Below are 55912 nucleotides of genomic sequence, written 5' to 3'. Positions count from 1 at the left end.
GGCGGGCGTGACGGTCTTGGCGGTGAAGCCGTAATTCTTCTTCGGCACCCCCGGGCCTTCCACCTCGAAGAAGGTGTGCGGGAAGACCGAGCCGAAATCGCGCGAATAGAAGCGGGCGGTCACGTCGGCGTGAGCGGCGGAGAATGGAAGAAGCGCCAACAACAGGGCGCAAAGCAGACGAATCATGACGTCAGGGCTTAAACCACTGGCGCGATGAGCCAAGCGGGGTTGTTCGGCAGCGCCCGCCACCGCTAGACCCGAAGCATGAATGATGGCCTCTTTATCGGCGCGGCCCCGGGCGGCGCCACCCCGCAGACGCTCACGCTAAAGCGGGCCAACCGGCACGGACTGATTGCGGGCGCGACCGGCACGGGCAAGACGGTAACGCTGCAGGGGCTGGTCGAGGGCTTTTCGCGCGCTGGCGTGCCGAGCTTCGTCGCGGATGTGAAGGGCGATCTAGCGGGCATGGCGATGGCCGGTTCGCCGACCACCAAGACGCACGAGATCTTCGCCGCGCGCGCAGCCGAGATCGGCATGACCGACTGGGCCTATGACGCCAATCCAGTGCAGCTCTGGGACTTGTTTGGCGAACAGGGGCACCCGATCCGTACCACTGTTTCCGAAATGGGGCCGCTGCTGCTCGCGCGTTTGATGGGCCTCAACGAAGTGCAGGAAGGCGTGCTGACTATCGCCTTCACCGTCGCCGACCAGGACGGGCTGCTGCTGCTCGACCTGGACGACCTGCAGGCGATGCTCAGCCACTGCGCCGAGCGGGCGGAGGAGCTGACCACCACCTATGGCAATGTCTCCAAGCAAAGCATCGGCGCGATCCAGCGCTCCTTGCTCCAGCTGCGTTCGCAGGGCGGCGAGCACTTCTTCGGCGAGCCGGCGCTCGACCTCGATGACCTGATCGCAACGGACGATCAGGGGCGTGGCGTGGTCAACATCCTCGCTGCCGACAAATTGATGGCGAGCCCGAAGCTTTACGCCACCTTCCTGCTCTGGCTGCTATCCGAGCTGTTCGAGCAGCTGCCCGAGGTCGGTGACCCCGACAAGCCGAAGCTCGTCTTCTTCTTCGACGAGGCGCATCTGTTGTTCGACGAGGCACCCGAAGCGCTGCTCGACAAGGTGGAGCAGGTGGTGCGGCTGATCCGGTCCAAAGGAGTCGGCGTCTATTTCATCACCCAGAACCCTGTCGATATTCCGGAGGGCGTGGCAGGCCAGCTCGGCAACCGGGTGCAGCATGCACTCCGCGCCTTCACGCCCAAGGACCAGAAGGGCATTCGTGCGGCGGCGGAGACGTTCCGAGCCAATCCGGGCGTCGATGTGGCGACCGCTATCACCGAGCTGAAGGTCGGCGAGGCGCTTGTCTCTCTGCTGCAGCCGGACGGATCGCCGAGCCCGGTCGAGCGGACCTTGATCCGCCCGCCTTTCTCGCGTGTGGGACCGCTGACGCCGGTCGAGCGTGGCGTGCTGCGCGAAACGGATGCGGTCGGCGACAAATATGACGCCGTGGTCGATCGGGAATCGGCAGAGGAATTGCTCGTCGCCAAATCGGCCCAGGCTGCTGCTGCCGCCGCCGAAGCGCAGGCGCGCACGGAAGCTGAGAAGCAGGCCGCAATCCAGGCGAAGGAAGAGGCGCGGCTCGCCAAGGAAGCGGCGCGCGAAGCGGCCAAGCCGACGTTGGGCGATAAGATCATCCAGACCGCCGCGCGAACGGCGACGTCCTCGGTCACCCGGCAAGTGGCGAACGAGCTTGGGCGGGCGGTGTTCGGCGGATCCAGCCGTCGGGGGCGGAGCAGCGGTGGTGGCTTGGTCGGTGGGCTGCTGCGCGGGGTGCTCGGGAATTTACTGAAGTGAGGGGCAATGCTCCCCGGCGAAGGCCGGGGTCCAGCTTCGCGGCAATATGGGCCCCGGCCTTCGCCGGGGCACTCTCACTTGCTCAACCAGCCTCCGCCGCCGTCACCCCCGGTACCTATGACGGCAGCCAAACCGAGCTTGCGACGCGGCTCGTCCTGCATGCCGATGGCTGGTTCCAATATGCGCTGAGCTATGGCGCGCTCGACGAGCAGGCGCAGGGGCGCTGGGTCGAGAGGGACGGGCAGCTGCTGCTGACGACCGAGCCGGCGCCGAAGCCGCCGCGTTTTGCCGTGGTCAGCGACACACCCAAGGCAGGGGACGGCATCGAAGTCGCGCTTGACGATCCGGAACTGCTGCACGGATCGCCGCTGACCATGGCTGTGACCTATGCCGATGCGGCCGAGCCGGTGTTCATAGAGGCTGATGAGAGCGGCCGCTTGCCGGTGCCCGCGGGCAAGACGGTGGTCTCGCTCGTGCCCGATCTGCCTGTCTTCCCGATCCCGCTGGCGCCCCATCCGGTGAAGCCGGGCGGGCGGCGGATCGTGTTCCGCTTCGAGGCCAACGATATCGGCACCGCCGGTTTTGCCGGCGAGCCGCTGGCGATCGAGGGCGGCACTCTCGTCATGCGCCGCTACGATCGCGTAATCCGTTTCGAGAAAGAACAGAATTGATGCAGACCCGCGAACTGACCGTCCGAGCCATCCTGCTGGGCGGCATCCTCACCCTGATGTTCACCGCCGCGAACGTCTATCTGGGCCTGCGCGTCGGCCTGACCTTCGCGACGTCGATCCCCGCGGCGGTGATCTCGATGGCGCTGCTGCGTGCTTTTGCGAACGGTACGATCCTCGAAAATAACATCGTTCAGACCGTGGCGTCCGCGGCGGGCACACTGGCGGCGATCTGTTTCGTGCTGCCGGGCCTGGTCATGATCGGCGCTTGGAACGATTTTCCGTTCTGGACCACGGCGCTGATCACCTTTCTGGGCGGCTTTCTGGGCGTCATGTTCTCGATTCCGCTGCGCCGTGCGCTCGTGGTCGATGCGCCGCTGCCTTACCCGGAAGGGGTCGCCGCCGCCGAAGTGCTGAAGGTCGGCGCGAGCGACAACAAGGCGGGCCTGAGGATCATCACGACCGGCGCGCTGGCCTCGGCCGGGTTCGCGCTGCTGGCGGCGATGCGGATCGCGGCAGCGGAGGCGGCGACATTCTTCCGGGTCGGCAGCGGCGCCACCGGCATTTCCGCGGGCCTGTCTTTCGCATTGTTGGGGGCGGGGCATCTGGTCGGCATTTCGGTCGGACTGGCGATCGGCCTCGGCATATTGATCGGCTGGGCCGGCGCAGTGCCGATCCTGACCAGCGGCATCCCGGGCCCTGCGGAGGAAGTGGCGCTGACCGTCTGGCGGGAGCAGGTGCGTTTCTTCGGCGCCGGCGTGATCGGTGTCGCGGCGATCTGGACCCTGCTCAGCATATTGGGTCCGATCCTCGGCGGCATAAGGTCGGCAATGGCGGCCTCGTCGCAGCGCAAGGCGGGCGAAGGCACGCTGCCGCTGCAGGAGCGGGACTTGCCGATCGGGATCGTCACGGGCGCAAGCCTGGTCGTGCTGGCGCTGATCGGCGTGCTGCTCGCCGCCAACATCGGCGAGATCGAAAACGCCCCGCTGGTGATCGGCGGCAGCCTCGTCTTCGTGGTGGTGGCGGGCGCGTTCATCGCCGCGGTGTGCGGCTATATGGCTGGCCTGATCGGCGCGTCGAACAGCCCGATTTCGGGCATCGGCATATTGTCGATCATCGGCGCCGCGCTGCTGATCGGAGCGGTGGCGGGCGGCGGCGACAATGGGCCGCTCGTCGTCTATGCCTTGCTCGTCACGGCCGTGGTGTTCGGCATCGCCACCATCTCCAACGACAATCTGCAAGACCTGAAGACGGGCCAGCTGGTCGGGGCGACGCCATGGCGTCAGCAGGTGGCTTTGGTCTTCGGCGTGTTCTTCGGATCGCTGGTGATCCCACCGGTGCTGTCGCTGTTGAACCAGGCTTATGGCTTCGCCGGAGCGCCGGGAGCAGGAGCGAACGCACTGCCGGCGCCGCAGGCCGCGCTGATCTCGGCGCTGGCCAAGGGCGTGCTGGGCGGCACGCTCGATTGGCGGATGATCGGCTATGGCGCGATCGCAGGCGTCGTGATCGCCGCGCTCGACCGGGTGCTGCGCAAGACGCGTGGCAAGGGCTGTCCGCCGCTCGCCGTGGGCCTCGGCATCTACCTGCCGATGCAGACCAGCCTGCTCGTCGTGGTCGGCGCAGTCGCCGGTTGGTTCTATGATCGCCGAGCCAAGAATAGCAGGGATCCGGAAGGGCATGAGCGGATGGGCGTGCTGCTCGCGACCGGGCTGATCGTCGGCGAGAGTCTGTTCGGCGTTGCGCTTGCGGCGCTGGTGGTCGGCACCGGCAGCGACGCGCCGCTGAGCGTTGTGCCGGACAGCTTCGGCTCCATCTCCCTGATCTTCGCGCCCGTGCTGTTCGGGCTTATCACGGTCTGGCTCTACCGGCGAGCGGCGCGGGCTCAATAATCCTTGGAAACGCGGGCGTTGACGCTCTGGCGGCCGATGGTCGAGATGGTCGACAGCACCGACAGCCAACGCGTGATCTGGAACTCGACGCGCGTCGCTGAATAGCCTTGGCCGTCGGTGATGATTTCGACGAACGCCCGGCGGGTGATGTATTTGCCCGCGGCAATGGCTGTGCCCTGACCGATGGTCGGGTCGGCGGCGACGATGCGTAGCCGGTCGAGGCCCACCGCGCGACGCAGCGCATTGATCGGGTCGAGATCGCCGCCGCTCTGCAGCGCCGCGACGGCCGAGGCGAGCTGCAGCGCTTCCGGCGCAGACAGGTTGCTGATCGAGGTGCCGAACAACAGGCGCGACAGCAATTCGTCTTCGGGCAGGGCCGGGTTGCTGGCGAAGCTTACGTCCGGTTTCAGGCCGGTGCCGGTCACGCGGATGGTCGCCGATAGCCCCTGGAGGTTGGCGGCGGCGGCGATGTCGAGCACCGGATCGGGCGGGTTGGCGCCGTTGAAGCGAATCGTGCCGCGCTCCAGCTCGAACCGGCGGCCGGCAAATTCATAGCCGCCGCGCAGTAAGGTCGCATTGCCGACCAGCACCGGCTCGCCGACGCTTCCGGTGATGGCGAGGATGGTGCGCCATTCGCTGTCGAGGCCAAGGCCGGTCACCATCAGCCGGTTGCGGGCGGTCGCTTTCAGGTCGAGCCGCCACGGCGCGGGTGCTGAGGCAGGTTGGGCGAAGTCCATCGGCCGGTTGCGTTCGGTCAGGTTGGCGAGACGGGAAACGGTGGTGGCAGCCCTTGCGCGGCCGAGGCGGTAGCGGCTGCGCGGCAACGACACTTCGCCGGAGATAACCCCGCCGCGGCCGTCCGAGCGGATGCGCAGGGGTCCGGTGACGGTCGCGCCGATATCGTCGCGGTCGATCAGCACCGCGTCCTGCGCAGTCACCGCCAGGTCCATGCCGATGCCGCGCGCCGCGCCGAAGTCGAAAGCGCCGGTGCCGGTGACGCTCCCCTGGCCGGCGGTTGCGGTCATCCGGTCTATGACGAGGCGCGAACCACCGAAGCGGCCGGTTGCGTTCACATTGGTCAGCACCGTGCCGGACGTGGCGCTTTCCAGCCGGGCGTTGGTCGCACGGACCGATCCGCGGATTGCCGGGTCGGCGAGGCGGCCGCGGACATCGGCGGCGACCGCGACAGGGCCGGACAAGTCGAACTGCTGGATGCCGGTCAGCCGCCACAGAGTGTCGGCAGGGCCTGCATAGCGGAGTTGCCCAAAGAGCGGGGCGGCTTCGATCCGCGCGGGGAGCGAGCCGTTGGGCGCGAGCGGGCCTAGCCTCGTCTGGGCGCGTCCGATCACCTTGCCTTCGCTCGCCGCCACGGCGCGCATCGCGACCTGGCTGCCGTTCAGGACGGCCTTGACGCCCAGGTCGATCGGGCGGGAGGTGAGGACGAGGCTGGAGCGGGTCAGGCGCCGGACGGTCAGGTCCACGGAGCCGGACGGTAGCGCACCGGCCGGCGCGCGATACTGGATGCGGCCGTTGGCGGTGCCGCCAAGGCCCAGGTTCGGCGTGACGATGTCGAACACAGTCATCGGCACGGCCGCGAGCGTCGCGTCGACCTCCAGCGCCTCGGCGCCGAACAGCCCCGCCAGGCTGAGTTTGCCGCCGCCAAAGGCCATGGCCGTGGGGGCGAGCCGCCAGCCGCCAGCCTCTGCCGTCAGCACGGCCGGCTGCTCGATGCGCACCGGCTTGCGGTCGATCGTGCCGCCGCCGGTAACGACCAGCCGCTGGGGCGCCACCTGAACATTTGTTTGAAGATCGAAGGCGCGGCCGCGCGACCCTGCAAAGGCGACGCGCGCGGTGCCCCGCCCGTCCTGCAAGTCGATATTGGCCGCCAGCTGGGCGAGCGACAGCGCGCCGCGCCTCAGGCCCCGCGCCGTGACCGTGCCGCGCATGACGAGCCCGGCGGGATCGAGCAGCACTTCGCCATCGAGCCCGCCGCGGCCGATGGTGATCTCGGGTGCCGTCGCCAGCCGGGCGCCGTTCGCGTCGAAGCTCATCGCAATGCGCTGGACGTCGCCGGGGCGGTCGAAACGGAGCAGGCCGGTAAGCCCCTGACCGGCGACGTTCAGCCGGCCGTCGAAGCCGCGCCCTTGCGACACCAGCTCACCCGCAGCGCGCAGCCCGGCTACGTCGAGCGCCGCAACGCCGATCCGGGCCGCCGCGCCCTTGGGCAGCAGGATCGCGCCGTTGCTGGTCCACCCGCCCAAGGTCGAGCCGCCGTTCGCGCGATAGGCAAAGCCGGTGGCGGTGGGATCCAGCCACAGGCGCATGTCTCTGGTGCCGAGTGCGTCCAAGGGCCGGGGCAGAAAGATTGCGAGCTTCGGCCGCTCGATCCGGCCGTCCAGCGTCAGGCGGAGCGGGCCGTAGCGCGCCTGGCGCCCACCGCCTTCGAAGAACATCGTCCCGTCTCGGCGTCGGAAACCCGTGCCGGAGAAAGTGAGCTGCGGCGCCACGATACGCAGATTGGTGAAGCGCACGATGCCGTCGCGCTCCCGCGTCAGGTTCGTTTCCAGATAGGGCAAACCGCCGGCGAGCCCTGCCAGGAAGCCATTGTCGAAGCGGCGCACCCAGGCCTGCAGGCGTCCGGTGACGCGCGAGCCGACCCGATTGGCGCCGGGCACGACCGACAGCGTGCTCTTTACGTCGACGATGCCAAGCCCAGGGATCGTGTAGCGCGTCAGTTCGCCGGCGAGGCGCACGTCATAATCGCCATTTCGCAGATCGACGAACAGCGAGGCGCGGCTGGTCAGCTTGTCGGAGCGGACGCGCAGATTGTCGCCCGTGATCGTCTTCGAAGTGACCTTCAGCAGCCCGTCCACGACAAGGTTGGCGAGGATACCGCCCGCGACATCCCCCACACCGGTGACGCGACGCGAGGTGAAGCGGACGGGCACCGTCACCGGGGAGCGGGAGAGCCGGCCTGCGCCCTCGATGCGCACCTGCTCGAAGCCGGTCTTGTCGAAGAACATGACGGGGCTGTCGATGCGGTAGCGGAAGCGCGCGGTGCGATAGGCGCCGTCCAGCACACCCAGCAACTGCACGTCGCGCGCACGCATGTTGCGGAACAGGGTGGCCGGCTGGAGCAGGCTCGCTCTCACCGTCACCGCATCATATTGGCCGCGCCGAAGGTCGAGGCCGCCATTCGCCTGCACCGCAAGCGCCGCCGACCGCAGCTTCAGGCCGCCCTCCAGCACGCCGCGTTCGAGCCGGCCCTGTCCATCGACAGCGATTCGCGGCGCAGCAAGGCGCTGAACCCGCCCGCGCGTGACGCTTTCGAGCATGAGGGCGCCGAGCAGGCGGTAGGTGCCATCGCGCACGCCCAGGCGCAGGTCGGCCGTGCGCACGCCTGCCGCCTGGACCTGGGCAGTGCCGTCCCAGCGGGCGTAATCCCCCTTGCCAACGATGCGCGCGGCGATCGGCTTGGCCGTCCCCATCATCCTTGCGAGCAGGCCGCCGGCGGGAGCGTCGAGTTCGCCGGCCAGTTCGAAACGTTTCCGGCGTGGCTCCGCATCCAGGATCAGGCGCAGCCGGTCGCCCGCGCTGGTCGCCAGCATGCCGCGGACCATCGCCTTGCCGCGCCGCACTTCGGCCTGGGCGGCAAGCGTTCCCGTTCGCTCCGGCCCGGCGACGCCTTTCAGCAGCCGCAGCCGCTCGATGCGCAGGCGGCCGATGCGGATGTCGAAACCGGGCAGGGTGAACGGCCGGCCGGTCGACCGGGGCTCGGGCACCTTGTGGAGCGTCGCCTGGACCGCGGTCAGTTCGTCGATATCGAGCGTGTTAATCGCCCAGCGCCAGGGCGACCAGTGCAGCCGCGCTTCGGGCACCGACAGGAACAGCCCCTTGGGATCGTAGAGCCGCACGTCCTTCAGCCGCGCCCGGCCATAGATGGACCCGTCTATCCGGCCTATGCCGATCTTCAGTCCGGTCCGGGTCTGCAGTCGCTCGATCCGGTCGATCAGGAAGCGGTGGCCGGCATCGGTATCGACCGACCAGATCGCCGCGAGGAACGCCAGCAGCAGCGCGATCGGCAGCAAGAGGGCGAGTTTCCAGCGCCGCTTCATGCTCCTTGGAACCTCAAGCTCGGTTCGGCCTGAGATTGCCGAAGGCCTCCCTTCTTCCTTCGGCATCCGAACGAGAAAGGGAGGGCTTCGACAGGCTCAGCCCGAACCGGAGAGGGGGACTGACCCATCCTCAAAAAGCCTGACCCAGGGACACGAATACGGTCACGCGGGCGTCGCCGCGTTGGGGGTTGATCGGCGTGCCGACATCGACGCGAATAGGACCGAAATTGCTATGGTAGCGCACGCCCAGCCCCGCGCCGAAGCGGAGGCCGCTAAAATCGGGCAGGGCGGAGCGATAGATGTTCCCGGCGTCGATGAACGGGACGATGCCGAACACGCCGAAGCGGATGCGCGCCTCGGCGGCGAACTCGGCCAGGCTGCGGCCGCCGGTGGGGTTGTTATCCTGGTCGCGCGGGCCGATCGCTTGGAAGCCAAAGCCGCGCACCGATCCGCCGCCGCCCGCGAAGAAGCGGCGGGACGGCGCGATGCGGTCGGCGGCCGCGCCGGCGATGGAGCCGAGCCTGATGCGCCCCGCCAGCACCACGCGTTTGCTCACCGGCCGATAGGCGCTGGCATCCAGCTGCAGCCTGCCATAGCCGAACACCCCGTCCTGCAACGACAGCTCCGGACTGAATCGTCCGGCCAGACGGAATCCGCGCGTGGGGTCGAGCAGGTCGTTCGAGCCGTCATAGGCCAGCATGGTTGGCAGCGCGCCGATGAAGTAGGTGCGCCGCATCGTGCTGGTAGTCGAGCCGATCGCGCCTCGCTCGTCGGACGCGATCAGGTTGATGGCGGCGCTCCAGGTCCACTTTTTCTGAAAAATGATGTTGGTCTGCCGCTCGATGCCGGCGCCGAGCAGAAAAGTCCGTGCCTCATAGCCGGGCTGGTCGAGATGGCTGAGTGCCAGGTCGGCGGTCAGCACATGATCGCGCTTGCGGAAGTTGTTGCGGCGGATACTGGCCGCCGCGGTCTGCTCGCGCGTGCCGATCACCGCGCGGGCGGTCAGGCCCCCTTCCGGCGGGAAGAAGTTGCGGTGCTGCCAGCTGATCGCGGCGCGAAAGCCCTCGCCGGTGCCATAGCCGAGCTCGCCTGCGATGGTGCGCGGCGGCGCCGGCTCGATCCGGACGGCGATATCGACCGTGTCCGGCGTGGCGCCGGGCTGGGGCGTGACGTTGACGGTCGAGACAAGGCCGGTTGCGATCAGCGCGCGACGGAGATCGTCCATGTCGCTGGCTTCGAAAGGCTGGCCCGGCTTGAAGCGCGCGATCTCGCCGATGTGGCGGGCGCTGAACAGTGCTCCCTCGGGCACGATGATCCGGCCATAGCGGCGCGCTCCGCCCGGATCGACGGTCAGCACCAGGGTTGCGGTGCGGCTTTCCCGGTCTACCACCACTTGCGGGTCGGGCACCTGGGCAAAGGGAAAGCCGCCCTGGCCGATGCGCTGGCGGAGCGCGACGGTGCCGGCATTGACGGCCGCGGCATCGACCGGGTCGTCCTTTCGGATGCCGAAGGCGTCGCGCAGCGCCTCAGCCTGCTCGGGCGCCCCTTCCAGACCGCGCACATCGACGCCGGTGAAGCGATATTGGTCGCCCGGCTCGGCCGCGAGCGCGACGACGACCCGCCCCGCCTCGGTTGTGACGCGCGGCTCGACTTCGGCGTCATAATAGCCGCGGGCGCGCAGCAGCTCGACCAGCAGTTCCGCATCCTCGCGCGCACGCCGGTCGATCTGGGCGACGTTCGCGGGCGCCTTCTCTGACGACCGCAGGGTCGAAAGGGCATCGAACTGGCTCGAAACCGCCTCGGTCTGTTCGACGTCCAACCCTTCCAGTCGCACTTCGTAGCGCAAGGCCGCGCCGGCATCCGTGGTCGCCGCTCGCTCGGCCGGTGCAGCCGGGGCCGTTTCAGCCGGCAGCTCGGGCCAGTCGACGCCCAGCTCCGGCAGCGGGTCCATCGGCGAATCCGGGTCGAGCGCCGGCTCCGCCTGCGGCAGGTCCTGCGCGAAGGCTGGGGAAGCCAGAGGATTGGCCGCAGCAAGATACGCCGCCACGGCCAGCGCCGCGCCGGAGCGCCGCGACGAGCAGCACGTCATGCGGCCGGGTGTATCGTGTCAGGCGGAGTGCCGCCAGAGCCGATCAGTGAACCGTGCCGGTCGCCCCGTCCTCGCTCAGCAGCACCACCAGCCGCTCAACCTGCCGCCAGCGGCAGAAATGAACGACATTGCCGAGATCGCGGCTGCGGTCCGCGCGGGCGGCCGCCTCGAACGCCGCATCGCCGCCAAAGCGCGCCATCAGCTCGGTCGCATCGGCGAGCATCGCGCGATCCGCGACAAAAGGCAGGGGAGTCTCGCGCGGGCTTTCCATGACGACCGCTCTAGCCGCGGAAGCTTGCCGTCCGGCGGACGGAGAAGGTCAACGGCTTCTTGACCATGTCGGGCTGGCGCGGGCTGGAGCGGCGTGGCAGAGCCCGGACATGGCCGCTCCCCGCAACCCACGTTCGCTCGGCATCTTGTTCGCGATCCTGCCGCTGGCCGGCGCAATCGGCGTGGGGCTGTTGGGAGAGCCGGTGATCGGACTTGTGGGCGGGCTCGCGCTCGCTGCGATCATCGTCACCGCATTCTGGCTGGTCGACCGCCGCCGCTGATCAGTGCGGCTGCATCTTCTCCTCCGCGACATCAATCGCGCGGAGCAGATCCTCGAAGCAGGGTGTATCATCGAGCCGGAAGGCGCGGCGGAAGCCGCTGCCGAGCAGGTCGAGATCCTGCTGCGTCAGCAGCCCGACGGCGACGATCGGCTCTTGCCCTTCGGTTTCGGAAAACTTGCCCATGGTGCTTGGCGTCTTGAACGCACCATATCGGTAACCGTGCCCTTCATCGCTCAGAAAGCGTGGAAATCCGCCCATTCGGAGAGAGGAGCGCGCTCGCTGCGCAGGGCATTTGCGGGTTCTACGGTATCTTCATAGCCGATCGCCATGCCGCAGAAGAGCATGCGATGCGCTGGCGTGCCGAGGAAGCTGGTGACCGTATCGGGGTAGATGGCCCAGCATTCCTGCGCGCAGGATGCGAGCCCATGTTCGACCAGCAGCAGCATCAGCGTCTGGAGATACATGCCAAGATCCGACCATTGCGGCGGGCCCATGCCGCGGTCCACGGTGCAGAACAGGGCGACCGGCGCTCCGAAAAACGCGAAGTTGCGCGCGAACCACATCCGCCGCGCCGCCTTGTCTTCGCGCGGGATGCCGATGTGCCCGTACATTGCTTCGCCGATCGCGAAGCGCCGCCCGCGATAGGGATCGTCCAGGTCGGGCGGGTAGATGTCGTAGGCGGGCGTCTCGCGGTGGCCGGCCATCAGCTTGGCGGCGATGTCGCGCTTGAACCGCTCCAGCGCCAGCCCGCTCACCACATCGATGTGCCAGGGCTGAAGGTTGCCGCCGGAGGGGGCTCGCGCGGCCAGTTCCACCAAGCGCCGGATCAGGTCCATGTCGACCGGCTTGTCGAGGAACCCGCGCACCGATCGCCGTGCCGCCACTGCTTCGCTGACCGTCATGCCACCCGCCGTTCACGTAAACGTCAATTCATCCTTGCCGCACCTGCAGTGATAGGCAAGAGATGATGGGAAATCTTCCAAGAAGGAGTCGAGCATGGCTGAAGCCTATATCGTTCAGGCAGTGCGCACGGCGGGCGGCAAACGGGGCGGCAAACTTGCGGGCTGGCACCCGGCCGACATGGCGGGCGAAGTGCTGAACGCGATCGTCGATCGTAGCGACCTCGATCCCGCGGCGATCGAGGACGTGATCATGGGCTGCGTCAGCCAGGGTGGCGAGCAGAGCTTTCAGATCGGGCGCAATGCGGTGCTCGCCTCACGGCTGCCGGAGAGCGTGCCGGCGGTGACGATCGACCGCCAGTGCGGATCGTCGCAGCAGGCGATTCAATTCGCGGCGCAGGCGGTGCTGTCGGGCACACAGGACGTGGTGATCGCGGCCGGCGTCGAATCGATGACGCGCGTGCCGATGGGATCGACCGGCATGTTGTTCGCCCAGGCGGGCCTCGGCAAGTCGAAGAGCCCGCGCCAGGAAGCGCGCTATCCCGGCATCCAGTTCAGCCAGTTCATGGGTGCCGAGATGATCGTGAAGAAGCATGGCTTCACCAAGGAACAGCTCGACCGTTATTCGCTGGAAAGCCATCGCCGCGCCTCGGCCGCGACTCAGGCGGGCGCGTTCGACGACGAGATCGTACCGCTGGAGATCGAGACTCCGGAAGGCACCGAACTCCATCGCACCGATGAAGGCATCCGCCACGACGCGACGCTGGAGGGTATCGCCTCGGTCAAGTTGCTCGCCGAGGGCGGCGCGATCACGGCCGCCAATGCCTCCCAGATCTGTGATGGTGCGTCAGCCGTGCTGGTCGTGTCGGAGCGCGCGCTGAAGGAACATGGCCTCACTCCGCTTGCTCGCATCCACAATGTGACAGTGACGGCGGGCGATCCGGTGATCATGCTCGAAGAGCCGCTGTTCGCGACCGACAGAGCGCTGAAGCGCGCCGGCATGAAGATCGACGAGATCGACCTTTACGAAGTAAACGAGGCCTTCGCGCCGGTGCCGCTCGCCTGGCTGAAGCACACAGGCGCCGATCCGGCCAAGATCAATGTGCATGGCGGCGCGATCGCGCTCGGTCATCCGCTCGGCGCCTCGGGCACCAAGCTGATGGCGACCCTGGTCCACGCGCTGCGCCGGCACGGCAAGCGCTATGGCCTGCAGACCATGTGCGAGGGCGGCGGCATCGCCAACGTGACCATCGTCGAGCGGATTTAGGCATCAACAACCACCGTCATCCCGAACTCGTTTCGGGATAAGGCTTCCGGCGATCCGTCGACGGACAGCTTATGCCGATCCAAGTTGGGCATGACGATCAAGGAAGGATCTCGAAATGAAGTTGGACAGTTCAGTCGCAGCCGTCATCACCGGTGGGGCATCCGGCCTTGGCGCCGCCACCGCGCGGGCGCTTGCCGCCAGGGGCGTGAAGGTCGCGATCTTCGACTTGCAGGCGGAGAAGGGGGAGCAGGTCGCGGCCGAAATCGACGGCGTGTTCTGTGAAGTGAATGTGACCTCGGACGAGAGCGTCGATGCGGGCTTCGCCAAGGCGCGCGCCGCGCACGGCCAGGAACGCATCCTCGTCAACTGCGCCGGCATCGGCAACGCGATCAAAACGGCGAGCCGCTCAAAGGAAGACGGCTCGATCAAGCACTTCCCCCTGGATGCGTTCAACTTCGTGATCCAGATCAATCTGGTCGGCACGTTCCGCTGCATCGCCAAGTCGGCGGCGGGCATGCTGACGCTCGACCCGATGGAAGACGGTGAGCGCGGCGCGATCGTCAACACCGCTTCGGTGGCAGGTGAAGACGGCCAGATCGGCCAGGCGGCTTATTCGGCGTCTAAGGGCGGCGTCATCGGCATGACGCTGCCGATCGCCCGCGACCTGATGAACGAGGGCATTCGCGTCAACACCATCCTGCCCGGCATCTTCAACACGCCATTGATGAACGCCGCACCCCAGCAGGTAAAGGATGCGCTTGCGGCTTCGGTGCCTTTCCCGAAGCGGCTCGGCAATCCCGAAGAATATGCCATGCTCGCGCTGACGATGATCGAATGCGGGTACTTCAATGGCGAGGATGTCCGCCTGGACGGCGCAATCCGGATGGCGCCGAGGTAACCGTTGCCGTTCGTATCGAGCGAAGTCGAGATACGCTTCTCGACTTCGCTCGAAGCGAACGGATTATTGTGCTTCGGATTTGACCGCCTTCGCCCGTTCGATCGCCTCGAGCACGATGCGGCGCGCATAGTCGGCATTTTCCCAATGGCCGACGCGCACCCACTTCTTGGCTTCCAGGTCCTTATAGTGGGTGAAGAAATGCTCGATCTGCTGCATCACGATCTCGGGCAGATCGCTCATCTCCTCGACCTTGGTGTAATAGGGAAAGGTCTCGTCGACGGGCACGGTCAGGAGCTTCTCGTCGCCGCCGGCTTCGTCTTCCAGCATCAGCACCGCGATCGGGCGGACCCGCACCACGCAGCCCGGAATGAAGGGCGAGCGCGCGACGACCAGTGCGTCGAGCGGGTCGCCGTCCGGTGACAGCGTGTGCGGCACGAAGCCGTAATTGGCCGGATAGCGCATCGGCGTGTGCAGGATGCGGTCAACGAACAGCGCGCCCGACTTCTTGTCGAACTCATATTTGACGGGCTCGCCGCCGACCGGAACTTCGATGATGACGTTGAGATTGTGCGGCGGCTCGTCGCCGCAGCTGATCAGGTCGATGTTCATGTGCGTCCAACTGCTTGATCGTCATGCCGAACTTGTTTCGGCATAAGCGTGTCGGCGACGGATCGGCGGACAGCTTATCCTGAAACAAGTTCAGGATGACGATAGGGAAACGGGTCAACTCACCGGGCGGTGAGCAGCCTGTCGAGCGCACCCTCTCCGGTGCCTGTTTTCTGAAAGCGCGGGTAGCGCAGGCCGCCGGTCCAGTCGAGAGCGACGTCGCGCACCTGCGACTCCGTCTTGATCGTGAGGCGGATCGGGGCCTTTCCGCCCTTGGCTGCCGTCACCGCCGCCTTCAGCACCTCTTCCGTGTAGGGCACGCCGTTGACCGCGATGATCTCCTGGCCGACCACCATGCCCGCCTTGAAGGCCGGGCCGTCCCACTGGATCGCGCTGACCTTGCCCTTCGCGACATTGATCCCGAGCGAATAGATCAGGTCGAGATATTTGCCGTGCTTCTGCGTGCGCGTCATCCAGTTGGTCGGGGTGTCGGTGTAGACGAGCTTGTAGCCGCTCTTCTCGAAGCCGAGCAGCGGGGCGCGCGGCGCCTTTTCGGTCAGCCGCTGCGTCAGGAAAGCGCGCCAGTCATAAGCGTAGACGCTGTTCAGCGTCGCGACCACATCGTCGAATGTGTAGGTGACCTGGCCCCAGTCGCCGTCCCTGATGCCGAAAAAGGCGCGGGCGAAATCGTCCATGCCTCTGGCGCCACCGGTGCCTTCGCGGATGATCGCGTCGGCCTCGACCCAGATCAGCAGGCCTTCATTGTAATAATCCTCGCTTCGCTGCCAGCTGAGCCAAGCCTTGGGGCGGCGTGCCGAGATGATCGGGTCGTTGGTGGTGTCGTCGAGGCTCCGCCAGCTCCGCGCCGGACGGTTGTCGAGCGAAGCGGCGATGCTGGCCAGCTTGTCGAGCACGTCCGCCTTGGACGACATGCCCGACCGGGCTTCAAGCACATGGCCCCAGAACTGCGTCTGGCCTTCATAGACCCAGAGCAGCGAGTTGCGCTTGGGCGTGCGGAAATCGGGCGTCCAGCTGTCAGCGCCCAGGCGGAACTTGCCGTTCCAGCTATGCACGAACTCGTGCGGCAGCAGATTGTGATCGGGCAGCGACGCCGCCCAATCGGTGAAATAGCCGGGGTCGTTCTGGTTCTCGCTCGACCGGTGATGCTCCAGCCCGATCCCGCCCATCCGGTCGGTAATCGCGTGCAGAAAGTCGTAATGGTCATAATGGCGCGACCCGAACAGCTTGATCGCCTGGTCGACGAGGTTGCGGTGCAAGGCGAGCACTTCGGGCGTGACCGCCAGCTCCCTGGGGTGATCGGCGACGGTGTTGAGGATCACGCCCTGGCCGAGATCGTCGCGGCGGAAATATTTGCCCGCGAAGATAGGCGAGTCCTGCAGCACTTCGTAGCTGACGGTGCCGTAGGTGATCGTATCGCCGACGGTGGCGGTCGGCCGCAGCGCCGTCGCCGCCTGCCAGCCCTTGGGATAGGTGACGCTCGCCGTCACCGGGATCTGCCGGGTGAAATAGCCTGCCGGGTAGAAGGAGAGCTGCTCGAACTGCAGATTCATCATCTCGCGCGTGACGACGATCCGGCCTTGATCGCTTGCCACTGCTGAGAGGAACTGAAACTCAAGATCCAGTGCTCGGGCGCCGTCCGGCACATCGATATGGAAGGCGTGGACGTCGACCGGGTCGCGCTTCCAGACGAGCGTCTTGCCGCCGGCCTTGATGACGAGGCCGCCGAGCTTGTCGAGCTCCAGCCGCGACGCATGCTTGCCGGGCAGATAGGCGGGCACCAGCAAGGTCATCCGCCCGCTTTCGCGCACGGGGATGGTCTGCCGCACTTCGATGATGCCGCGCTCGATGTCGGTCGCGTCGACCTTCACCGTCATCGTGCCGGGATAGGGGATGTCGCGCGGCGCGGGGATTGGATCGACATAAGCGACCGGCTGCGGGGCGCTAAGCTGGGCGATGGCGGCGGTGGAGGAGGCGAGGAGGAGTGACGCGAAGATGAGCTTCATGCTCCGGGCTCCTAACCCCTTCGTCTTTCCCGCGAAAGCGGGAACCCGGCTTCCTTCTTCGTGATCTTCGTGGCCTTTGTGAGAACAAGAATGGGTTCTCACGAAGAGCACAAAGGGCACTAAGAGAAGAAGAGACTGGGTCCCCGCTTTCGCGGGGATCACTAAACTAGGGCGGGGGATGACGAGAGGGTGTTAGCTCACTAAACAGCCGCGCTTTATGGCGAAGATCGAAACTCCCCGGCCGATCCGCGGCACGCAGGACATGCTTGGCGAGCAAGCGCTGCGCTTCCAACATGTCGTCGACACGTTCGAGCGGGTGCGCAAGCTCTATGCTTTTCAGCGCGTCGAAGTGCCGGTGTTCGAAGCGACCGCCGTGTTCGCCCGCTCGCTCGGCGAGACGACCGACGTGGTCTCAAAGGAAATGTACACGTTCGAGGATCGCGGCGGGGATTCGCTGACGCTGCGGCCCGAGTTCACTGCCGGAATCGCGCGCGCCTATCTGACCGAAGGCTGGCAGCAATATGCGCCGCTGAAGGTGGCGACGCACGGGCCGCTGTTCCGCTACGAACGGCCGCAAAAGGGGCGCTTCCGGCAGTTCCACCAGCTCGACGCCGAAGTGATCGGCGCGGCCGAGCCTGCCGCTGATGTCGAGCTGCTGGTGATGGCCGATCAGCTGCTGCGCGAACTCGGCGTGAGCGACGGCGTGACGCTGCAGCTCAATACCTTGGGTGACGCCGAGACGCGGCAAGCCTGGCGCGACGCCCTCGTCCGCCACTTCGAGGCGCATCGCGGCGAGCTGTCGGAAGAGAGCCTCGACCGCCTGCAGCGCAATCCGATGCGCATCCTGGACAGCAAGGACCCGCGCGATCGCCCGGTCGCCGACGCCGCACCTTCGATCGACGACTTCCTGACAAGTGAGGCAGGTGCATTCTTTCAAGCGGTGACCAAAGGCCTCGATGCGGCCGGCGTAGCGTGGACCCGAAATGCACGCCTTGTCCGCGGCCTCGATTATTACCGCCACACCGCCTTCGAGTTCGTCACTGATCGCCTGGGCGCGCAAGGCACCGTGCTTGGCGGCGGGCGCTATGACGGGCTGATCGAGAATCTGGGTGGCCCTGCCACGCCAGCTGTCGGTTGGGCGGCGGGGATCGAGCGGCTGGCGATGTTGATCGAGTGTCCCGCCCCCGTAAGTGTCGATGCTGCAGTTATCCCGGTGGATCAGCAATCAGAGCTTGCAGCGCTGGACGTGCTATCGGCACTTCGCCGGAGGGGTCTGGCATGTGACATGGCTCTGAAGGGAAATATGAAACGCCGTATGCAGCGGGCGAACGCTTCGGGCGCGCTCGTTGCCGTGTTTGTGTCCCAAGCTGGATGGGCGCGCCGCGAAGTGGAGGTGAAGGATCTACGCTCAGGTGAGCAGTCAGTCGTGTCTGACGTCGACGAACACCAGCTAGACGTCACGGATGAGGTGTACGCGCGAGTGTCGGCGGCAAAATATCAGATAAGCCGCTCCCACTGGTTTGTTGAGCCGGGCGGTGAAGCGTTCCTGACCGGGAACGCCGCAACGGGCGAGCAATGACCACCATCTCAGCGGAACGGATCGCGCAGATCGAGGCGCGGCGGGATGAGTTGCAGGCGTTGATGGCGTCGGGCGAATTGGGGGCCGATCGCTTCGTGGCGGTGTCCAAGGAATATGCCGAGCTGGAGCCGGTCGCGGCGGCGGCCGGGCAGGTGCGGCGGCTGCGGGCCGAACTTAGCGTGCTGGCCGACCTGGCCGAGAAAGAGGCGGATGCGGAGATGCGCGCCATGGCCGCCGAGGAAGCGGAAGCCGTGCGCGCGCAACTGCCGACGGCGGAGCGCGAGCTTGCCGTGAGACTTCTCCCCCGCGACGCGGCCGACGAGCGTCCTGCCATGCTCGAAATCCGCGCGGGCACGGGCGGCGACGAGGCGGCGCTGTTCGCGGGCGACCTGTTCCGCATGTATCAGCGCTATGCCGAAAGCCGCGGCTGGCGCGTCGAGATGATCTCGGCGAGTGCAGCCGAACTCGGCGGCTATAAGGAAGTGGTGGCGAGCGTCACCGGCCAGGGCGTGTTCGCGCGGCTGAAGTTCGAAAGCGGCGTGCACCGCGTCCAGCGCGTGCCGGCGACCGAGAGCGGGGGACGCATCCATACCTCCGCCGCGACCGTCGCGGTGCTGCCCGAGGCCGAGGATGTCGATGTGCAGATCGACGAAGCGAAGGATCTGCGCATCGACGTCTATCGCTCGTCCGGCCCCGGCGGCCAGTCGGTCAACACGACCGACAGCGCCGTCCGCATCACCCACTTGCCGAGCGGACTGGTCGTCATTCAGCAGGACGAGAAGTCGCAGCACAAGAACAAGGCAAAGGCGCTGAAGGTGCTGCGCACTCGCCTCTACGAGCTGGAACGGGACCGGCTGGCGAGCGAACGCGCCGGCGCGCGGAAGTCGATGGTCGGATCGGGCGACCGCTCCGAGCGCATCCGCACCTACAATTATCCGCAGGGACGCGTCACGGACCACCGCATCAACCTGACCCTCCACCGCCTGCCCGAGATCCTCGAGGGCAATATGGATGAGCTGATCGAGGCGCTGATCGCAGAGGATCAGGCGGAGAAGCTTGCCAATCTGGATGGGTGAGCCCTTCGCCGTCATTGCGAGGAGCGAAGCGACGCGGCAATCCAGTGCGAGGCCCGTCGCGGGCTGGATTGCTTCGCTGCGCTCGCAATGACGAAAGGGTCGGCGTCCGGTGAGGTTCTGAGGCGTGCGGCGGAGAGGCTTACCTCGACCTCCTCCACACCGCGCCTAGACGCCGAACTCCTGCTCGCCCACGCGCTCGGCGTTTCGCGTGAGGCGCTGCTGCTCCGCCTCGACAGCGAGGTGCCAGCAGCCTTCGAAGCCCTGCTCCAACGCCGCCTTGCGCACGAGCCGGTCGCCTACATCACCGGTACCAGGAGCTTCTGGACCCTTGACCTGCACGTCACGCCCGCGGTCCTGATTCCGCGCCCGGACAGCGAGACGCTGATCGAGGCGGCGATCGCGCACTTCGACAGTGCGGGTCCGGCGACGGTGCTGGACCTGGGTACCGGGTCCGGCGCGCTGTTGCTGGCGGCGCTGGATCAATGGCCGGGCGCCTGGGGCCTGGGGGTCGATCGTTCGAGAGCCGCGATCGATCTGGCGCGCGGCAATGCGGAGCGGCTCCGTTTTGGCGGGCGCGCACGCTTCGTGAAGGGCAGCTGGGGGGATGCGCTCGACGGCCAGTTCGACCTGATCCTGTGCAATCCGCCCTATGTCGAGGATGGCGCCGAACTTGCTCCCGACGTCGCCGAATACGAGCCCGGCTCGGCCCTTTTCGCCGGCCCGGAAGGGCTCGACGACTATCGCGTCCTTGCTCCACAGCTGGCGCGGCTGCTTGCCCCGGGCGGGCTCGTGGCGCTCGAGATCGGCTCCACGCAGCGGGAAAGCGTCAGTGCCTTGATGCAGGTTGAGGAATTCTCCGTCCGTTGTCGCCAGGACTTGGCTGGACGAGACCGTTGTCTCGAGCTCCGCCGCGATTGACACGGAAGCGCAAGAAATCGACGCTAATTTGCACTTGGATTTTGATCGGTGAACCACTAGGTAGGGCGCAGAGGGGCAGGCAGTTTCCGCGGACAGCAGCCGAGTAGGCGCTACGAAGAACGCCATGCCCATCCCGACAGCTAAGACGCGGTGAGACCCGGCCGCGCTGGCGACTGACGAGAGCGCGTCGATCCGCTGCTCTCTTCACGGCCGCGCATGGGACCAGCGGAACCGCAGTGACGTGTTTTGGGTGAAGTAGAGGACATCCTTTGATCAACAATCGTCAGAACGGCCGCCGTCGCGGACGTGGGGGCCAGCGCCCGCAGGGCAATCCGGGTCAGCCCGGTGGTGGCAGCCGCATCGACAATCGCGCGCGTGGCAATGCCCAGCAGCTGCACGAGAAATATAAGAACCTCGCCCAGGACGCGCAGCGCGCGGGGGACCGGGTCACGACCGAATATTACCTCCAGTTCGCAGATCATTATTTCCGCGTGTTGAGCGAAAGCCGCGCGCGCTTCGAAGAGCAGCGCCCCCAACAACAGGGCTCCGACGAGGAGTATGACGGCGAGGAGGGCGACGAGTTCGACGCGCGCGATCAGGGTCGCGAGCAAGGCCGCGACCAGAGCCGCAATCAGCGCAACGACCGGGGTGATCGCGGCGATCGGAATGAACGTGGCGAGCGCTATGATCGTGGCGAGCGCAACAGCTTCCGCCGCGACGATCAGCGCCGCGAACGCCAGCCCGAGCAGGCCGAAGCCAGTGAGCAGCTGGAACGCGACACGGAAGCAGCGCCGCAGCGTGACGAAGGCGAACGCCGCGTTCGCCGCCCGCGCCGTGCGCGCGATGGCGACGGGGAAGGTCAGCAGGAAGCGTTCGACGCCGACCGGCTGCCGCCGCCCATTGCGGTCGTGTCTGACGAAGGCGAAGAGTCTCCCGCTCCCCGCCGCCGCGGCCGCCGCCCGCGTGTCGAAGCCGCTAACGATCCCGTCGAGGTTCCGCCCGCCGCTTAGGCCGTATCGGCTGACCTTTTCGAACCCCGGCGCAGCGGCGAGGCATCCTCCCTCTGACGCGTAGAGGGCTCAGGCAGCAGCAGGCTTAGGCCTTGGTGCTCCGCCGACGCGGCTCGCGGCGCGAGTCGAGCCAGATCACGTTCGAATATTGGCCGCGGCTCATCCGTTCGGGATCGAGTCCGAGCCGCTGGTAGAGGCGGTGGCGCTCGTCTGCGCTGAGTTCTCCCATCGGCCGGGTCGGCGTTCGTGCGTGCGGCAGGCGAGGACGGCGGGGCGCAAGCAGCAACCAGATGGCGGTCAGCATTCCCATCGAGAGCGCCAGAGTGATGAGAATGCCAGCCATTGCGCGTCGCCCTTTTTCGAAGCGTTGAACCCGCCTAAAAAGACGCGCGATTTAGACTGCCGTTCCTGACGTTCGCCGCACCGGGGGATATGTTCGCCGATACCGGCTCACCGGCTGCCCGCCTCCTCCAATGGAGGCAGCACGAGCAGACAGAACAGGACTGCTGATTCAAGCGCGAAGGTGACCGCGGACAGAGCCAGCGTGCCCCGCTCAATGAACGGCGAGGCGAGAATGGTGCCGATCGTCGTAGCCCCAAGGATGCCTAGGATCACGAGGGCGCTGCCCCGTGCATCGTCGCCGCGGGAGGCGAGCACCGCCCGGTAGAAGCCGGGCGGACCGCGCAGCCCCAATCCGATATTGATCGGCGCGAACAAGGCGAGGATCACGGAAAGCGACGTGCCGCCGGCCAAGGCGTAGAGCAGCTGTCCCGCGCCGCCGACCGTGCAGAGACCGGTGCCGAACAGGATCACGCGCTCGGCGCCGAAGCGGGTCACGGCTCGTCCGGCCAGGTTCGCCGCGGCAACGAACAGAGCGATCGCAGCGACCTGGATGACTATGAAATCGGTCAGGGTGCCGCCGAGCACCCGCACGATCACCGCCGGCAGCCCGAACACGAAGGTGAGCAGCCCACCCAGCACGAAGGCTTGGCTGAGCGCGTAGCGTAGGAACCTCTTGTCGCGGAGAAGAATGGCGTAGCTGCCTTGAGGACGACGCGACACCTGGGGCAACTGCCGTGTCGCCGACAGCACGATCGCGAGCGCTCCCGCGACTGCAGCCAGCACCATGAAGGACAGGCGCCAATCGCCGACTGTCAGCAGGCCGGCGCCCAGGATCGGCGCGAGCGCGGGGGCGAGGGACTCGATGCTGCCGAGCAGGCCCATGGCGCGAACCGCACGTGCTTCGTCGACAGGCTCTTGACCAGGGCTGGCGCGAAGACGGCGGGACCTGCCGCCGCCGCGCCCTGCAGCGCCCGCAATGCGATCAGTCCTTCGATCGAGCGGGCCAACCCGCAGGCGAGGGACAGCAGCGACGTTGCAACGAGCGACCCGATGAACAGCCGGCCGGTAGCGAAGCGCTTGCTGAGGCTCCCAAAGGCCAACAGGCCGATGCACGTGCCGCCCACATAGGCCGCGAGCACGAGCTGCGCGGACGGTGCCGTGGTGCCGAGCTTTTCCGGCAGTTGCGGCACTGCCGGCAGGACCAGATCGGTCCCCATCAGCCCGATAATGGTGCTTGCGACCACCAAGGCCAGGGTCAGCCACGCTCGTTCCAAAATCACTTGCTCCATCTGAACGGGAGATGCGTGAGCAGAAGGACGGAGCCTCGGCAACGCATAAGAAATGCGTGTCTTTATCGCAGCGTCTCCACCAGCCGCGCTGCCGTGCCGTCGGACAGCAGCATGCGTGTGAGCCGGCATCGGCTCGCGCGGATCGGCACCAGGTCCGAGCCGTTGGCGCGCGTCTCCGCCTCGACAGCGGGCGGGCAGGCGAGATCGAACCAGCCAAGCCGTTCCAGACCATCCTCGATCCGCGCGAGATCTTCGGTGATGAAGGGCCAGAGCGACTTGCCCATCAAATCGTCCGCGTCGCACCCCCATTCAGCGCTGCGAACCGGCGAGAGCGCGAGCAAGCGATGGCTGTGATCGCACATCAGATGCACGCCCCGGCCATGCTGCGCGACCAGACGTGCGAGAGCAGCGTCGCCCGCGCTCGTCAGACGGGCACCGACCAGCGCTTCCACGCGGGCGCGCTGGGCGAGCTCCATCGTCTGCGTGCCACTCTCCCAGCGGGAAATGGTGGACTGGGCCACGCCCAACAGCTCGGCGGCGTGCAACTGCTTCACCCGATTGAGCACGCGCCACCGCCTGAGGGCAGGGCCGAGCGATGGCTGGGGCGTCAGCATGGATTATTTCTAGCATCGCGTCATCTTGGCGACACGCACGATCTGGTTCGAAGCTCGCGTCAAGGCGCACAGCCACCGGTCCGTCTATCAAGAAGATTAGCTTACCTGGCCGACGGTCACGGACCCGAGACCGAGCCATGCGGCCATGCGCTCCAGCTCCGGGAGGAGGCGGTCGAGAGTGTCTGTAGGGGCGCCGGGTTCGATCGTGATGCGATGGGCGCGTAGCTGGCCTGCTTGGCGGTCCGCCTTCAGATCGACGCGAGCGACCAGGGCTTCGTCGAGCAGGAAGGGCAGCACATAATAGCCATGTGTGCGCTTGCTCTGCGGCACATAAATCTCGATGCGGAAGCGGAAGCCGAACAGCCTTTCCGCGCGGTCGCGCTCCCACACCAGCGGATCGAAAGGGGCGAGCAGCGCCGCGCCTCGGCCGCGGCGAGGCACGCGGGCGTCGCGATGCAGCCACGCCTTCGCCGGCCAGCCGCGCACATTGACCGGCAGAAGCACGCCAAAGTCTGCCAGGCTGGCGATGGCGTGGTCGGCTTCGGCGGGCTTCAGACGGAAATAGTCCCGCAGCTCGGCACTGGTGGCGATGCCGAGCGCCCGCGCACTGCGCTCGATCAAGGCCTGCTGAGCGGTTGCAGCGTCAGGCGTCGGCAGGTCCAGGATGCCTTGGGGCAGCACGCGCTCCGTCAAATCATAGACACGAGCGAAGCTACCCCGGCGCGTGGCGGTCGTGATCTTGCCGGACCAGAACAGCCATTCCAGCGCGTGCTTGACGTGGCTCCATTCCCACCAGCCGCTCTTGCTCGATCCATGCTCGAAATCGGCGGCGGTGAGCGGGCCTTCCGCGGTAATGCGGTCGAGGATCGCCTGCGCCTCGGGCCGCCGTTCGCCCGCGAACTCGCGCAGCGCTCTGTAGCCGATCTCGCCACGCTCCGCGCGCGCCATGCGCCAGCGCAGCAGGGGGTGCAGCTCCAGCGGCAGCAGTGACGCTTCATGGGCCCAATATTCGAACATGCGCCGCTGCCGCTTCGGACCCCAGGCAAGGCGTTCCAGCAGCGCCCGGTCGTAGCTGCCCAGCCGCGAAAAGGCCGGCAGGTAATGGGCGCGCGTCAGCACGTTGACGCTGTCGATCTGGAACAGATTGAGTCGGTCTAGCGTGGCGAGGAGCCGGCCGGCGTTCGGCGCCGGAGGCTTGCTCAATCCGAAGCCTTGCGCGGCGAGGGCGATCCGCCGCGCGTCGGCAAGTGAAATCTCCTCGATCACGCCCCCTGATGACGCATCTGCGTCAGCGGTCGAAGCCCAGGAAAACAGCGGCCTCCTCGACCGGCTTGCGCTCGGAGACCACCGCATTGGCCGGGAAGCTATCGTCCGGCCAACCAAGAGCGATGCTCTTCATGATCACTTGCTCGTCCGGGATGCGGGCATGCTCCCGCACCACCGGCGACTGCATGATGCCCTGGCTGTTGATCACGGCGCCCAGCCCCCGCGACCAGGCGGCGTTCACCAGGGCGTTTGCGACCGCGCCGCAATCGAAAGCGGTGTCGTCGCTGTCGGCCAGCTCGCGATCATAGGTAATGATCACGCACACGGGGGCGTCGAACTGGCGAAAGCCGCGCATCACCCAGTCTTGGCGCCGCTCGGCATCGTCGCGCTTGATCCCCATCGCGGCGAAAAGCTGTTTGGCGACGCCGATCTGACGTTCGCGATGTCGGCCGGTGAAGGGCTGTCCGGTGCGGAACTCGCGGGACTGGGGGATGCCGGCAAGCATGCGTTCGGTGTTGCCCGCGCGGATGCGGTCGAGGGGCTCCCCCGTGATCACGTGGAAATACCAGGGCTGAGTGTTCATCGACGACGGCGCGCGCATCGCGAGTCGCAATATCTCTTCGATGAGCCCGCGGGGTACCGGGTCGGGCTTGTAGCCGCGGATACTGCGCCGCCCGAGTACGACTTCATCGTACGTCATGTGACGACGATCGGCCTAAAAGGGAACGTCGTCGTCCAGGTCGCTGTCGAACGGGCTCGGTCCGCCGCGACCGGCGCCGCCGCCGCGTCCACCGCCGAAGCCGCCCGAGGGCGTCGCGCCGCTGCCGCCAAAATTGCCGCGCTCTTCGCCGCCCCAGCTGCTGCCGCCACCACCGCCGCCGTCCCGGCCGCCGAGCAGCACCAGTTCGCCTCGGAAGCGCTGCAACACCACTTCGGTCGTGTATTTCTCGTTGCCGTTATTGTCGGTCCATTTGCGCGTCTGGAGCTGGCCTTCGAGATAAACGCTTGAGCCCTTGCGCAGATATTGCTTGGCGACGCGGCCCAGATTTTCGTTGAAGATGACGACGCGGTGCCATTCGGTCTTTTCCTGCTGGCCGCCGTCCCGGTCCTTCCAGCGCTCGGTCGTGGCGACGTTGAAGTTCACCACTTCGCCGCCATTGTTCATCGATCGCGCTTCCGGATCGGCACCGAGATTGCCGACCAGAATCACCTTGTTCACGCTGCCTGCCACGTCAGGACTCCCCGTCTTCGTTTCTTCTCCCTTATCCGTTCGCTTCGAGCGAAGTCGAGAAGCGTATCTCGACTTCGCTCGATACGAACGGGGATAAGTCGCTCAGAGACCGAGCGCGGTTGCCGTCCAGTAGGTCGCGCCCGCCGCCAGATAAGCGATAGCGAACAGATAGCCGACCATGAAGCCCGGCCATCTCCAGCTGTTCGTCTCCCTTCGGGTGACCGCGATCGTGGAGATGCACTGCGGCGCGAAGACGAACCAAGCGAGGAAGGCGAGGGCGGTGGGGAGCGGCCAGGCGGTGCTCAGCCGGTCTTCCAGCGCGGTTGCCGCCTGCTCTTCGTTTGGCGCGTCGATCGCATAGACGGTGGCGATCGCGGACACGGCGATCTCGCGCGCCGCCATGGCCGGTAGCAGCGCCAGCGCGATCTCGTGATTGAAGCCGATCGGACGCACGACGGTCTTGATGCCGGACGCGATCCGGCCGGCGACTGAATATTCACTCTGCTTCACGCCCTCCGGCGCCTTGGGGAAGGAGGCGAGCGCCCAGAGCAGCACGGTCGTGAACAGGATGATCGTGCCGGCGCGCTTCAGAAAGGCCTCTGCGCGCTGCCACAGGCCGATCGCGATGTCGGAAAAGCGCGGCCATTGATATTTCGGCATCTCCATCATGAAGCCAGCACCGCGCCCTCTCGTCAGTGTCCGCCGCAGCACAAGCGCGGCAAGGAAGGCGCCGAGCACGCCCGCGACGTAGAGACCGAACAGGACAAGTCCCTGGAGTCCGATACCGGGTGCCAGGCTCCGGTCCGGAATGAAGGCTGCGATGATCAGCGTATAGACGGGCAGCCGCGCCGAGCAGGTCATCAGCGGCGCGATGAGGATCGTCGTCAGCCGGTCCTTGGGATCGTCGATCGTCCGGGTCGCCATGATCCCCGGCACGGCGCACGCAAACGAAGATAGGAGGGGGATGAACGCGCGTCCGGACAGGCCGACGCGCGCCATCAGCCGGTCCATCAGGAAGGCGGCGCGGACCATGTAGCCGCTCGCTTCCAGCACCAGGATGAAGAGGAACAGGATCAGGATCTGCGGCAGGAAGACGATCACCGCGCCGACGCCGGCGAGCACGCCCTCGATCAGCAGCGCGCGCAAGGCATTGTCGGGCAGGTTGGCAGCCGCCCAGCCGCCCAGCGCCTCGATGCCGCCCTCGATCCAGCCGATCGGTGCTTCGGACCAGGTGAAGACGGCCTGAAACATCACGAACAATATCGCGGCGAGCAGCAATGGGCCGATGACCGGGTGCAGGGCTACCGCGTCGATCGAGTGGGTGAAGCGGCGAGCGGGGCTTTCCGAGACAATCGCCTTCCGCGCCAGCTCTCGAGCCCGGCGCTGGACGGAAGCGAGCGCTTCGATCGATCTTTCGACCTTCGGCGTGGCGGTGACATCGCCGACTGCGTCAGCGACCGCGGCACGCAGTTCGTCGAGTCCCCGGCGGCGCACCGCCACGGTCGGGATCACCGGCACGCCGAGCTCCGTTTCGAGCAGCTTGGGGTCGATTTCCAGCCCATCGCGCTTGGCGAGATCGATCATGTTCAGCGCGATCACGATCGGCAGCCCCAATGCGATCAGCTGCATCGCGAAGCGCAGGTGGTTATCCAGGTTGGATGCGTCCAGCACCACGATCATGGCCGCTGGCTGGCGCTCGCCGGCCTGGCGGCCGAGGATTACGTCACGGGTCACCGCTTCGTCTGGGCTGGCAGGTTCGAGGCTATAGGCGCCGGGGAGGTCGACCAACTCGACCGGCCGGCCGTCCGGCAGCGCGAAGCGACCCGAATGCCGCTCGACGGTGACGCCCGGATAATTGCCGACTTTCTGCCGTGCGCCGGTCAGCGCATTGAACAGCGAGGACTTGCCGGCATTGGGATTGCCGACCAGCGCGACCAGCGGAGCAGGGTTCACGGGACCAGCGCAACGCGGATGGCGCTGGCCTGGGCGCGGCGGATCGCAACCGTCATACGCCCGACGCGGCAGGCGAGCGGATCGCGGCCGAAAATGCTGCCGCTGTGCAGCGTCTCGACTGTCACCCCTTCATCAAAGCCGAGTTCGCGGAGCCTCTTGCCCTCCGCTTCGCTGAGCGCAGACCAGTCGATGCTATGGATATGGGCCGCCTTCCGGAGCGGAAGATCGCAAAGCTGCATGCCGCTTCTCTACGGATGCTGCGAACGATTATCAATAAGGGCTTTTGCCTAGACCGCCGGGTAGCGGAGACGGCCGATGAAGCGCGACAGGCTCGGCCGGTGGTCGCTCCGCGCCTTCCAGTCGGCCTTGAGGCGCTCGAACTGCATCACATTGTCGATCCGGCGCTCGAGAAAGGCGCGCGTGTCGCTCAGATCCGCCGTCTCGTCGTCCAGCAGCGCGAGCACGGTCGACGCATAGACTGCGCCCAGCGTCGCCCGTTTGGTATAATGGTTGAAATCGGTCGCGGTGTCGCCCGCCAACCGCCACATCAGATCGACCGCGCGCCAGCCCATCTGCGCGGCGCGGTAGGCATTTTGCGGCATGGCGAGAATCGCGAGTGCGCGACGCAATGCCTCGCGCTCGGGCGCGACGATTTCGATCCGCGCCCACACCAACTCGGTGACCCGTCCGCGAACCTTCATCGCGGCGAGCCGTTCGACCGGCAGGCGCGCCGCCATGGCGTGATCGACCGAACGGAACCAGGCGTCGATCATCTGGACGGCGCCGTCTTTGAAGGCGAGGCGAGCGATATTCTTGTCCACGCCGGACTGTTCGGCGGCAAGCTCAACCGCTACAGGCGTCCACCCGTCGAAGGCGGCATTGGCGGGGAGCAGCGGCGCCAGGTGCGCCCTGATCTCGTCGAGCGTCGGATCGTCCGGAAGCGCTGTCATAGTCCCTCATCTAGGCCTCGGTTGCGGTGCGGCCAAGAGCGGTGACAGGAATCTCCGGCCATGCTAGCCGGGCCTAGCCATCAACGACATAAAGAGGGGCGTCTCATGGCCAAATTCTTCTCGAACCTGCATGCGGTCCTCGCGGCGGGCTTTGCGTTGCTGCTGATCGTCATCTTCGCGCTGCACGGCGATGCGTTCAATGATCAGTATCTGAATATCTTCTTCCGCTTCCTGCACGTCTGGTTCGGCATCATCTGGATCGGCCTGCTTTACTATTTCAACTTTGTGCAGATCCCGACCATGCCGAAGGTGCCCGCCGAGCTGAAGCCGGGCGTGTCGAAGTTCATCGCTCCGTCCGCGCTGTGGTTCTTCCGCTACGGTGCGCTGCTGACGGTGCTGACCGGCCTGGCGATCGCCGGCATGCCGGGCCTCAATGAACCTTATCTCATCGAAGCGCTGACCTTCCAGGAAGGCTATCGGGTGATCGGCCTGGGCATGTGGCTGGCGCTGATCATGGCGTTCAACGTCTGGTTCGTGATCTGGCCCAACCAGAAGCGCGCGCTGGGGATCGTCGAAGCGGACGACGCCACCAAGGCGAAGTCGGCGACGACCGCAATGATGTTCAGCCGCATCAACACCCTGCTGTCGATCCCGATGCTCTATTGCATGGTGACCCAGTTCTACCTCGCGCGGTAGATCTCAGTCGGCCGGTGGCACCGGGCTTGCCGCCGGCCGTCTGACCAACACCATCGCGAACGCGATCAGCGCGGCGCCGATCCAGTCGAGCGGCGCCAGCGTCTCGCCATACATGCCCCAGCCGATCGCCGCCGCGACGACCGGCTGCGTCAGAAAGGCTAGGCCGGTGACCAGCGGCGGGACATGGCCCATCGCATAGACGAGCAGGCCTTGCCCAATCAGCTGACTGCAAAGCGCTAGACCGATCAGCGGACCCCAAGTCTCGGGCCATATTGTCTCGCCGAGAATCCGCGCGAACACGCAGAGCGGCAGAATGCCGGCGATGGTGGACAGCGCCAGCACCGGCCAAGCCTGCAAGCTGGCGCGCGCACGGTCGATCGCGATTAGGTAAAAAGTATAGAGAATGCCCGCGAGCAGACACAGCAGGTCGCCGACGAGGTTTTCGTGCGACAGCTCGTAGGAACGGCCGAGCAGCAGTGCCCCTCCGATCGTCGCCAGCAACAGCGCCAGACCTTGGCCAAGGGACGGCCAAGCACGCGCGACGAGGAAGCCGTATAGCGGAAAGATAAGGCTGGCCGAGTTGCCGAGCAGCGTCGCATTGGCAAGCTTAGTCTTCAGGATTCCGAGATGCCAAGTGCCCAGGTCCGCGGCGAAGAACAGCCCGCCCAAGCCAATGGCGGCCGCCATGGCCCAGCCGACCCGCCCGACGCGCTGACCCGTGACTCGCGTGAGCAGCAGCAATAGGGGCGCTGCAAGCGCGAGCCGCCAGAAGGCGGATGCGACCGGTCCGACATGGGAGTCGGTTTCCGCCAATCTGACGAATAAGGGGCCGAACGCCAGGGCGATGTTCCCCGCCAGCAGCGCGGCGAAGGCGAGAGTGCTTACACCTTCGAAACTTTTTCTTGGACGATCGGACCGATGCATGGCGCCCCATAGCCACCTATCTCCGATGCGCAAAAGGAGACCCGAAGATGGCGAGCCTGTTCGATCCGATAAAGCTGGGCGCTGTGAGCGCGCCCAACCGCATTCTGATGGCGCCGCTGACCCGCGGCCGCTCGAGCCGCGAGCATGTGCCCAGCGAGCTGATGCCGACTTACTATGCGCAGCGCGCGTCCGCCGGCCTGATCATCAGCGAGGCGACCGGCATCAGCCAGGAAGGTCTTGGCTGGCCCTTCGCCCCCGGCATCTGGTCGGACGAGCAGACCGAGGCCTGGAAGCCGGTGACCGACGCCGTGCACCGCGCCGGCGGCCGCATCTTCATCCAGCTCTGGCATATGGGCCGGCTGGTGCATCCGAGCTTTCTGGGCGGCGCACAGCCGGTGTCGTCCTCCGCCACGACGGCGCCCTTCAAGGCGCACACCTATGACGGCAAGCAGCCCTATGCCGAGGCGCGGGCGCTGCGGCTCGACGAGTATCCCAGGCTGCTGAACGATTATCGCCGCGCCACCCGCAACGCCAAGGCGGCGGGTTTCGACGGCGTCCAGATCCACGCCGCCAACGGCTATCTGATCGACCAGCATCTGCGGGACAATGCGAACTTTCGCACAGATGCCTATGGCGGCAGCCCGGAGAACCGCATTCGCCTGCTACGCGAAGTCGCCGAAGTTGTGGCCGGCGAGATTGGCGCCGATCGTACTGCCGTGCGCCTGTCGCCCAACGGCAACAGCCAGGGCGTCGAGGACAGCAATCCCGGCGCGGTCTTCCCGCTGGCAGCCAAGGCGCTGGGCGAGATCGGCATCGCCTTCCTGGAACTGCGTGAGCTCTCGCCCGCAGGGACGTTTGGCGCGTCCGACCAGCCCAAGGTCTCGCCGCTGATCCGTCCGGTGTTCGACGGCCAGCTGGTGCTTAACCAGGATTACGATCTGGAACGCGCCGAAGCGGACCTGGCAAGCGGCATCGCCGACGCGATCAGCTTCGGCCGGCCCTTCATCTCCAATCCCGACCTTGTGGAACGGCTACGCTCCGGAGCGGAGCTTACACCCGACGATATGGCCAGGTGGTACAGCCATGGGCCCGAGGGCTATATCGATTATCCGATGGCGCAGAAAGCGGCGGCGTAGCGAAGCTCCTCCCCGGGACGGGGAGGTGGAGCGCGTCAGCGCTGACGGAGGGGCGCGCCGCCCGCTCCGCACTCAGTGGCGCCCCCCTCCACCACGCCGCTTCGTGCCGCGGTCCCCCTCCCCGTCCCGGGGGAGGATTAACGAGTTGGCACGAACCGCACCGGCAGACCGTCCCGCGGTCGGGGGATCGGAAAATACTGCCAGCTCTCGCCAGCGCCTGGCGCCAGCTCGATGCGGTAGCGCCGCAGCAGGTGGGTCATCAGGATGCGGATCTGCATCGTCGCAAAGTGCAGGCCGAGGCACATATGGGCGCCGCCGCCGAACGGCACCCAGGCATATTTGTGCCGTCCGCGTGACGCTTCTGGGGTGAAACGCATCGGGTCGAACTTCTCCGGCTCCGGCCAATGCTCCGGCATCCGGTGGGTGTAGGCGATGCTGATGCCGACGAAGCTGCCGGCAGGTATCTTGTAGCCGCGGAACTCGAAGTCTCGCAGCGCCCGGCGCGGCATGGACGGCACAGGCGGCACCATGCGCAGCGCTTCCTTGAAGGCATATTCGGTCAGCACCAGCCGGTCGAGCTGGCCATAAGGCACGCCCTCATCGTCATTGAGGCCGAGCGACGCGATCTCTTCGCGTAGTTTGTCCTGCCATTCGACATTGCGTCCGAGCAGCATGATCAGGCTGGTCGCGGACGAGGTGATGGTGTCGTGCGCCGCCATCATCAGGAAGTTCATGTGATCGGCGATCGCCTGGTCTGACAGTGGCTGGCCGTCCTCGTCCACCGCCCGGCAGAAGAGCGAAAAAAAGTCCTGACCCTCACCGTTCCGCCGCTTGGGGATCTCGCGGAGGAACAGGTTCATCAGATATTCGCGCGCCTTGACCCCCTTGTGCATCGCCGTGCCCGGGATCGGCAGGCGGATCGGCGCCACCGAGGCCTGGACCTCGTCGACGAACGCCTTGTTGATCCTGGTTGCTTCCGGCCCAAGCTCCATACCGAGAAAGCTTTCCGCGGCGAGATCAAGGCTGAGCGCCTTGATCGCGTCGTAGAAGCGGATCGGCTTGCCCTGCCATTCGCTCACCGCGCGCGCGATGCCGCGGTTCAGCTGTTCGGCGTAATGCCGCATCGGCTCGGGCTTGAATGCGACCGACAGAGTGCGCCTGTCCGCCCGGTGCTTGTCGAAGTCCATTAGCATCAGCCCGCGCGGAAAGAGCAGGTTGAGCATCGGGCCCCAGCCCTGTTCGGACGAGAACAGCCGGTCGCGGTCGAACAGGACGAGTTCGTTGGCTTCCGGCCCGATCAACTGGATGGTTGGGCCGCCGAACGCGTTGTTGCGATAAACCTGGCCATATCTGGCGACCATGCCGTTGCCGAAGGTGACCGGGTCCTTCAGCAGTTTCAGCGTGTTGCCGACGAGCGGCCAGCCATTCTCGCCGGGAATATGCTCGACCGTCCGCTTCGGGTTGAGCGGAAGCCAATGCGGATTGGCCTCGATCGTATGCGCATGGGCCATGAGCGGACTCCCGGACAACTGACAGGAGTGTAGCTAAAACGGGTTGCAGTTAACAACCCGTTTGTCAGGCGCCGAAGCGATCCTTCAGCGCCAGCATGGCGAGGGCCGCCTTGGCCGCTTCGCCGCCTTTATCCTTTTCGGTCCGCCTGGCGCGAGTGAGAGCCTGCGCCTCATTCTCGACGGTCAGGATGCCGTTGCCGATCGCGAGGCCGTCGAGCGTCAGCGCCATAATGCCGCGCGCGCTTTCGTTCGAAACGACTTCGAAATGATAGGTCTCGCCGCGAATTACCACGCCGAGCGCGACGAACGCGTCGTAGCGTCCGGTCTCGGCGGCGAGCGCGATCGCTGCCGGCACTTCAAGGGCTCCGGGCACGGTGACCGTCTCGTGCGAATGGCCGTTCGCCTCCAGTACGGTGCGAACGCCATCCAATAACAGGTCGTTCAAGTGATCGTAAAAGCGCGCTTCGACGATGAGGATGTTGGCCATTTTTCTCCTTCTCGTCATTGCGAGGAGCGCAGCGACGAAGCAATCCAGTGATCACGAATGCGGAGCTGGATTGCTTCGCTCCGCTCGCAATGACGAAGGCCTATTCCCCGCCTGTGCCCGGTATCGGCTGTTCGCCGACGATGGAAAGGCCATAGCCCTCAAGGCCGACCAGCGTATGATGCGTGTTGGTGAGCAGCACCATGTCGTGCACGCCCAGTTCGGCGAGGATTTGCGCGCCGATGCCATAGTCGCGCAGCTCCTCGACTTCAGGCGCACCGGCGCTTTTGCCTTCGGCACGAAGCTGCATGAAGCGGCTGACAATGCCTTTCATCGGCTTGTTGATCACGACGATCACGCCCGCGCCCGCCTCGCCGATCACTTCCATCGACCGCGACAGCAGGCCGGCGCGCTCATTCTCCTCGCCGAACACATCGACGAACATCGACATGGTGTGCATGCGGACGAGCGTGGGCTTGGCGGGATCGACCTTGCCCTTTTGCAACGCGATCAGCTCGTCGCCGGTGACCTTGTTGACGAAGGTGAGCGCCTTCCAGTCGCCGCCCCAGCGGCTGTGAAAGTTCATCTCCGCACGCTTCTCGACCAAGTGGTCGTGGCGGCGGCGATAGGCGATCAGGTCGCGGATCGTGCCGATCTTCAGATTGTGCAGCTGGGCAAAAGCGACGAGATCGTCGAGACGCGCCATGGTGCCGTCATCTTTCATGATCTCGCAGATCACGCCGGAAGGGTTCAGCCCCGCCAGCCGCGACACGTCGACGGCCGCTTCGGTATGCCCGGCGCGCACCAGCACGCCGCCGTCTCGCGCAACGAGGGGGAACACATGGCCGGGCGTGACGATGTGCTCCGGGCCCTTGGACGCGTCGATCGCAACCGCGATGGTGCGCGCCCGGTCGGCAGCGGAGATACCGGTGGTGACGCCGTCCCGCGCCTCGATCGACACGGTGAAGGCGGTCTCGTGCCGCGTGCCGTTGTTGCGGCTCATCAGCCCCAGGCCGAGCTGATCGACGCGGGCCTTCGACAGAGCAAGGCAGATCAGGCCGCGGCCGTGCTTCGCCATGAAGTTGATTGCGTCGGGCGTCGCCATTTGCGCGGGGATGACGAGATCGCCTTCATTCTCCCGATCCTCGTCATCGACCAGGATGAACATGCGGCCGTTGCGCGCCTCGTCGATAATCTCTTCGGGCGCTGACAAATAGGCGTGCCTGAGGCGGCTGACTTCAGCGTTTGCCACGATAATATTCCATTCGCTGGAGGTAGCGGGCGAGAACGTCGATCTCGATGTTGACGACCTGGCCCTGCTGCAACGCGCCGAGCGTCGTCACCGCCTGAGTGTGCGGGATCAGGTTGATCGAGAAATGGGTGCTGCCGTCCGGCTGATCGGCGACCTCGTTGACCGTCAGCGACACCCCATCGACCGTAACCGACCCCTTGGGTGCGATGAACGGCGCGAGTTCCGAGGGCACGCGGAATTCGATGCGCTGCGAGTCGCCTTCCGGGCGGATGCCGACCGCTTCCGCCACGCCATCGACATGGCCAGTGACGATATGTCCGCCGAGTTCGTCACCCAACTTCATGGCGCGTTCGAGGTTGAGCTTTCGGCCTGCTGTCCATTGGCCTTGCGCCGTGCGGCTGACCGTCTCGCCCGAGATATCGACGGCGAACCAGCCGGGGCCCTTGTCCACGACCGTCAAGCAGACACCCGAACAGGCTATGGAGGCGCCGAGATCGATTGTGTCCGTGTCGTAGGCCGTGCGCACCACCGCGCGCGTGTCGCCACGCTGCTCGACGGACTCGATCGTCCCGACGTCTGTGATGATCCCGGTGAACATATGTCAGCGCTGTCGCAGGTAGACCTCAAGCCAGTCGCTGCCAAGCATCCGCGCGTCCGTGAGTTTCCACCGCCCGTGTGCATCGGCGAGGCTGCTGAGGCCGATGTCGCCGAGCGAAGCCTTGCCGGCGCCGATCAGGATTGGCGCGCGGTAGAGGAGGAGGCGGTCGATCAGGTCGCCGCGGAGGAAGGCGGCGGCGGCCTGCGCTCCGCCTTCGACAAGGAGGTGGTCGCAGGGGAGGGCGGAGATTTGGTCCGGCGACTGCAGCCAAACTTCGTCATTCCCGCGAAAGCGGGAGTCCAGTCCTTCTTCTACGACTCCTGGGTCCCCGCTTTCGCGGGGATGACGAGACAAGACAATGCGGCTCGGCGACCGCTCCTGCAGCCTCTCGAGTCGCACATCCAGCTTGGGCTGATCGATCTCCCAAGTGCCGCGACCGACCAGGATTGCCTCATGCCGGCTTCGCTCCAGATGGGCATGTGCCCTTGCCGCTTCGCCCGTGATCCAACGGCTGGTCCCATCCGCGAGCGCAATGCAGCCGTCGAGCGATGTGGCGAGCTTCAGCGTGACCGAGGGACGCCCAAGCTCTTGACGCGCAAGGAAGCCCGGCGCGGTGCGGCGGGCATCATCCTCCCGAACGCCGGTCAGCGCTTCCAATCCGGCAGCATTCAGCCGCGCAAACCCGCCGCCCGCGGTCCGTGGATCGGGATCGGTCATGGAGGCGACGACGCGGCTCACTCCCGCTGCGACGATCAGATCGGCACAGGCCGGGCCGCGTTCGCTTACATGCGCGCAGGGCTCGAGCGTAACATAGAGCGTTGCGCCGCTCGCCCTGTCACCGGCCTGCGCCAAGGCCATTGCCTCGGCATGCGGGCGACCGCCTGGCTGGGTCCAGCCGCGGCCGACCACGCGTCCATCCTTGACGACGACGCAACCGACATTGGGATTGGGCGTGGTCCGCCCGCGGCCGCGCCCGGCGAGCGCCAGCGCGGCGCCCATCCAGCGCGCGTCGTCGCTCAGAAGCCCCACCGGGTCAGCGCATCGTCGATCTTCTTGAGCGCGCGCTTATTCTCGTCGCGGCGCTTCTGTTCCGCCGCCTCGCGCGCCGCACGATTTTTCGCGTCCGCTTTCTGTGCGGCGACGATCTCCGCATCGGTGCGGTTCAATGGCCAGCTTTCGACATATTGCACGTCCCGCTTCCACGGTTTCTCGAGATCGCCGGAGTCGAGATAGAAGCCGGTGATCAGCGTGACGGTGATGAAGACCGAAAGAAAGGCGAAGATCACTTCATGCTTCTGCCGCGTGGCCAGAAAGCTGCGCAGATCCTTCAGGCCGATAAGCGGATTGTAGCGGCGGAAGCGGGACATGGGCGGAAGATAGGGGCGTCACGCCCCGCTTGCCAGTCTCAGGACCTGATCTCGAACCTGACCGTCATCTGCTTCCAGCTTTCGACCGCCAGACCGTCGCGGGTCGCGGGCCTGAAGCGCCACTTCCGCAAGGCCTGCCGTTCCGTCGCATCGGCGAAGAGCGGATCGTCGGCGGAGATGATCGCCACCTGCTTCACCCGTCCGTCGGCGCCGATCAGCACCCGCACCACGGCCTTGCCCTCGACGCCGGTGCGCAGCAGCTGTGGCGGATAGGGCGGCTGGAAGTCGCGCATGGCGCTCGGCACCGGCACGGCGTCGACCATGACGGGATTTGGCGCCGGGGTAGGCGTCGGCTCCACGCGCGGCTGGATCACCGTCTCACCGGTGCCCGTCCCGCCGAGGGGCGGCAGCGAAGGCGTGCTGTCGATCAACGGGCGCTCGCCGGCAGGCTGGCTCGGGACCTGCCGAGGCGGGACGAAGGGCGCGGGCTCAGGCTGCTTCGTCTCCGGTTGCGTGTCCTTGGCCGGTTCGGGCGGGGGCGGCTCGGTGATCGGGATCAGCGGAATCGCGCCGGGCGGGATAACCACCACGCCGGTCTTTGCCAGCATCAGCGCCGTCACCGCGCCGAGATTGATCGCGATCGCCGCCGCCATCGCGACCGGATGACGCTGGCGCTGATTCAGAAATCCATCTGCAGTCATGACACCACACTCCTGTGACTCGGCCTCTGCGAACCGTGAGGAGATAATGTTACAACATCACATTATTGGCAAGCGACTTGTGGAGCGGCTTTGCTTCAAGCAGGAACGGCCAAGATGACTCATCCCGAACAGCAATATCTGGACGCCATGCGCGGCGCTTGGGCTGACGGCCATGAGCGCGTCGATCGCACCGGCGTCGGCACGCGGTCGCTGTTCGGCGTGACGATGCGGTTCGACCTGTCGGACGGCACCGTGCCGTTGCTGACCACCAAGCGCATCTTCTGGAAATCGGCGGTGAAGGAGCTGATCTGGTTCCTCTCCGGCGACACCAACATCCGCCCGCTTGTCGAACAGGGCGTGCATATCTGGACCGACTGGCCGCTCGACCGCTTTCGCCGGGAGACCGGGGAGGCGATCGACCGCGACGCTTTCGAGGCCCGCATCATCGAGGACGCGGCTTTCGCGGCGGAATGGGGCGATCTCGGCCCGGTTTATGGCAAGCAATGGGTGAGCTGGCCCGATGGGAAAGGCGGCACGATCAACCAGATCGAGAGGCTGGTGCACGGGCTGAAGCACAATCCAGCCTCGCGTCGCCACATCTTCACCGGCTGGAACGTGGCGGAGCTCGACCGCATGGCACTGCCACCCTGTCACATGACCTATCAATATCATGTCGCTGACGGCCGCCTTTCCGGCATCCTCTACCAGCGCAGCTGCGACCTGGGCCTGGGCTTCGGCTTCAACATCTTCGAGGCGTCGCTGCTGCTCCGCTGGCTGGCGCAGCAATGCGATCTGGAACCCGGCGAGATCGTCTGGATGGGCGCCGACGTGCACGTGTATCTGAACCATGAGCATTTGGTCGCGGAGCAGACCTCCCGCGAACCCCGGCCCTTTCCCAAGCTCGAGCTGCTGCGGCGGCCGGAGTCGATCTTCGGCTACAAGCTCGAGGATGTGGAGATCACCGGCTACGATCCGCACCCGCACATTGCGGCACCGGTAGCGGTGTGAAGCCGGAAATCATCTTCGTCATCGCGCGCGCCGAAAATGGCGTGATCGGTAGGGACGGTGCGCTGCCCTGGCGCATTCCGGAGGACCTGAAGCGGTTCAAGGCGCTGACCATTGGCGCGCCGATGATCATGGGGCGCAAGACGTTCGACAGCCTGCCCAGGCTATTGCCAAGTCGCCGTCACATCGTGCTGACGCGAGGCGCCTGGCAGGCCGAGGGAGCCGAAGTGGCGGGCAGCGTCGAGCAGGCCTTGGCTTTGGTGCAGGGTCCACGTGTGTCGATCGTCGGAGGGGCCGAAATCTACCGGCTGTTCGAACCGGTGGCAGACCGTATCGAGCTGACCGAAGTGCATGGCAGTCCTGAAGGCGATACATTCGTGCCGGCTTTCACCGGCTGGCGGGAAGCGGCGCGGGAGGATCATGAAGGATATAGCTTTGTCACGCTCGTCCGCTGAGCTGATAGCGCAGCCTTTCACGGACCATTCGGAGCTGTTCCGCGCACTCGCCGCCGAGCAGCCGGACAAGCTCGCGATTGCCGATGAGGAGCGGTCGATCAGTTGGGGCGAGCTCGACGCGCTGGTTGAGCGGATCGCGGCGCGGCTGCAGGCGGAAGGCGTCGGCAAGAGCAATGCGGTGGCGATCGTCGGGCTGAATTCGATTGCCTACGGCGCGGTGTTCCTGGCGGCGATCCGGACCGGGGCAGCAGCGGCGCCGCTGACCACCTCCGCCTCGTCCGACGCGCTCACCGCCATGCTCCGGGACAGCGGCTCGCGGCATTTGTTCGCCGATCCGGCAATCGAGATGGAACTACCGGCCGGAGTTGAACGGATTTCCCTGCACGCCCTCGACGATTGGCTGCCGCCCGAGAGCACGCGCGCCACGCCGGTGGAGGTCGGCCCCGAAGACCCGTTCAACATTATCTATTCGTCCGGCACGACGGGCACGCCCAAGGGCATCGTCCAGTCTCACCAGATGCGCTGGAACTACCTCGCGCGCGCCGGTGTGTATGACCGGAGCGCGGTGACCCTGCTGTCGACGCCGCTCTATTCGAACACGACTCTGGTCAGCTTCCTGCCGTGCCTGGGGTTCGGCGGCAGCGTCGTGCTGATGAAGAAGTTCGACCCGATCGGCTTTCTGGAGCTGTCCGAACGGTACCGCGTCACCCACACCATGCTGGTTCCGGCCCAGTATCGCCGGCTGATGGCGCTACCCGAGTTCGATCGCTTCGACCTCAGCAGCTACCGCCTGAAATTCTGCACCAGCGCGCCCTTCGCGCCGGAGCTGAAGCGCGACATCCTGAACCGCTGGCCGGGCGGGCTGATCGAGTTTTACGGGATGACCGAAGGCGGCGCCTCCTGCGTGCTGGTCGCCCACGAGTTTCCGGACAAGCTCCACACCGTCGGTCGGGTCGCGCCGAACAGCGAGATGAAGCTGATCGACGAAGAAGGGAACGAAGTGCCCCCGGGGGGCGTCGGAGAAGTGGTCGGTCGCGGACCGATGATGATGAGCGGCTATAAGGGACGCGAGGACGCCACCCGCGCCACCGAGTGGTTCGATCAGGACGGGCGGCGCTTCATCCGCCACGGCGATGTCGGCCGCTTCGACGAGGACGGGTTCCTGATCCTGATGGACCGCACCAAGGACATGATCATCTCGGGCGGGTTCAACATCTACCCCTCGGACCTCGAGGCGGTGCTTGCCGCCCAGCCGGGCGTGGTCGAGGCGGCGGTCGTCGGCGTGCCGCATCCGGATTGGGGCGAGACCCCAGTCGGGTTTGTCGTGCTGGCGGAAGGCGCCGATCGCGATGCGGTGCTCGCCGGGGCGAACGCAAAGCTGGGCAAGACGCAGCGCCTGTCGGCGCTGCACATCGTCGACCAGCTGCCCCGCAGCGCGATCGACAAGGTGCTCAAGCGAGAGCTGCGCGAGCGCCTCGCCGCCCGCTGATGCGGCGCCGAGCCGCTGCACCGGCAAGGCCGAAGCCGCCGATCATCAGTGCCCAGCTCGCCGGCTCCGGCACGGCTGCGGGAGCACCGAGCGTGATGCGTACGAAGCCGCTGCCCGCGCCCGTCGTGTTGGCGAATGACAGGCGGAAAATGCCATCGTCCTGGATCACCGCCCGCTGCTGTCCAAACGGATCGGACGGGATGCCGAAGACGAACTGGCTGGTGAACCCGGCGATCAGGTTCGGAGTCGCGGGTCTGTCGTCGAAGTCGAGCCCTTCAATCGTGTAGCGGATGTCCCCGATCGAGAAGTTCGAAAAGGCGTCGAACAGGATGTCGTTCTCGCCGATGTCGATGGCGAAGAAGTTGTCGCTATACTCGATCCCCGAGCCGACATTCGCCATAACCGTCTTGAAGACGGTGTGGCCCTGAACCCGCTTGACGACGACCGCGTCGCCGGTCAGCGCGGCCGAGGCGGGCGCCGCCGCGCCGAATAGCGCCGCGAGCACCGCAAGCTTGACTGATTTCATCTGTCACTCCCTTATCTTCTGGTGGCGCAGATCCTGGCCTGCGCTGGTGGGAGCTGCGTTAGGCAGGATCGTTTCGGCCCGACATACGGGCATCTACCTAGGCTCGAAGGGGGCAGCGGATGAGCAGTGACGCGGCATTCACGGGCTCGATCCCGGGTTTGTACGACCGGTGCCTGGGGCCCCTGCTGTTCGAGCCATATGCGCTCGACATGGCGGAAAGAGTGGCCGGGCTGCGGCCGGGACGCATTCTCGAGACGGCAGCGGGTACCGGGATCGTCACCGCGGCGCTGGCTGCGGCTTTGCCGGACGCGGAGATCGTCGCGACCGACCTCAATCAAGCGATGCTCGACGTGGCGGCGGAGCGGGTGCGCTCGCCACGCGTCTCGTTTCGCGCCGCCGATGCGCAGCAGCTGCCGTACGAGGACGATGCCTTCGACGCGCTGGTCTGCCAATTCGGCTTCATGTTCTTTCCCGACCGCGCCGCCGGATATGGCGAGGCGCGCCGGGTGCTGAGGCCTGGCGGCGCCTTGCTGTTCAACGTCTGGGACTCGCTCGCGCAGAACCCAATTCCGGAGCGGGTCGAGGTGGCGGTGGCGGCGCTGTTCCCGGGCGATCCGCCCTCCTTCCTGGCCAGGGTTCCGTTCGGATATGCCGATGTGGCGCGGATCACGGACGAGCTGCGGAACGCCGGCTTTGGCGATGTGCGCGTGGAGACGGTGACCAGGCGTAGCCGCGGCATCCCGTCACAGGCGGCCGAAGGGCTGTGCCTGGGCAGTCCCCTCCGCGCCGAGATCGAGGCGCGGGACCCGGCCAGGCTCGGCGGGGCGGTGGCCGCCGCGACCGCTGCCTTGGCCGAGCTGGACGATCCGCTCGACCAGCCGATGGCGGCGCATGTGTTTGTCGCAACGGTCTGATCGGCGCTTCATTCCTGAGGACCGAAGCCCTAGCTAGGGGCATGGCCGAGTCCTCTTCCGAGTTCGTCGCGCGGATCGGCCAGGGCGTGGCGTCGATCGACGCCGGCGACTGGGATGCCTGCGCCGGCACTGCCAACCCGTTCGTCAGCCATGCCTTTCTGGCTGCTCTGGAAGAATCGGGCTCGGCCACGGCAAGGACCGGCTGGCAGCCCCTGCCGATCATCGTCGATGGGCCGGACGGTCGACCGGCCGCGATCGCGCCGGCCTATGCGAAGAGCCACAGCCAGGGCGAATATGTGTTCGATCATGCCTGGGCCGACGCGTACGAGCGAGCGGGCGGACGCTATTACCCGAAGCTGCAAGTTGCCGTTCCCTTCTCTCCTGTGCCGGGACCTCGGCTGCTGCTGCGGGACGAAAGCGCCGCGCCCCAGCTGATTGCCGCCATCGAGGCAGTGACAGTGCAGAGCGGTTTGTCTTCCGCTCACGCCACCTTCATCGCGCCCGATCAGGTGCCGCTGTTCGAAGCGGCCGGGTGGTTGATCCGCACCGACAGCCAATTTCATTGGCAGAACCGGGGCTATGGCAGCTTCGACGACTTTCTGGCCGACCTCTCCTCGCGCAAGCGCAAGGCGATCCGCAAGGAGCGGGCCGCGGCGGTGGAGGGGCTGGAAATCCACCACCTGTCCGGTCCGGAGCTGACCGAGGAGCTGTGGGACGCCTTCTGGATTTTCTATCAGGATACCGGCTCCCGCAAATGGGGCCGGCCCTATCTGAAGCGTCGTTTCTTCTCCCTGCTCGGAGAGCGGATGGCGAACCGGACGCTGCTGATCCTGGCGCTACGCGACGGCAAGCCCATCGCAGGCGCGCTGAACCTGATCGGAGAAGACACGCTCTATGGCCGTTATTGGGGTGCGACCGAGGAAGTGCCCTTCCTTCACTTTGAGCTCTGTTATTATCAGGCGATCGACGCGGCCATCGCGCGGGGGCTGAAGACGGTAGAGGCGGGGGCGCAAGGATCGCACAAGCTCGCCCGCGGCTATGTGCCCGTGCCGACCTGGTCGGCACACTACATCCCCGATCCGGGCTTCCGCGCCGCCATCGCCGACTATCTCGAGCGCGAACGAATGGCCGTGGCGCGCGAGGTCGAGTTCCTGAGCGAGATGGCGCCGTTCAAGCGAGGCGGAGGCGGATGAGCATGGCGAACGAAGGGGAAGGGGTTACGGGCAGCTGCCATTGCGGCGCGGTGCGGATCAAAGTGCCGAACCCGCCCGAATGGGTGGCGAGCTGTAATTGCTCACTCTGCACCAAGCTCGCCTGGCTCGTGGCCTATTATCCCGACGATGCGGTGACCGTGTCCGGTGAGACCGTGCCTTACATTTGGGGCGACCGGATGATCGGCATCCACCATTGCCCCATCTGCGGCTGCGGCACCCACTGGAAGACTTTGGGCGAGGATTTCGGTCGCATGGGTGTGCATGCCCGACTGCTCGACGGCTTCGATCCGGCCAAGGTGGAAGTGCGGCTGTTCGACGGCCGCTAATTCATGATCTTGCTGTCGTTGGTCTTGGCCCAGTTGGCCTCGCCGATCACATAGGCGCGAACCGCTTCGGCGCCGGCCTCGTCCATCACCGGCTTGAAACTGACCATGCCGCGTTCGTGCAGCACACCGTCGATCACCACGCCCTTCCATGTCGCCGCGTCTGCGAGCACGGGCGAGTAGCGCAGGTCAGGCGTCACCCCGCCGCTCACCGCATTGGAGCCGTGGCAGACGGAGCAATAGCGGCCGAACAGCGCCTTACCTTGCGCCACCTTCGCCGCGGGTGCCGTCGCTGGCGGCGGATCGAGCGCTAGCACGGTCGAGGCGGGCACCGCCGGTAGCCGCCCGTTACCGCCCAGCTTCAGCACGATCAGGCGCGGGATGCTCGGCAGTTTCTTGGCTGGGAGCCCCGCATAGCCAGAGGTCAGGTCCCAAGCGCCGCCGCGGCTGGTCGTGACGGCGACATATTGCACGCCCTTGATCGAATAGCTTGACGCAGCCGCCATAACGCCGGACTGGACTGGGAGCGCCCAGAGCTGCTTGCCTGTGTCGGCCGCATAGGCGCGGAACTCGCCCAACGCCGTGCCCTGGAAGACTAGGTTGCCTGCCGTCGCGAGCGTGCCGCCATTCCAGGGGGTCGGATATTCGACCCGCCACCGCGCCTTGCGAGCGGCCGGGTCCCAGGCGACCAGCGAGCCCTTGGTCGCGGCGATCGCCGCCTTGATGAAGCCAGGATCAGGCGGCAGCGCGCCTTCGCCCATGTTGGCGGCGACGTTGAAGCCGAGCGCGCGCCGCTGGGCATCCTCCGCCACCAGCGGCGGAATGAAGCCGAAGCCAATATCGTTGACCGGCAGGTAGACGAGGCCGGTCAGCGGCGAATAGCTCATCGGCTGCCAGCTATGCGCGCCGATCGGAGCCGGCGCGCCGATCCAGGGCTTCCCGGTCTTGTAGAATCGCGCTTCCGGGTTCTCGATCGGGCGCCAGCTGGTGGGATCGTAGCCGGTCGCCCAGTTCACGGCAGTGAACATGTCGGCGGAAAGCGGCTTGCCCGTGGCGCGGTCGATGACAAAGAAAAAGCCGTTCTTCGGCGCGTGGTACAGCACCTTGCGCCCGTTCATGTCGGCCAGGATGATCGGTTGGGTGGCGGTATAGTCCCAAGTCTCGCCGGGGGTCTCCTGATAGTGCCATTTGTAGGCGCCCGTGTTCGGATCGACGGCCACGACCGACGAGAGGAACCAATTGTCACCCTCGCCGCCGCTGCGCACGCCATGGTTCCAGGGCGACCCGTTGCCGACGCCCAGGTACAGCTGGTCGAGTTCGGGATCATAGACGATCGCATCCCAAACGGTGCCGCCGCCGCCCGCCTGTTTCCACTGGCCGTCATTCCACGTCGCCGCCGCCTTGGCGAGAATCGGGTCGGAGGCCTCGCCGTCCGCTTTCCCGTCCGGGTTGGGTACGGTGTAGAAGCGCCAGCGCTTGCTTCCGGTCGCGGCGTCATAGGCGGTGACATAGCCGCGCACGCCGAACTCGGCGCCGCCATTGCCGATAATGACCATGTCCTTCACGACACGCGGCGCGCCGGTGATCGTGTAGGGCTTGGAGGTGTCGGTAGTCTGGACCTGCCACAGCTGCTTGCCGGTCGCGGCATCCAGGGCAATCAGACGGCCATCGAGTGCGCCGAGATAGAGCTTGCCCTTCCACACCGCGACGCCGCGATTGACCACGTCGCAGCAGCTGTGCGCGCCCTTCAGACCGTCGATCTTCGGGTCGAAGGTCCAGAGCGGCTTGCCGCTGGTCGCGTCGAAAGCGAAGACTTTCGACCAGGGACCGGTCACGTAAAGCACGCCGTCGACCACCACCGGCGTCGCCTCCAGGCCGCGCGCATCGGGCAGGTCGGCAAACCAGGCGATGCCGAGTTGATTGACGTTGCCGGCGTGGATCTGGGTGAGCGGACTGAAGCGCTGCTCACGATAATTGCGGCCGATCGCAGGCCAGTCGGTGCCGTCGCCGCCTTTGGTCAGATAGGCGCCATCGACCTTCTCGCCCGTCTTTGCATAGGCCGCAGCGCCCAACACCAAAGCCGCCGCTACAATCGCCCGCATGACCGTCTCCGCATTCTTATTCTGCGGGTCAGTGTGCGACAGCCGGTTGCGTTTTGCTACGGCATTTAGGAGGCGGCTTCATGCGCATCGTGCCGCCCATCTTTCTGTATCTGCTGGCGATCGTCTGGGCCCTCTTGCTGCCCCTGTCTTGCGGAGGCGGGGTGGGCATGGCCGTGCAGGCCGCAGGTTATGCCGCGATGACGCCGCTGATCGGACGCGCCTCGACGGTTCTGAACTTGCGCCTGCCCTGGCCCGCATTGCCCCTGGCGCACCTACCGGTCGGTCTGCTGCTCGCCGCCGGAGCCGCCGCGATCACGATCGCCGGCCATGGGCTCGTCGGAACGGGCTGCGGAGGCGATGCGCTGCTGATGCCAGTAGTCAGGCGGGCGCTTGCCCTCTACGCGGCGGCGGCGCTCCTTCTGTTCCTGATCGAAAGCCGCCGTCAGGCGTAGGGCGGTTTGTCTAGGCCAGCCGAGCTCTTTGTAAAGATCTCGCAGCCGGTCTCGGTGATGCCCACCGAGTGCTCGAACTGGGCGGACAGCGAACGGTCGCGGGTCACGGCGGTCCAGCCGTCTTCGAGCACCTTACAGTCCGGCCGGCCGATATTGATCATCGGCTCGATGGTGAAGAACATGCCCGGCTTCAGCTCCGGACCGGTGCCGGGACGCCCGGCATGCACAACCTCGGGCGCGTCGTGGAATAGGCGGCCAAGACCGTGGCCGCAGAAATCGCGCACCACGCCATAACGGTGCTTCTCGGCGAACGACTGGATGGCATGGGCGATGTCGCCCATCCGGTTGCCGGGCTTGGCCTGCTCGATGCCCCGCATCATCGCTTCATAGGTGACGTCGACCAGCCGCTTCGCCTTCACGCCGACATCGCCGATCAAATACATGCGGCTGGTGTCGCCGTGCCAACCGTCGAGCAGGGGCGTGACGTCGACATTGACGATGTCGCCGTCCTTGAGAGTCCGGTCCGACGGGATGCCGTGGCAAACGACATGGTTGATCGAGATACAGCTGGAATGCGTATAGCCGCGGTAGCCGAGCGTCGCCGGCACGGCGCCGGCACGCAGCATATGCGCGCGCACCATCGCGTCGATCGCCTGCGTCTCGACGCCGGGCACCATGTGCGGCACGATCGCGTCAAGGATTTCGGCGGCGAGCCGGCCCGCTCTCCTCATGCCCTCGAACCCCTCGGGCCCGTGCAGCTTGATCGCGTTGGTGCGCGTGGAGGCAGAATCGGCGTCGATATAGCTGGTCATCGCCGCCGATATAGTCGCGTCGGGCATCCGAACCAACTCCGGTCATCATGTCGAAACGGACGCATTTTTCTGGTGCGTTTGGGGAATCGGAAGCTATGGTGCTCCTGATCCGCTTAACCCCCCGCGGGTCGCGAAGGGAGTTCAGATTATGAAGCGTAGCTTGATCGCACTTGCTGCCGCGCTCAGCATGGCCGCTGCTCCGGCAGTTGCTCAGACCAGCGCATCCAAATTGTCACTGGCGAGCGCCGCGCGCACCTCGGCCCAGGTCGAAGGCAACCAGCTCGAGGGCAACCTGCTGCTGATCGGCCTCGCCGCCGCCGCGGTTATTGCACTGGCCGTGTTCGTCGTGTTCGACGACGACGATTCCGAAAGCGCCTGAGCGGCAGCTATCGAATGAGAAGGGCGCCGGCAGCGATGTCGGCGCCCTTTTTCTTTTTCGGAAGCATACCGGCGGTGCGGTTTTTTGCCGGAAGGAACGACGCCACGTTAGGCGGCGCCATCCCTTGAACGGCCACTAAGCGGCTGGAACATCTCGATAACTGCTCGGTGAAGGGGAAACCGACCGCGCACTCGCTAGAAGCGATCGTCTGCCCTGTCCTATCCGCTTCCTTCACAAGATTGGGGGACAGTGATGTTGAGACCAGTGGTTTTCCGATCGGCAATGGCCGCGGCGGCGCTTGCATGCGCGGCGACTGTGGCGGCCGCCGTACCGAACCAGCGTGAGTGGAACAGCGCCAAGCAGGCGGAGACGCTCGCTAACGGTGTCACGCTGCGCTTCGTCGAAGCGGGGACAGCTGACGGGCCTCCTTTGCTGCTGATCCACGGCTTCACCGACACCAGCCGCAGCTGGTCGACGCTCGCGCCGCTGCTGAGCCGATACAGGCTGATCATCCCCGATCTGCGTGGGCATGGTGGCTCGGACAAGCCAGAATGCTGCTATGCGATTGGCAATCTCGCCTATGACCTGAAGCTGCTGCTCGACTCCAGGAAGATCGAGCGCGTGCACGTGGTCGGACATTCGCTCGGCAGCATCGTCGCGCAGCGATTGGCAGCCGATCATCCGGAGCGCGTGCAGGGGCTGGTGCTGATAGGATCGACGAGTCTGCCGGCGGTATCGCGTGGCGACTGGCTGTGGACCAACATCATGGCGCTCCGCGACCCGATCGACCCTAAGAGTCCCTTCATTTCCGAGTGGATCAGCGTTGCCACGCCCGCCGATCCTGACCTGCTGGCGGCAGTGCGCCCCGAGACCGTCGCGACGCCGATCAACGTCTGGCGGAGCATCGCCCCCGAGCTCGCCATGTCGTCGACTGGCCGGCTCGCCGGGGAAATCAAGGCGCCCACCTTGATCCTGTGGGGCGACAAGGATTCGGCTTTTGGACCGGGTGCCCAGGAGGAGTTACGCAGAGTGCTGCCGCAGGCCCGCTTCACCGCTTTTGCGGGGCAGGGTCATAATCTGCACTGGGAGCGGCCGGACGCAGTCGCCGCGGCAATCACCGCCTTCCTGCGGTGAAGCGGCTTGCGCGGGACCGCAGCCGGGCTAAGGCCGGGCCATGGTTGCCGAACGCATCTGGACCGCGGGGCTTGTCATCATCGGGGACGAGATCCTGTCCGGACGGACCCAGGACAAGAATATCGCGCAGATCGCCCTGTGGCTGAACCTTCAGGGCATCAGGCTCGCCGAAGTGCGGGTCGTCGGCGACTCGGAGGACGCGATCGTCGAGGCAGTGAACGCGCTGCGCTCCCGCAACGACTATCTGTTCACCACCGGCGGCATCGGCCCGACTCATGACGATATCACGGTGGACGCCATCTCAAAGGCGATCGGCGTCCCGGTGGTCGTGCACCCGCGCGCGCGTCAGATGCTCGAGCGCTATTATGAGAGCCGCGGAGGTGTGACCGAGGCGCGGCTGCGCATGGCGCGCGTGCCGGAAGGTGCCGACCTGATCGAGAACCGTATGTCTGGCGCGCCGGGCATACGCTGGCGCAACATCTTCATCATGGCAGGCGTACCGCACATCACGGCGATGATGCTCGATGCGATGGCGGGCACGCTTGAGGGTGGTCAACCACTCCTGTCGGAAACGATCGGCTGCTGGGTGGCGGAAAGCGAGGTGGCCGACCTGCTGCGCGCGACCGAAAAGGCACATGAGGGCTGCCAGATCGGCAGCTACCCATTCTTCCGCGAAGGGAAGGTGGGCGCCAACTTCGTCGTCCGCTCGACTGACCGTGAGGCGCTTGCCGCTTGCCTGGCTGACCTGCGCGCGCGGCTGATCGAGGCGGGACGGGCGCCGATCGACGGCGGCATCTGACCGGTCATGGCGCGCTTTCTGCTGGGTTGGGAGCTGGGGGCAGGCCGTGGCCATCTCGTCCGCATGGCCTCACTTGCACGGCGGCTGCGGGCGGAAGGGCACGATGTTATCGTGGCCAGCCAGCGGTTGGCGGGAGGGGTTGAATTTCCTTCCGGCACGCAGCATCGGCAGGCGCCGCTCTGGCCGCGCCTGCTCGCCAATGTAGGCGCGCTGGGCGGGCCGCTGCCCAACACCATGGGCGATATCCTTTTTCGCCTCGGCCTTCACGACCCTGCGACCCTTCCAGCGCTGATCGATGCTTGGGAGGGGATCATTGCGGCGGCCCGGCCGCATGCGATCGCCGCAGACTTCGCACCTGCCCTCTTGTGCGCCGCCCGTGGTCGCGTGCCGACTTTGGTCGCCGGGCACGCGTTCGACACGGCGCCCGCCCAAATGGAGCGCTTTCCGAGCCTCACCGGAAAGCCGGCTGCCTATCCCGAAGCCGAGGTGCTCGACCAGGTGAACACCGGCTTGGCCGCGGCAGGCCGACCGACCTTGAGTGCACTGCCCGCCATCTTCGCCACGGACAGGCTTCTCGCCGGCACGTTCACCGAACTCGACCCCTACGCCGCATGGCGCAGGGATCCCGTCGTCGCGCCCTCCGTATCTCACCCGCTCGGCGAAGCAGGTGAAGGAGAGGAGATATTCCTCTATGCCAATGGCGATCTGCTGCGGACCGGCGCTCTGTGGGACGGCCTGGTACGCTCGGCGCTGCCGGTCCGGGTCTATGCCCAGGGTGCGTCTGTAGGGCAGAAAGCGGAACTGGCGAAGCTAGGCTTCATCGTCGAGCCCGGCCCCGTCCCGTTCGCTCGCATCGCGGAGCGGTCGCGGCTGGTCATGACCTATGGCGGTGTCGGCTTTGTCAGCAGTGCCTTGGCTGCAGGCCTTCCGGTCGTCGTCGTGCATTACGATCTGGAGAAGGCGCTGACGGGCCAGGCGATCACCCGGATGCAGCTTGGCGGGCATGTCCATGCGGGCGGCATCCAGCCGGAGGCGTTCGCGACGTCGCTCCGCCAGCTCTACCACAATGACAGCTTTCAGCGGCGCGCACGCGAGCTGGCGCCAGGCTTTCGGGAGCGGCTGGCGCCCGAGCAGGAGGATCTGGCGGCCGCCGCGCTGCTAGAGCTGGCTGGCGCGGGGTAGCCGCCGCAGCGTCGCTAGCGCGACAAGGCCGAAGGCCGCGGCGACGATGAACGCCGCGCCGGGAAAGCGCAGCGCGGCGTCGTCGCGGGTGAACTCGGCCATGACGCCGGTCAGCGGCAGCGGCGCGACGATGGCGCCCAATCCCAGGCACATGCTGGCAATTCCCTGCACTTCGCCCTGCGTGTCTGCCGTGGCGCGACGCGACATCATCGCCATCAGACTCGGCTGAACCAGCGACTGGATCGCGATCAGCGGCATGATCGCATAGGCTTGCCAGGTCTCGGTCGCGAAAGCGTAGAGGAGAAAGCCTGCAATGGCGCCGATCAGGCCGATCGTGGCCGCATCGCGCTCGCCGAACCTTTTCACGGCGGGGCCGGTCAGGAGCATCTGGCTGAATGCGATGACGACGCCGACGGCGGCGAGACTGGCGCCGATCATGCCGCTGGACCAGCCGAACTGGGCAATGCCGTAAAAGGCCCAGGTGAGCGGATAGACGAGGCTGGCAATCTGCCAGAGCGTCAGGATGGCGGCCACGGACATTAGGCCTGAGGCCCTGCGCGCGGCGGCGAGAGCCCCCAGCGGGTTGGCGCGGCGCCAGTCGAACGGCCGCCGATGCTCGCGCGCCAGGCTCTCCGGGAACACCAACAGACCATAGAGGAAGTTGACCGCTGCCAGGCCGGACGCGGCGTAGAACGGCGCGCGGTCGCCCAGTTCTCCGAGCAGGCCGCCAAGCGCTGGGCCGAGTACGAAGCCGACGCCGAACGCGGCACTGACATAGCCGAAAGTGCGGGCGCGCTGCTCCGGGGGCGTCATGTCGGCGATCGCGGCTTGAGCAGGGGCATAGCTGCCGCCGAACGCGCCTGACAGCACCCGGCCGAGGAAGATCAGCGGCAGGGTGTACGCCACCGCCAGCAGCAGATAGTCGAAGGCGAGGCCGGCGAGCGCGATCAGCAGCACGGGGCGGCGGCCGACCCGGTCGGAAAGATTGCCGAGGATCGGCGCCGTCAAGAACGCCGCAAGGGAGATGGCGAGTCCCATCCAGGCGCCGATCTCGATCGCGTCGGCGAGTTCGATGTGGCCCACGCTCATCAGCAGCTGCGGCAGCACCGGAATGATCAGGCCGAAGCCAATCGAGTCGATGAAGATGGTCGCCAGCACGAACATCAGCGGTCGCGTTCTCGGCACTCGTCCCTCCCGTCCGCGCGAGCACCGGCGCCGGTGCCTCTTGCCCAAAGCGCTCGGCCGGGACAAGCCGGAGCGAGGAGGATCCGATGGGCAGATTGACGGGCAAGCGGGCGGTGATCACCGGAGCGGCGAACGGGATCGGACGCGCAATTGCCGAGCGGTTTGCCGCGGAAGGCGCCTCGCTGCTGTTGGCCGACATCGCTGCCGCGGAGCTGGAGGCGCTAACGCGGCGGCTCGGTCAGTGCTGCGTGACCGCCGACGTTTCAACCTCCTCGGGGCTGGACGCGATCTTCGATGCCGTCGAGCGGGAGTGGGGCCGACTCGACATTCTAGTGAACAATGCCGGCGTGACGCACGCCGCCACGCTGGACGAGCTGCGCGAAGAGGATTTCGACCGCGTCTTCGCGATCAATCTGAAGGCGGCACTGTTCGGTACGCAGCGCGCCGCGCGGCTGATGGGAGAGGGCGGCGCGGTCATCAACATGTCGTCGGTCAATGCCGTGCTCGCGATCCCGAACCAGATCCCCTATGTCGTCTCCAAGGGGGCGCTCAAGCAGCTGACCAATGTGACGGCGCTGGCGCTGGCGCCGCGCGGCATCCGGGTAAATGCGATCGGACCCGGCACCATCCTGACCGACATGGCGCGCGGCATCATGACGGATAAGGCGGCGGAAGAGCGGATCCTCAGCCGCACACCGCTGGGCCGGACCGGCACGCCTGAGGAAGTGGCCGCTGTGGCCCTGTTCCTGGCGTCGGACGAGAGCAGCTATATCACTGGCCAGACCATCTACCCTGATGGTGGGCGGCTGGGCCTGAACTATACGATGCCTCGTCAGGCGGGCTGACCGAAGCCGCCGCCGCCTGGCGTTTCGATTACGAACACCTCGCCAGCGCCTACCTCGACGGCCTGCGCCGGGCCAATCTCTTCTACTCGGCCGTCCGCGCGCACGACCGCATTGCGGCCGCAGGCGCCCGGCGCCCCGCCCTCCAATCCGAAGGGCGCCACGCGGCGGCGATTGGAGAGGATGGCGGCGGTCATCGGCTCGCGGAAACCGATGCGGCGGACGACACCGTCGCCGCCCCGATGCCGGCCGGCCCCGCCTGAACCCTGCCGTATCTCGAAGCTTTCGAGCAGCACCGGGAAGCGCCATTCGAGCACTTCTGGGTCGGTCAGGCGCGAGTTGGTCATGTGCGTATGAACAGCCGACGCACCGTCGAAGTCGGGGCCGGCGCCGGCGCCGCCGCAGATCGTTTCGTAATATTGGTGGCGCGCATTGCCGAACGTGAAGTTGTTCATCGTGCCCTGCGCGGCAGCCAAGGCGCCGGTCGCGCCATAGACCGCGTCGGTGATCACCTGGCTCGTCTCGACATTTCCAGCCACCACCGCCGCCGGATAGCGCGGCTTGAGCATCGAGCCGTCCGGAACCACAATGTCGATCGGCTCCAGGCAGCCATCGTTCATCGGAATGGCGTCGTCCACCAGAGTGCGCATGACATAAAGCACGGCCGCGCGTGAGATTGAGGGCGGCGCGTTGAAGTTGGACGGCAGCTGATCGCTCGTGCCGGTGAAGTCGACGCGGGCGCGGCGAGCCTCCCGATCCACGGTGATGGCCACGCGCACGATGGCGCCATTGTCCATCTCATACTCGAAACTGCGGTCGGGCAGCCGGTCGAGCACCTGGCGCACCGCCTCGGCGGCGTTATCCTGGACGTGGCGCATATAGGCGACCACCGTTTCGCGGCCATATTGGGCGAGGATCCGGTCCAGCTCGGCGGCGCCGCGCGCACAGGCAGCGATCTGGGCGCGGAGGTCGCCGACATTACGGTCCGGGTCCCGCGCGGGCCACGGACCGGCGGCGAGCGCGGCGCGGAACTCGGCTTCGAGCAGCCGCCCATCCTCTACCACCAGCAGCGAGTCAAATAGGACGCCTTCTTCGTCCAGCGACTGGCTGTCGGGCGGCATCGAGCCTGGCGTGCGGCCGCCGACATCGGCATGGTGGCCGCGCGCAGCGACATAGAAATCGGGGGCTTCGCCCTCGCCGAAGACCGGCATGACCACCGTCAGGTCGGGCAGGTGGGTGCCGCCGTCATAGGGGTTGTTGATCAGATAGACGTCGCCCGGCTTCAGTCCCCTCGCGCTTGCCTGTGCCCGCTCCCGCATCGCGCGGACGCTGTCGCCCATCGAGCCGAGATGGACGGGCATGTGCGGCGCGTTGGCGACGAGCCGCCCCTCGGCATCGAACAACGCGCAAGAGAAATCGAGCCGTTCCTTGATGTTGACCGACAGCGCCGTGTTCTGGAGCGCCTGGCCCATCTGCTCGGCGATCGCCATGAAGAGGTTGTTGAAGATCTCGAGCCGCACCGGATCGGGCTTGGCGAGATCGGCGGCTGCCGTCGTTGATCTGCTGCAGCCGGTACGCGCCAGGACCAGGTCGCCTGCCACTGTACGGGTGACGCTCCAGCTCGGCTCAACGACTGTGGTGGCGCTGGAGTCGTAGAGGATCGCTGGCCCGGCGATCGGTCGGTCCACCCGCAGCGCCTCGCGCGCCATCAGCTGCGCTTGCCGAGCCTCGCCGCTCATGAAGACCTCGACGGCCGACCCCCTATTTTCGGTCGCGTGGGCGCCGATGCTGCCTTGGGGCACCGTCGCCGGCACGATCAGTTCGACCGTCGCGCTTTCGACGATCAGCGGCGTGCCAGGCGCTGTGAAGGCGAAGCGCTGCTGGTAGAGCGCCTCGAATTCACTTCGCACGCTCTCCGCATCGGCCGGAGCGACGTCTAGGGCCGTGTCGGTGCCTTCGTAGCGGACGCTCAGCCGGTGCTCGAACCGCCGCGCCGTCAGGTCGAAGCCGTCGGCGGCGATGTCGGTGAGGCAATCCGCTTCCAGCTGTTCGAAGCTGATCCGCAGCCGGCCGAGCAGTTCATCGTCCAGCCGCGCCTCGACGGCGCGGGTGCGGAGCACGCGCTGGTCGGCAAGGCCGATGCCATAGGCGGAGAGAACGCCGGCGAGCGGATGGATGACGATCCGCTCCATGCCGAGCGCGTCGGCGACCAGACAGGCATGTTGCCCGCCGGCGCCACCGAAGCAGGCGAGCGCGTAATCAGCCAAATCATGGCCGCGCGCGATCGAGATCTTCTTGATCGCATTGGCCATGTTGTCGACGGCGATGGCGAGAAAGCCTTCGGCGATCTCCTCCGGAGTTCGGGGAGGGAGCCCGGCCGCAGCCATCTCATCCGCGACTTGGGCGAGGCGCATGCGTGCCGCCTCGACGTCGATTGGCTCGTCGCCGCCGGGGCCGAAGACGTGCGGGAAGACCTGCGGCTGGAGCTTGCCTAGCGCGACGTTGCAGTCGGTGATGGTGAGCGGCCCGCCGCGGCGATAGCAAGCGGGCCCCGGATCGGCGCCGGCACTTTCGGGGCCAACGCGCAATCGGGCGCCGTCGAAGCGGCAGATCGAGCCGCCGCCGGCTGCGATCGTGTCGATGCTCATCATCGGAACGCGCAGCCTGACGCCTGCGACCACTTTTTCCAGCGTCCGTTCGAAACTGCCCGCATAATGCGACACGTCAGTCGAAGTGCCGCCCATGTCGAAGCCGATCACCTTGCCGAACCCCGCCGCCTCGCTGGTCCGCGCCATGCCGACAATGCCGCCGGCCGGCCCGGACAGGATCGCGTCGCGCCCGCGAAACGCTTCGGCTGGAGCGAGGCCGCCGTTCGACTGCATGAAGGACAGCGGCACGTCGGGCCCGAGCGCCTCGCGGACCTGCCGCACATAGCGGTCCAGGATCGGAGACAGATAGGCGTCCACCAAAGTCGTGTCACCGCGGCTGACGATCTTCATCAGCGGGCTGACGCGGTGACTGACTGATACTTGGGTAAAGCCCAGGTCCTCGGCGATGCGTGCGGCGGCTTCCTCGTGCCGGGGATAGCGATAGCCGTGCATCAGCACGACCGCGATAGCACGCAGGCCCGCGGCATAAGCTGCCGCAAGGTCGTTCCGTAGCCGCTCTTCATCCAGAGCGGTCAGCACCTGCCCCTGTGCATCGATCCGCTCGTCGGCCTCGATCACGCAGCTTTCCAGCCGGTCAGGCAGCACGATCTTGCGGTCGAACAGCTTGGGACGGTTCTGATAGCCTATCCGCAACATGTCACGGAACCCGCGCGTGACGACCAGCGCC

54 protein-coding genes and 1 pseudogene (1 of these 55 cut by a window edge) are annotated in these 55912 nt (G+C 66.4%); 24 read left to right on the top strand and 31 right to left on the bottom strand.

What is annotated here, in order from left to right:
- A protein-coding gene (locus VGT77_RS00770) for a hypothetical protein (protein WP_327458594.1) crosses the window boundary here: on the bottom strand, positions 1–159 show its 5' end (the start). The gene continues 303 nt to the left of window position 1, outside the view; the window shows 159 of its 462 coding nt (coding positions 1–159); it begins with the start codon at positions 157–159; the stop codon falls past the left edge of the window.
- Positions 160–264: 105 nt separating this feature from the next.
- Here VGT77_RS00770 and VGT77_RS00765 point away from each other — a divergent pair, with 105 nt between their 5' ends.
- From VGT77_RS00765 to VGT77_RS00755, 3 genes are read left to right on the top strand one after another with little or no spacing between them, the layout of a single operon-like run.
- Complete coding sequence (locus VGT77_RS00765; RefSeq protein ID WP_327458592.1) at positions 265–1860, top strand: helicase HerA-like domain-containing protein; 1596 nt, start codon at positions 265–267, stop codon at positions 1858–1860.
- Entirely contained in the window at positions 1857–2531 is a 675-nt protein-coding gene (locus VGT77_RS00760) for a hypothetical protein (RefSeq protein WP_327458590.1), read from the top strand. Before VGT77_RS00765 ends, VGT77_RS00760 begins: the two co-directional genes overlap by 4 nt.
- A complete protein-coding gene (locus VGT77_RS00755; protein WP_327458588.1) occupies positions 2531–4417 on the top strand; it encodes an OPT family oligopeptide transporter in 1887 nt (628 codons plus the stop codon). The genes VGT77_RS00760 and VGT77_RS00755 overlap by 1 nt, the downstream gene beginning before the upstream one ends.
- Here the strand turns inward: VGT77_RS00755 and VGT77_RS00750 are convergent.
- From VGT77_RS00750 to VGT77_RS00740, 3 genes are all read right to left on the bottom strand, one after another.
- The gene (locus VGT77_RS00750; protein ID WP_327458586.1) at positions 4411–8532 is read right to left on the bottom strand and encodes a translocation/assembly module TamB domain-containing protein; all 4122 of its coding nucleotides are present in this window, start codon (positions 8530–8532) and stop codon (positions 4411–4413) included. The genes VGT77_RS00755 and VGT77_RS00750 overlap by 7 nt on opposite strands.
- A 130-nt stretch (positions 8533–8662) precedes the next feature.
- On the bottom strand, positions 8663–10621 hold the full coding sequence (locus VGT77_RS00745) for an autotransporter assembly complex protein TamA (protein ID WP_327458584.1): 1959 nt from the start codon (positions 10619–10621) through the stop codon (positions 8663–8665).
- A 43-nt stretch (positions 10622–10664) separates the two neighbouring features.
- The gene (locus VGT77_RS00740; protein ID WP_414713343.1) at positions 10665–10844 is read right to left on the bottom strand and encodes a hypothetical protein; all 180 of its coding nucleotides are present in this window, start codon (positions 10842–10844) and stop codon (positions 10665–10667) included.
- A gap of 157 nt (positions 10845–11001) precedes the next feature.
- Here VGT77_RS00740 and VGT77_RS00735 point away from each other — a divergent pair, with 157 nt between their 5' ends.
- A complete protein-coding gene (locus tag VGT77_RS00735) occupies positions 11002–11172 on the top strand; it encodes a hypothetical protein (RefSeq protein WP_327458580.1) in 171 nt (56 codons plus the stop codon).
- Here VGT77_RS00735 and VGT77_RS00730 read toward each other — a convergent pair whose 3' ends face one another.
- Positions 11173–11355, bottom strand: a complete 183-nt coding sequence (locus tag VGT77_RS00730) for a hypothetical protein (protein ID WP_327458578.1) — start codon at positions 11353–11355, stop codon at positions 11173–11175.
- 50 nt (positions 11356–11405) lie between these two features.
- Positions 11406–12074 carry a nitroreductase gene (locus tag VGT77_RS00725; protein ID WP_327458576.1) on the bottom strand — a complete coding sequence of 223 codons (669 nt, stop codon included), beginning with the start codon at positions 12072–12074 and terminating at the stop codon, positions 11406–11408.
- A gap of 94 nt (positions 12075–12168) precedes the next feature.
- On the opposite strand from VGT77_RS00725, the gene VGT77_RS00720 reads away from it, so the two are divergent.
- Both VGT77_RS00720 and VGT77_RS00715 read left to right on the top strand, forming a co-directional pair.
- Positions 12169–13338, top strand: coding sequence for an acetyl-CoA C-acetyltransferase (locus tag VGT77_RS00720; RefSeq protein ID WP_327458574.1), 1170 nt, complete (start codon positions 12169–12171; stop codon positions 13336–13338).
- A gap of 115 nt (positions 13339–13453) precedes the next feature.
- Positions 13454–14236 (top strand): SDR family NAD(P)-dependent oxidoreductase, encoded by a 783-nt coding sequence (locus VGT77_RS00715; protein WP_327458572.1) that lies wholly within the window; start codon positions 13454–13456, stop codon positions 14234–14236.
- A 63-nt stretch (positions 14237–14299) separates the two neighbouring features.
- Here the strand turns inward: VGT77_RS00715 and ppa are convergent, their stop codons facing one another.
- Both ppa and VGT77_RS00705 read right to left on the bottom strand, forming a co-directional pair.
- A complete protein-coding gene (gene ppa / locus VGT77_RS00710) occupies positions 14300–14845 on the bottom strand; it encodes an inorganic diphosphatase (protein WP_327458570.1) in 546 nt (181 codons plus the stop codon).
- Positions 14846–14964: 119 nt separating this feature from the next.
- Positions 14965–16866: a peptidase M61 gene (locus VGT77_RS00705; protein WP_327458568.1), complete on the bottom strand. Its 1902-nt coding sequence runs from the start codon at positions 16864–16866 to the stop codon at positions 14965–14967.
- Positions 16867–17083: 217 nt separating this feature from the next.
- On the opposite strand from VGT77_RS00705, the gene hisS reads away from it, so the two are divergent.
- From hisS to VGT77_RS00685, 4 genes are all read left to right on the top strand, one after another.
- Positions 17084–18445 carry a histidine--tRNA ligase gene (gene hisS, locus VGT77_RS00700; RefSeq protein WP_327458566.1) on the top strand — a complete coding sequence of 454 codons (1362 nt, stop codon included), beginning with the start codon at positions 17084–17086 and terminating at the stop codon, positions 18443–18445.
- Positions 18442–19521, top strand: coding sequence for a peptide chain release factor 1 (gene prfA / locus VGT77_RS00695; RefSeq protein WP_327458564.1), 1080 nt, complete (start codon positions 18442–18444; stop codon positions 19519–19521). The genes hisS and prfA overlap by 4 nt, the downstream gene beginning before the upstream one ends.
- 87 nt (positions 19522–19608) lie before the next feature.
- On the top strand, positions 19609–20439 hold the full coding sequence (prmC, locus tag VGT77_RS00690; protein ID WP_327458562.1) for a peptide chain release factor N(5)-glutamine methyltransferase: 831 nt from the start codon (positions 19609–19611) through the stop codon (positions 20437–20439).
- Positions 20440–20708: 269 nt separating this feature from the next.
- The gene (locus VGT77_RS00685) at positions 20709–21449 is read left to right on the top strand and encodes a DUF4167 domain-containing protein (protein ID WP_327458560.1); all 741 of its coding nucleotides are present in this window, start codon (positions 20709–20711) and stop codon (positions 21447–21449) included.
- Positions 21450–21534: 85 nt separating this feature from the next.
- On the opposite strand, the gene VGT77_RS00680 is transcribed toward VGT77_RS00685, so the two are convergent.
- From VGT77_RS00680 to VGT77_RS00635, 10 genes are all read right to left on the bottom strand, one after another.
- Positions 21535–21792 (bottom strand): hypothetical protein, encoded by a 258-nt coding sequence (locus VGT77_RS00680; protein WP_327458558.1) that lies wholly within the window; start codon positions 21790–21792, stop codon positions 21535–21537.
- A 107-nt stretch (positions 21793–21899) separates the two neighbouring features.
- Positions 21900–22673: an MFS transporter gene (locus VGT77_RS00675; RefSeq protein ID WP_327458556.1), complete on the bottom strand. Its 774-nt coding sequence runs from the start codon at positions 22671–22673 to the stop codon at positions 21900–21902.
- Positions 22604–23080, bottom strand: coding sequence for an MFS transporter (locus tag VGT77_RS00670; RefSeq protein WP_327458554.1), 477 nt, complete (start codon positions 23078–23080; stop codon positions 22604–22606). Before VGT77_RS00670 ends, VGT77_RS00675 begins: the two co-directional genes overlap by 70 nt.
- A 62-nt stretch (positions 23081–23142) precedes the next feature.
- The gene (locus VGT77_RS00665) at positions 23143–23694 is read right to left on the bottom strand and encodes a helix-turn-helix transcriptional regulator (RefSeq protein WP_327458552.1); all 552 of its coding nucleotides are present in this window, start codon (positions 23692–23694) and stop codon (positions 23143–23145) included.
- A 96-nt stretch (positions 23695–23790) separates the two neighbouring features.
- Complete coding sequence (locus tag VGT77_RS00660) at positions 23791–24960, bottom strand: winged helix-turn-helix domain-containing protein (RefSeq protein WP_327458550.1); 1170 nt, start codon at positions 24958–24960, stop codon at positions 23791–23793.
- A 22-nt stretch (positions 24961–24982) separates the two neighbouring features.
- The gene (locus tag VGT77_RS00655; RefSeq protein ID WP_327458548.1) at positions 24983–25660 is read right to left on the bottom strand and encodes a nitroreductase; all 678 of its coding nucleotides are present in this window, start codon (positions 25658–25660) and stop codon (positions 24983–24985) included.
- Between the two features lie 15 nt (positions 25661–25675).
- Positions 25676–26191: a single-stranded DNA-binding protein gene (gene ssb / locus VGT77_RS00650; RefSeq protein ID WP_327458546.1), complete on the bottom strand. Its 516-nt coding sequence runs from the start codon at positions 26189–26191 to the stop codon at positions 25676–25678.
- 102 nt (positions 26192–26293) lie between these two features.
- On the bottom strand, positions 26294–28144 hold the full coding sequence (gene feoB / locus VGT77_RS00645; protein WP_327458544.1) for a ferrous iron transporter B: 1851 nt from the start codon (positions 28142–28144) through the stop codon (positions 26294–26296).
- Positions 28141–28383, bottom strand: a complete 243-nt coding sequence (locus tag VGT77_RS00640; RefSeq protein WP_327458542.1) for a FeoA family protein — start codon at positions 28381–28383, stop codon at positions 28141–28143. Before VGT77_RS00640 ends, feoB begins: the two co-directional genes overlap by 4 nt.
- A gap of 48 nt (positions 28384–28431) precedes the next feature.
- Positions 28432–29094: a COQ9 family protein gene (locus tag VGT77_RS00635; RefSeq protein WP_327458540.1), complete on the bottom strand. Its 663-nt coding sequence runs from the start codon at positions 29092–29094 to the stop codon at positions 28432–28434.
- Between the two features lie 105 nt (positions 29095–29199).
- Between VGT77_RS00635 and VGT77_RS00630 the strand changes: the two genes are divergently transcribed.
- Entirely contained in the window at positions 29200–29790 is a 591-nt protein-coding gene (locus VGT77_RS00630; protein WP_327458538.1) for a urate hydroxylase PuuD, read from the top strand.
- Positions 29791–29793: 3 nt separating this feature from the next.
- Here VGT77_RS00630 and VGT77_RS00625 read toward each other — a convergent pair whose 3' ends face one another.
- Positions 29794–30714 carry a DMT family transporter gene (locus VGT77_RS00625; protein WP_327458536.1) on the bottom strand — a complete coding sequence of 307 codons (921 nt, stop codon included), beginning with the start codon at positions 30712–30714 and terminating at the stop codon, positions 29794–29796.
- 47 nt (positions 30715–30761) lie between these two features.
- Between VGT77_RS00625 and VGT77_RS00620 the strand changes: the two genes are divergently transcribed.
- Positions 30762–31850 (top strand): alkene reductase, encoded by a 1089-nt coding sequence (locus VGT77_RS00620; RefSeq protein ID WP_327458534.1) that lies wholly within the window; start codon positions 30762–30764, stop codon positions 31848–31850.
- Between the two features lie 137 nt (positions 31851–31987).
- On the opposite strand, the gene VGT77_RS00615 is transcribed toward VGT77_RS00620, so the two are convergent.
- From VGT77_RS00615 to VGT77_RS00585, 7 genes are all read right to left on the bottom strand, one after another.
- Positions 31988–33361: a cytochrome P450 gene (locus tag VGT77_RS00615; RefSeq protein ID WP_327458532.1), complete on the bottom strand. Its 1374-nt coding sequence runs from the start codon at positions 33359–33361 to the stop codon at positions 31988–31990.
- Positions 33362–33425: 64 nt separating this feature from the next.
- Positions 33426–33848: a 6,7-dimethyl-8-ribityllumazine synthase gene (gene ribH, locus VGT77_RS00610; RefSeq protein WP_327458530.1), complete on the bottom strand. Its 423-nt coding sequence runs from the start codon at positions 33846–33848 to the stop codon at positions 33426–33428.
- A gap of 100 nt (positions 33849–33948) precedes the next feature.
- Positions 33949–35100, bottom strand: a complete 1152-nt coding sequence (ribB, locus tag VGT77_RS00605) for a 3,4-dihydroxy-2-butanone-4-phosphate synthase (protein WP_327458998.1) — start codon at positions 35098–35100, stop codon at positions 33949–33951.
- A complete protein-coding gene (locus VGT77_RS00600; RefSeq protein ID WP_327458528.1) occupies positions 35084–35695 on the bottom strand; it encodes a riboflavin synthase in 612 nt (203 codons plus the stop codon). The genes ribB and VGT77_RS00600 overlap by 17 nt, the downstream gene beginning before the upstream one ends.
- A 3-nt stretch (positions 35696–35698) precedes the next feature.
- Complete coding sequence (gene ribD, locus VGT77_RS00595; RefSeq protein WP_327458996.1) at positions 35699–36715, bottom strand: bifunctional diaminohydroxyphosphoribosylaminopyrimidine deaminase/5-amino-6-(5-phosphoribosylamino)uracil reductase RibD; 1017 nt, start codon at positions 36713–36715, stop codon at positions 35699–35701.
- Complete coding sequence (locus tag VGT77_RS00590) at positions 36712–37062, bottom strand: hypothetical protein (protein WP_327458526.1); 351 nt, start codon at positions 37060–37062, stop codon at positions 36712–36714. Before VGT77_RS00590 ends, ribD begins: the two co-directional genes overlap by 4 nt.
- Before the next feature lie 38 nt (positions 37063–37100).
- Positions 37101–37763 (bottom strand): TonB family protein, encoded by a 663-nt coding sequence (locus VGT77_RS00585; RefSeq protein ID WP_327458524.1) that lies wholly within the window; start codon positions 37761–37763, stop codon positions 37101–37103.
- A gap of 114 nt (positions 37764–37877) precedes the next feature.
- Between VGT77_RS00585 and thyA the strand changes: the two genes are divergently transcribed.
- From thyA to VGT77_RS00570, 3 genes are read left to right on the top strand one after another with little or no spacing between them, the layout of a single operon-like run.
- On the top strand, positions 37878–38771 hold the full coding sequence (thyA, locus tag VGT77_RS00580) for a thymidylate synthase (protein ID WP_327458522.1): 894 nt from the start codon (positions 37878–37880) through the stop codon (positions 38769–38771).
- Positions 38768–39223, top strand: a complete 456-nt coding sequence (locus VGT77_RS00575; RefSeq protein ID WP_327458520.1) for a dihydrofolate reductase — start codon at positions 38768–38770, stop codon at positions 39221–39223. Before thyA ends, VGT77_RS00575 begins: the two co-directional genes overlap by 4 nt.
- Positions 39189–40712, top strand: a complete 1524-nt coding sequence (locus VGT77_RS00570; RefSeq protein ID WP_327458518.1) for a class I adenylate-forming enzyme family protein — start codon at positions 39189–39191, stop codon at positions 40710–40712. The genes VGT77_RS00575 and VGT77_RS00570 overlap by 35 nt, the downstream gene beginning before the upstream one ends.
- Here VGT77_RS00570 and VGT77_RS15560 read toward each other — a convergent pair.
- Positions 40675–40854, bottom strand: a pseudogene (locus VGT77_RS15560) (PEPxxWA-CTERM sorting domain-containing protein); the annotation flags it as partial. The gene VGT77_RS00570 and the pseudogene VGT77_RS15560 sit on opposite strands and share 38 nt — an antisense overlap.
- Before the next feature lie 503 nt (positions 40855–41357).
- Between VGT77_RS15560 and VGT77_RS00560 the strand changes: the two are divergent.
- The 3 genes from VGT77_RS00560 to VGT77_RS00550 are packed head-to-tail and all read left to right on the top strand — an operon-like array spanning position 41358 to position 43692.
- Entirely contained in the window at positions 41358–42152 is a 795-nt protein-coding gene (locus VGT77_RS00560) for a class I SAM-dependent methyltransferase (RefSeq protein ID WP_327458514.1), read from the top strand.
- Positions 42153–42193: 41 nt separating this feature from the next.
- The gene (locus VGT77_RS00555) at positions 42194–43345 is read left to right on the top strand and encodes a GNAT family N-acetyltransferase (protein WP_327458512.1); all 1152 of its coding nucleotides are present in this window, start codon (positions 42194–42196) and stop codon (positions 43343–43345) included.
- Between the two features lie 2 nt (positions 43346–43347).
- A complete protein-coding gene (locus VGT77_RS00550) occupies positions 43348–43692 on the top strand; it encodes a GFA family protein (RefSeq protein ID WP_327458510.1) in 345 nt (114 codons plus the stop codon).
- Here VGT77_RS00550 and VGT77_RS00545 read toward each other — a convergent pair.
- Entirely contained in the window at positions 43689–45791 is a 2103-nt protein-coding gene (locus VGT77_RS00545) for a PQQ-dependent dehydrogenase, methanol/ethanol family (protein ID WP_327458508.1), read from the bottom strand. The two genes, VGT77_RS00550 and VGT77_RS00545, sit on opposite strands and share 4 nt — an antisense overlap.
- Positions 45792–45871: 80 nt before the next feature.
- Here VGT77_RS00545 and VGT77_RS00540 point away from each other — a divergent pair, with 80 nt between their 5' ends.
- Positions 45872–46243 carry a hypothetical protein gene (locus VGT77_RS00540; protein ID WP_327458506.1) on the top strand — a complete coding sequence of 124 codons (372 nt, stop codon included), beginning with the start codon at positions 45872–45874 and terminating at the stop codon, positions 46241–46243.
- On the opposite strand, the gene map is transcribed toward VGT77_RS00540, so the two are convergent.
- Positions 46234–47055, bottom strand: a complete 822-nt coding sequence (map, locus tag VGT77_RS00535; protein WP_327458994.1) for a type I methionyl aminopeptidase — start codon at positions 47053–47055, stop codon at positions 46234–46236. The two genes, VGT77_RS00540 and map, sit on opposite strands and share 10 nt — an antisense overlap.
- 148 nt (positions 47056–47203) lie before the next feature.
- Between map and VGT77_RS00530 the strand changes: the two genes are divergently transcribed.
- From VGT77_RS00530 to VGT77_RS00515, 4 genes are all read left to right on the top strand, one after another.
- On the top strand, positions 47204–47434 hold the full coding sequence (locus VGT77_RS00530; protein WP_327458504.1) for a hypothetical protein: 231 nt from the start codon (positions 47204–47206) through the stop codon (positions 47432–47434).
- A 252-nt stretch (positions 47435–47686) separates the two neighbouring features.
- Complete coding sequence (locus VGT77_RS00525; RefSeq protein WP_327458502.1) at positions 47687–48568, top strand: alpha/beta hydrolase; 882 nt, start codon at positions 47687–47689, stop codon at positions 48566–48568.
- 40 nt (positions 48569–48608) lie between these two features.
- Complete coding sequence (locus tag VGT77_RS00520) at positions 48609–49367, top strand: competence/damage-inducible protein A (protein WP_327458500.1); 759 nt, start codon at positions 48609–48611, stop codon at positions 49365–49367.
- Positions 49368–49373: 6 nt separating this feature from the next.
- Entirely contained in the window at positions 49374–50549 is a 1176-nt protein-coding gene (locus tag VGT77_RS00515; protein WP_327458498.1) for a glycosyl transferase-like UDP-glucuronosyltransferase, read from the top strand.
- On the opposite strand, the gene VGT77_RS00510 is transcribed toward VGT77_RS00515, so the two are convergent.
- Positions 50526–51734, bottom strand: a complete 1209-nt coding sequence (locus VGT77_RS00510) for an MFS transporter (RefSeq protein ID WP_327458496.1) — start codon at positions 51732–51734, stop codon at positions 50526–50528. The genes VGT77_RS00515 and VGT77_RS00510 overlap by 24 nt on opposite strands.
- Before the next feature lie 86 nt (positions 51735–51820).
- Between VGT77_RS00510 and VGT77_RS00505 the strand changes: the two genes are divergently transcribed.
- Positions 51821–52579 carry an SDR family oxidoreductase gene (locus VGT77_RS00505; RefSeq protein WP_327458494.1) on the top strand — a complete coding sequence of 253 codons (759 nt, stop codon included), beginning with the start codon at positions 51821–51823 and terminating at the stop codon, positions 52577–52579.
- Here VGT77_RS00505 and VGT77_RS00500 read toward each other — a convergent pair.
- A partial coding sequence (locus VGT77_RS00500) for a hydantoinase B/oxoprolinase family protein (protein WP_327458492.1) occupies positions 52567–55912 on the bottom strand: 3346 nt, incomplete at its 5' end. The genes VGT77_RS00505 and VGT77_RS00500 overlap by 13 nt on opposite strands.

It is taken from the genome of Sphingomonas sp. (assembly GCF_035944535.1).
Classification (GTDB): Bacteria; Pseudomonadota; Alphaproteobacteria; order Sphingomonadales; family Sphingomonadaceae; genus Sphingomonas_B.
This window is presented reverse-complemented; position numbering and strand designations above follow the sequence as displayed.

Excerpts from the sequence above, each read along its gene's own strand:
- VGT77_RS00765 (WP_327458592.1), top strand. The coding sequence starts at position 265 with ATGAATGATGGCCTCTTTATCGGCGCGGCCCCGGGCGGCGCCACCCCG.
- VGT77_RS00755 (WP_327458588.1), top strand. The coding sequence starts at position 2,531 with ATGCAGACCCGCGAACTGACCGTCCGAGCCATCCTGCTGGGCGGCATC.
- VGT77_RS00750 (WP_327458586.1), bottom strand. The coding sequence starts at position 8,532 with ATGAAGCGGCGCTGGAAACTCGCCCTCTTGCTGCCGATCGCGCTGCTG.
- VGT77_RS00745 (WP_327458584.1), bottom strand. The coding sequence starts at position 10,621 with ATGACGTGCTGCTCGTCGCGGCGCTCCGGCGCGGCGCTGGCCGTGGCG.
- VGT77_RS00740 (WP_414713343.1), bottom strand. The coding sequence starts at position 10,844 with ATGCTCGCCGATGCGACCGAGCTGATGGCGCGCTTTGGCGGCGATGCG.
- VGT77_RS00735 (WP_327458580.1), top strand. The coding sequence starts at position 11,002 with ATGGCCGCTCCCCGCAACCCACGTTCGCTCGGCATCTTGTTCGCGATC.
- VGT77_RS00730 (WP_327458578.1), bottom strand. The coding sequence starts at position 11,355 with ATGGGCAAGTTTTCCGAAACCGAAGGGCAAGAGCCGATCGTCGCCGTC.
- VGT77_RS00725 (WP_327458576.1), bottom strand. The coding sequence starts at position 12,074 with ATGACGGTCAGCGAAGCAGTGGCGGCACGGCGATCGGTGCGCGGGTTC.
- VGT77_RS00720 (WP_327458574.1), top strand. The coding sequence starts at position 12,169 with ATGGCTGAAGCCTATATCGTTCAGGCAGTGCGCACGGCGGGCGGCAAA.
- VGT77_RS00715 (WP_327458572.1), top strand. The coding sequence starts at position 13,454 with ATGAAGTTGGACAGTTCAGTCGCAGCCGTCATCACCGGTGGGGCATCC.
- ppa (WP_327458570.1), bottom strand. The coding sequence starts at position 14,845 with ATGAACATCGACCTGATCAGCTGCGGCGACGAGCCGCCGCACAATCTC.
- VGT77_RS00705 (WP_327458568.1), bottom strand. The coding sequence starts at position 16,866 with ATGAAGCTCATCTTCGCGTCACTCCTCCTCGCCTCCTCCACCGCCGCC.
- hisS (WP_327458566.1), top strand. The coding sequence starts at position 17,084 with ATGGCGAAGATCGAAACTCCCCGGCCGATCCGCGGCACGCAGGACATG.
- prfA (WP_327458564.1), top strand. The coding sequence starts at position 18,442 with ATGACCACCATCTCAGCGGAACGGATCGCGCAGATCGAGGCGCGGCGG.
- prmC (WP_327458562.1), top strand. The coding sequence starts at position 19,609 with ATGACGAAAGGGTCGGCGTCCGGTGAGGTTCTGAGGCGTGCGGCGGAG.
- VGT77_RS00680 (WP_327458558.1), bottom strand. The coding sequence starts at position 21,792 with ATGGCTGGCATTCTCATCACTCTGGCGCTCTCGATGGGAATGCTGACC.
- VGT77_RS00675 (WP_327458556.1), bottom strand. The coding sequence starts at position 22,673 with ATGGGCCTGCTCGGCAGCATCGAGTCCCTCGCCCCCGCGCTCGCGCCG.
- VGT77_RS00670 (WP_327458554.1), bottom strand. The coding sequence starts at position 23,080 with ATGGAGCAAGTGATTTTGGAACGAGCGTGGCTGACCCTGGCCTTGGTG.
- VGT77_RS00665 (WP_327458552.1), bottom strand. The coding sequence starts at position 23,694 with ATGCTGACGCCCCAGCCATCGCTCGGCCCTGCCCTCAGGCGGTGGCGC.
- VGT77_RS00655 (WP_327458548.1), bottom strand. The coding sequence starts at position 25,660 with ATGACGTACGATGAAGTCGTACTCGGGCGGCGCAGTATCCGCGGCTAC.
- VGT77_RS00640 (WP_327458542.1), bottom strand. The coding sequence starts at position 28,383 with ATGCAGCTTTGCGATCTTCCGCTCCGGAAGGCGGCCCATATCCATAGC.
- VGT77_RS00635 (WP_327458540.1), bottom strand. The coding sequence starts at position 29,094 with ATGACAGCGCTTCCGGACGATCCGACGCTCGACGAGATCAGGGCGCAC.
- VGT77_RS00630 (WP_327458538.1), top strand. The coding sequence starts at position 29,200 with ATGGCCAAATTCTTCTCGAACCTGCATGCGGTCCTCGCGGCGGGCTTT.
- VGT77_RS00625 (WP_327458536.1), bottom strand. The coding sequence starts at position 30,714 with ATGCATCGGTCCGATCGTCCAAGAAAAAGTTTCGAAGGTGTAAGCACT.
- VGT77_RS00620 (WP_327458534.1), top strand. The coding sequence starts at position 30,762 with ATGGCGAGCCTGTTCGATCCGATAAAGCTGGGCGCTGTGAGCGCGCCC.
- VGT77_RS00615 (WP_327458532.1), bottom strand. The coding sequence starts at position 33,361 with ATGGCCCATGCGCATACGATCGAGGCCAATCCGCATTGGCTTCCGCTC.
- ribH (WP_327458530.1), bottom strand. The coding sequence starts at position 33,848 with ATGGCCAACATCCTCATCGTCGAAGCGCGCTTTTACGATCACTTGAAC.
- VGT77_RS00600 (WP_327458528.1), bottom strand. The coding sequence starts at position 35,695 with ATGTTCACCGGGATCATCACAGACGTCGGGACGATCGAGTCCGTCGAG.
- VGT77_RS00590 (WP_327458526.1), bottom strand. The coding sequence starts at position 37,062 with ATGTCCCGCTTCCGCCGCTACAATCCGCTTATCGGCCTGAAGGATCTG.
- VGT77_RS00585 (WP_327458524.1), bottom strand. The coding sequence starts at position 37,763 with ATGACTGCAGATGGATTTCTGAATCAGCGCCAGCGTCATCCGGTCGCG.
- thyA (WP_327458522.1), top strand. The coding sequence starts at position 37,878 with ATGACTCATCCCGAACAGCAATATCTGGACGCCATGCGCGGCGCTTGG.
- VGT77_RS00570 (WP_327458518.1), top strand. The coding sequence starts at position 39,189 with ATGAAGGATATAGCTTTGTCACGCTCGTCCGCTGAGCTGATAGCGCAG.
- VGT77_RS00560 (WP_327458514.1), top strand. The coding sequence starts at position 41,358 with ATGAGCAGTGACGCGGCATTCACGGGCTCGATCCCGGGTTTGTACGAC.
- VGT77_RS00555 (WP_327458512.1), top strand. The coding sequence starts at position 42,194 with ATGGCCGAGTCCTCTTCCGAGTTCGTCGCGCGGATCGGCCAGGGCGTG.
- VGT77_RS00550 (WP_327458510.1), top strand. The coding sequence starts at position 43,348 with ATGGCGAACGAAGGGGAAGGGGTTACGGGCAGCTGCCATTGCGGCGCG.
- VGT77_RS00545 (WP_327458508.1), bottom strand. The coding sequence starts at position 45,791 with ATGCGGGCGATTGTAGCGGCGGCTTTGGTGTTGGGCGCTGCGGCCTAT.
- VGT77_RS00540 (WP_327458506.1), top strand. The coding sequence starts at position 45,872 with ATGCGCATCGTGCCGCCCATCTTTCTGTATCTGCTGGCGATCGTCTGG.
- map (WP_327458994.1), bottom strand. The coding sequence starts at position 47,055 with ATGACCAGCTATATCGACGCCGATTCTGCCTCCACGCGCACCAACGCG.
- VGT77_RS00530 (WP_327458504.1), top strand. The coding sequence starts at position 47,204 with ATGAAGCGTAGCTTGATCGCACTTGCTGCCGCGCTCAGCATGGCCGCT.
- VGT77_RS00525 (WP_327458502.1), top strand. The coding sequence starts at position 47,687 with ATGTTGAGACCAGTGGTTTTCCGATCGGCAATGGCCGCGGCGGCGCTT.
- VGT77_RS00520 (WP_327458500.1), top strand. The coding sequence starts at position 48,609 with ATGGTTGCCGAACGCATCTGGACCGCGGGGCTTGTCATCATCGGGGAC.
- VGT77_RS00515 (WP_327458498.1), top strand. The coding sequence starts at position 49,374 with ATGGCGCGCTTTCTGCTGGGTTGGGAGCTGGGGGCAGGCCGTGGCCAT.
- VGT77_RS00505 (WP_327458494.1), top strand. The coding sequence starts at position 51,821 with ATGGGCAGATTGACGGGCAAGCGGGCGGTGATCACCGGAGCGGCGAAC.